The organism is Nocardia sp. NPDC004168 (genome assembly GCF_040610355.1).
GTDB lineage: Bacteria > Actinomycetota > Actinomycetes > Mycobacteriales > Mycobacteriaceae > Nocardia > Nocardia sichangensis.
Window position 1 is genome coordinate 1 of sequence record NZ_JBEXME010000008.1, and the last position, 55253, is coordinate 55253.

Below are 55253 nucleotides of genomic sequence, written 5' to 3' on the forward strand. Positions count from 1 at the left end.
GCCCCGGCGCTGCGCGCGCCCGCGCCGGTGTGGCCGCGCCCCCCGCCACGGCGACGAAGGAGCAAGCGGCGGTCGCGCAAACGCGAGCCATAAGGGGCCGCGAACACGCGGCGCCGCAGGCGCCGCAATTAGACACAGCTCACTACGACAGCCTGTAGTGCATCCGGCAGAATGGGCGCATGGGCAATGTCTTCGACCTGAGCACGGTGGCCAAGCGGTTTCGTTTCATCGCGGTGCTCGAGGCGATCTCCTGGCTGCTGCTGATCATCGGCATGGTGTTCAAGCGGATTCCGGAGCCGGTGCTGTGGCCGGTCAAGGTGTTCGGCATGACGCACGGCATCGTGTTCGTGCTGTTCGTCATCACCGCGATCGTGGCGGCGCGCGAGCTGGGCTGGAACGTCAAGACCACCGTCCTCGCGCTGCTGTCGAGCATTCCGCCGTTCTGCACGGTGCTGTTCGAGGTCTGGGCGGTGCGCACGGGGCGGTTGGGTGAGCTGAGCAACGCCGGTTCGGTCGAGTCCGGGGCGCCCGCATCCGCCACGTCGTGACAAACTGGAGGTCGTGAATCGACCAGCCGCACGCCGTCCTTCGCCCGCTGTCGCCGCCGCCATGTCCGGCGCGGTCGATCTGTCCAGCCTGAAGCAGCCCGCCGGTGGCGGGGGCGCTCCGGCCGGTGGCGACTACGCGGTATCCGAGGCCGATTTCGAGACCAAGGTGCTGCGTCGTTCGATGCAGGTGCCGGTGGTGGTCGTGCTGTACTCGCAGCGCAGTCCGGGCAGCGTCGAACTGGTGCGAACGCTGGAGCGACTGGTGGCCGCCGACGGCGGCAGCTGGGACCTGGCGATCGTCGAGGCCGAGGCCAACATGCGCATCGCGCAGGCGCTGCGGGTGCAGGGCATCCCGACGGTCATCGCGATCGCGGCAGGGCAGCCGCTGGCCGATTTCGAGGGCGCCCAGCCGGAGCCGCAGGTGCGGCAGTGGCTGAACGCCGTGGTCGACGCGGTTGCGGGCAAGCTGGAGGGTGGCGGGGAGCCGCAGCCGCAGGCCGAGGACCCGCGTTTCGCGGCGGCCGAGGCGGCGCTCGAGCACGGTGACCTGGCCGGCGCCGAGGCGGCGTACCAGGCGATTCTCGACGCGGAGCCGACGAACGACGAAGCCAAGGGCGCGCTGCGTCAGCTGCGCTTCCTCGCGCGGGCCCAGGAGCTGCCGGAGTCGGCGATCGAGGATGCCGATGCCGACCCGTCGAACGTCGATGCCGCGATTCGCGCCGCCGATCTCGAATTGTTCCAGCAGCGGCCCGAAGCGGCCTTCGATCGGCTGATCGGCGTCGTCAAGCGCACTTCCGGCGACGAGCGCACCAAGGCGCGCACCCGCCTGCTCGAGCTGTTCGAGCTGTTCGATCAGGCCGAGCCGTTCGTCGTGGCCGCGCGCCGCAAGCTGGCCGCGGCGCTGTACTGAGCCGCCGCGCGGGGCGGTCCGCGAACCAGCCGGCCGCGTCACCGCCCCTGGTTGCGCCCAGGCGTCGGGTATCCGATCCGGGGCGGTGTTGTGACCGACCTGCGCTACCGGTCGCGATGACCATCGGTCGCCGCTCATAGGGGGCGTCCGCCGAGTCTGCTCTGGATTCGCGCATCGGACTCGGGTCTCGCACCGAGGCGTCAGCTGCTCACCTGAGTCCGTGCTTCGGGGACCGGCGCACGTCGGGGTCGGGCAGGGCTCGGTTCGCCGGGCGACTCGTCAGGCGGGGCGCAGCCAGACCGCGCCGTGGGGTGCGAGCGTCACGGTGGCCGAGGCGGGACGGTCGTGCCACGGCTCGGCGCTCGCCGTCACCTCGCCCAAGTTGCCGAGACCGGAGCCGCCGTAGTCCGCGGCGTCGCTGTTGAGGATCTCCAGCCATGAGCCCGCGTGCGGCAGGCCGATCCGGTACGCGTCGTGCGCCGACCCGGAGAAGTTGTAGACGCAGGCGACAACGGAGCCGTCGGAGCCGTAGCGCAGGAACGCCAGCACGTTGTTCGCGCGGTCGTCCGCCTCGATCCAGGCGTAGCCACCGGGTGTGGTGTCCTGGCTCCACAGGGCGGGGTGGGCGCGGTAGACGGCGTTCAGGTCACGCACCAGCGTGGTGATGCCTTGGTGCAGCGGGTTGTCCCGTTCGTGCCAGTCCAGACCGCGATCGTGTGACCACTCCCGGAACTGGCCGAAATCCTGGCCCATGAACAGCAGTTGTTTACCCGGGTGGGCCCACATGTAGGCCAGCAGCGCCCGCACGCCCGCGGCTTTGGCGAAATCGTCGCCCGGCATTCTGGTCCACAGCGTGCCTTTGCCGTGCACGACCTCGTCGTGGCTGATCGGCAGCACGTAGTTCTCGCTCCAGGCGTAGACCAGTGAGAAGGTGATCTCGTTGTGGTGCCAGGAGCGGTGCACCGGGTCGCGGCCGAGGAACCCGAGGGTGTCGTGCATCCAGCCCATGTTCCATTTCATGGTGAAGCCGAGACCGCCGACGTCGATGCCACGGGTGACGCCGGGCCAGGTGGTGGACTCCTCTGCGATCGTCACGACGCCGGGGTGATGCCGATGCAGCGTCTCGTTGAGGTCCTGCAGGAAGTCGACGGCCTCCAGGTTTTCCCGGCCGCCGTGCACGTTGGGCTCCCACTGGCCTTCGGCGCGGGAGTAGTCCAGGTAGAGCATGGAGGCGACCGCGTCGACGCGCAGGCCGTCGATGTGGAATTCCTCGACCCAGTAGCGAGCGTTGGCGATGAGGAAGTTGCGTACTTCGTGCCTGCCGAAGTCGAACACGTAAGTGCCCCAGTCGAGTTGCTCGCCCCGGCGCGGGTCGGCGTGCTCGTAGAGCGGAGTGCCGTCGAATCGGGCCAGCGCCCACTCGTCGCGCGGGAAGTGGGCGGGGACCCAGTCCAGCAGGACGCCGATGCCCGCCGCGTGCATGCGGTCGACGAACGCTCGGAAGTCGTCCGGGAAACCGAATCGCGCCGTCGGCGCGTAGTAGGAGGTGACCTGGTAGCCCCACGAGCCGCCGAACGGATGCTCGGCGATGGGGAGCAGCTCGATGTGGGTGTATCCGGTCGCCCGCACGTACTCGGCGAGTTGGTCGGCCAGTTCGCGGTAGCCGAGGCCGGGCCGCCAGGAACCGAGATGCACCTCGTAGACGCTCATCGGGGCGCGGGTGGGATCGGTGGCCGCGCGCTGCCCGAGCCAGGCGCTGTCCTGCCACACGTAATGGCTTTCGGTGACCACCGACGCCGTGGCCGGTGGTAGTTCGGTGGCGAATGCCAGCGGGTCGGCGTGATCGACGGTCCGCCCGTCGGCGCCGTGCACGCGGTATTTGTACTTGGCGCCCGGCCCGACACCCGGGATGAAGACTTCCCAGATCCCGGACGACCCCAGCGCGCGCATGGGCGCGGTGGTGCCGCTCCAGCCGTCGAAGTCCCCGATCACGGTGACGCCGCGCGCGTTCGGCGCCCATACCGCGAACGACGTGCCCGCGACGTCACCGTCGAGGGTGCTGTAGCGGCGCGGGTGCGCCCCGAGCACGTCCCACAGGCGTTCGTGGCGGCCTTCGCCGATCAGGTGCAGGTCGAGTTCGCCGAGCGTGGGCAGGAAGCGGTAGCCGTCGGCGCCGATGACGGTCTGGCCGCCGGGGTAGGTCGTCACGACGCGATAGTCATCGATCTCCGGGTACGGCAGCACCGCGGCGAATACGCCGTGGCCCACGGACTTCAGCACGTGGTCGTCGCCGCCGACCCGCACCGACACGGTTTCGGCGTGCGGGCGCAGCACCCGCACGGCGGTGCCGTCCGGATGGGGGTGTGCGCCGAGCACGGTGTGCGGGTCGGTATGGGTGCCCGCCGCGAGCAGCATGAGGTCGCGACGTTTCATCGCAGCGTCCTGCGGTAGGACAGCTCGGTGCGAGCCTGCTGGGACACCGGGGGCAGGGCGATGATGTGCGCCACGGCCCGCGCGGGGTCCAATCGCACGTAATTGGTTTGGGCCCAGTGGTATTCCTCGCCGCTGACCTCGTCGTACACCACCGGGTGGTCGTGCCACTCGCGGCCGATCGCGGGCAGGTCGAGCGAGAGCATGCCCCATTCGGCGCCGAAAGGATTGAGATTCACCACGACCAGCACCGCGTCGCCACTTGCGGGATCGAGCTTGGAATAGGCGATCAGCGCGTCGTTGTCCACGTGGTGGAAATGCAGGCAGCGCAGCTGTTGCAAGGCGGGGTGGGCCCGGCGGATCTCGTTGAGCCGAGTGAGCCAGGGTTCCAGCGATTCTCCGCGCGCCAGCGCCTCGGCGAACGGGCGCGGGCGCAGCTCGTATTTCTCCGAATCGAGGTACTCCTCGCTGTCCGGGCGCACCGCCTGATGCTCGAACAGCTCGAAGCCGGAGTAGACGCCCCAGGTGGGCGCGAGGGTGGCGGCCAGGACGGCGCGGATGGCGAACATGCCAGGCCCGCCGTGCTGGAGGCTCTCGTGCAGGATGTCCGGGGTGTTCACGAAGAGGTTCGGGCGGGCCTCGTCGGCCTTCGCGGCCAATTCGTTGCCGAACTCGGTCAGCTCCCATTTGGCCACGCGCCAGGTGAAATACGTGTAGGACTGGCTGAATCCGCGCCGGGCGAGCCCGTAGAGCCGGGCGGGGCGGGTGAACGCCTCGGACAGGAAGATGACGTCCGGGTCGGTGCGCCACACGTTCGCGATCAGCCACTCCCAGAAGTCGGCGGGCTTGGTGTGCGGATTGTCGACGCGGAAGATGTTGACGCCCAAGCCGATCCAGTGTTTGACGACGCGCAGCACTTCGGCGTAGAGGCCGTCGGGGTCGTTGTCGAAGTTGACCGGATAGATGTCCTGGTACTTCTTCGGCGGGTTCTCGGCGTAGGCGATGGTGTTGTCGGGCAAGGTGGTGAACCACTCGGGGTGCGCCTCGACCCACGGATGATCCGGCGCGCATTGCAAGGCGAGGTCGAGCGCGACCTCGAGGCCCAGTTCCCGCGCCGCCCTGACGAACTCGGCGAAATCGGCTTCGGTGCCCAATTCCGGATGCACGGCGTCGTGACCGCCGTGCCGCGAGCCGATGGCCCACGGCGAGCCGACGTCGCCGGACTCCGCCGTGAGCGCGTTGTTGCGGCCCTTGCGGTTGACCTCGCCGATCGGGTGGATCGGCGGCAGGTACACCACGTCGAAGCCCATGGCGGCGATGCGCGGAAGGTCCTTGGCCGCGGTGACGAAGGTGCCGTGAACCGGCTCGCCGGTGGCGTCGCGGCCGCCGGTCGAGCGCGGAAAGAACTCGTACCAGGAGCCGTAGAGCGCGCGGTGCCGCTCGACCAGGACGGTGTGCTGCGGCCCGCGGGTGACCAGGTCGCGCAGCGGCGTGGCGCGCAGGATCCCGGCGACCTCCTCGGTGAAGGCCGGGGCCACCCGTGCGGGGAGTTGCTCGTCACCGCGCAGCGCGGCGGCGACCGCGCGCAAGCGCTCGAACTGTTTCTTCGGGACGGCCTGCGCCGCGCGGTCGAACAGGCGGGCGCCCAGCTCGAGATCGTTGGCCAGATCGACGGCGCTCTGCCCGACGGCAAGCTTCGCCTCGATCGCCGACCGCCAGGTCGCGATCGGATCGCTCCAGCCTTCGATCCGGTAGGTCCAGGCTCCCGGCGTGTTCGGTGTGAAGGTCGCGTTGAAGACGTCGGGCTCGTAGTCCGGCGTCATGCGGACGCGGGTGGGTCGCGACGCGCCGGGGGCGCGCACGACGAGTGTGGCGGCGACGGCGTCGTGCCCCTCGCGCCAAACCACGGTGCGCACCGGGAATACCTCGCCGACCACCGCCTTGGCGGGCCGGCCGCCTGGGATGGACGGGGCAGTGTCATCGATAGCGATGCGGCCGGTCACGGACCCCAACCTACCGGCAACCGGCCTTTCGGACCGGACCAGCCGATTTTTCGTGCCCGGTTCCTGGCCTCTCACGGTGGCGGGCCAGCTGGGCATTCGCCTCAGCGTGCGTCGGCGGCGAGGCCCAGGCCGAGCGCGACCAGCACCGCGCCGAGCGCACGCTCTACCCGCTGCCGGATACCGGTGCGGCGCAACCAGGCGCCCGCGCGGTCGGCGGCCATGACCACGCCGACGCACCACGCGGTGTCGATCACCAACTGGATCAGCGCCAGGATCACCATCGTGGGCAGCACCGGCCCCTCGGACGGAAGGAATTGGGGAAGGATTGTCAATCCGAAAATCGCCGCCTTGGGGTTGGCCGCGATCGAGATCAGCGAGGCGCGGAACGCGGCGGCGGGCGTGTGACCCGCCGGGAGCATCCTCGTCATCGCGCTGCCGAACTCCTCGCTACCACGGGCATTCCGCCACGCCTGCACGCCGAACCAGATCAGGACCAGCGCGCCGATGACGTGCACGGCCGTGTTCATGGCGCGGTTCGCGACGAGTAGGACGGACAGTCCCGCCCCGCCCGCCAGCGTCCAGCCGAGTACGCCGATCTCGTTCCCGGCCACCGCCGCCAGGCCCGCGGTGCGGCCGTCCCGCACCGCGCGCTGCAGGAACAGTGCGGTCGCAGGCCCGGGCAGCGCGGCGATGAGCAGGCAGGCCGGAAGGAATTGCGGAAGAACGTCGACCCAGTGCGGCATCAGCCGATGCTGTCATCCCGGTCCTGCTCGGGCTACCGATTTTCCCGCTTTCGGAAGCGAGGTGCCCGGGTGGCCACAGACGGGGCTCGCTCGTCCACTGGGTGGCCACCCGGGCGCTCAACTCGACATGCCCGAACCGTCGATCAGGGCATGACCATGCACGCGAAGCCGAGGTTCATCCCGTTGCCCACCGTCATCACCGGTGAAGTCCAAGCGGGCGTGGCGCCTTGTGTCGCGGAAATGGTGTGTTGCCCGGTCGCCTCGGGGATCCAGACCGTGGTGGCCTGGCTGCCGACCACCGGTGCGGGGTTCGGTGAGAAGGTGCCCCCGGCACTGTCGGCGAACTGAACCGATTCGGTCGAGGGATTGTTGTCCACCGTCGCCGTCACCCGGTACTGGCAGTTGGTTCCGTAGTTTCCGAAGCCGAAACTGGTGCCTTGGGCCGGGCTTGCGGTCGCCGTCGTGACCGCCGCGCCGGCGGCGGGTGCGACGAGAACGAATGCCGCCGCGAGCGCTCCGAACCCTGTGATCGCTGCTCCAGCGCGCGACCAGCGCCGATCGCGGGCGCGATTTGGGTGTGCTGTCATCCACATCTCGATCACTCCCGTACTGATTCGGTTGGTGCGGCCGGTTGGTCCGCACAGCTTGTGGGTTTGCCCCGCGTTCCGGAGTTCACAAGCGAGCGCGGGTCTCGATCGGGTAGCGGGCACGGGGGTGCCGGTGTGCGGCGTGTGGCCGTTCCGTGACGATGAAGAGCGTTATGCTGCCGGGAAACACGCTGGTCGGAAGGTTGTTCCTGGCCGTGGTCGGGCAGGGCGCCTCCCGCGGTCGGCGTGTAGGTTCTACCCAATGAAGGCATTGCGTCGTTTCACCGTCCGTGCCCATCTGCCCGAGCGCCTGGCCGCCCTGGGGGAGCTCGCCACGAATCTGCGCTGGTCGTGGCATCCGCCGACGCAGGACCTGTTCGCCGCGCTCGATCCCCAGCGGTGGCAGGAGATGGGGCACGACCCGGTCCGGATGCTGGGCGAGGTGCCCGCGGCGCGGCTGGACGAGCTTGCCGCCGACCCCGGCTACGTCGCGCGTGTGGACTCCGCGGCGGCGGACCTGCGCGAGTACTTGGCCGCGCCGGGGTGGTTCCAGCGCCGGGCGGGCGAGGAAGGGGTGCGGGGCATCGCCTACTTCTCGATGGAGTTCGGCGTCACCGAGGTGTTGCCGAATTATTCGGGCGGCCTTGGCATTTTGGCCGGAGACCACCTGAAGGCCGCCTCCGACCTCGGCCTGCCGCTGATCGGCGTGGGATTGCTGTACCGCTCGGGCTACTTCCGGCAGTCGCTGACGACGGACGGCTGGCAAGCCGAGCACTATCCGGCGCTGGATCCGCAGGGCTTGCCGCTGCGGGCGCTCACCTCCGGCGGTTCGCCCGTGCTCATCCACGTCGCGATGCCCGACCGCAGGGTGCTGCGTGCTCGGGTGTGGATCGCGCAGGTCGGCCGGGTTCCGCTGCTGCTGCTCGACTCCGACATCGCCGAGAACGACCCGGAGTTGCGTGCGGTGACCGACCGGCTCTATGGAGGTGACCAGGAGCATCGCATCCGTCAGGAGATTCTCGCTGGCATCGGCGGTGTGCGGGCGGTGCGCGCGTACACCGCGTCCGCCGGACTGCCCGATCCCGATGTGTTCCACATGAACGAGGGTCACGCGGGTTTCCTCGGCGTGGAGCGAATCCGCGAATTCGTCGCGGCCGGGCAGGATTTCGATTCCGCGCTCGCCGCCGTTCGGGCGGGCACGGTGTTCACCACGCATACTCCGGTCCCGGCGGGCATCGACCGGTTCCCCATGCCGATGGTGCGGCGTTATTTCGGCGGCGCGCACGGGGAATCCGAATCCGCTCTGCTGCCGGGGCTTTCGGTGGACCGGATCGTGGCTCTCGGCCGGGAGGCCGATCCGTCGGTCTTCAACATGGCGCACATGGGCTTGCGCCTGGCGCAGCGCGCCAACGGCGTGTCGAAGCTGCACGGCGAGGTGAGCCGGTCCATGTTCGCCTCGCTGTGGCCGGGCTTCGACCCGGCCGAGGTGCCGATCGGTTCGGTCACCAACGGTGTGCACGCCACCACCTGGGCCGCGCGCGAGTGGGTGGACAAGGCGCGCGAACACATCGGCGCGGAGCTGGTCGAGGAGGGGCGCGGCTGGGAACGGCTGCGCGACGTCGATCTCACCGAGTTGTGGTCGACCCGCAACACCCTGCGCGGCATCCTCGTCGAGGAGGTGCGCCGCAGGCTGCGCGTGTCCTGGTTGCAGCGTGGCGCCGCGGAGGCCGAACTCGGCTGGGTGAACGGCGTTTTCGACCCCGATGTGCTGACCGTCGGGTTCGCCCGGCGAGTGCCGACCTACAAGCGCCTCACCCTGATGCTGCGCGATCCGCAGCGGCTGCGCGCCCTGCTGCTGGATCCGCGGCGGCCGATGCAACTGGTCGTCGCGGGTAAGAGTCATCCGGCCGACGACGGCGGCAAGGCGCTGATCCAGCAGGTGGTCCGCTTCGCCGACGATCCCGAGGTGCGGCACCGGATCGTCTTCCTGCCCGACTACGACATATCAATGGCTCGCTACCTGTACTGGGGCTGCGACGTCTGGCTGAACAATCCGCTGCGCCCGCTCGAGGCCTGCGGCACCTCCGGCATGAAATCCGCGCTGAACGGCGGGCTCAATCTCTCCATCCGCGACGGCTGGTGGGACGAGATGTACGACGGCGAGAACGGGTGGGCCATTCCGACCGCGGAGGGCGTCCGGGACGAGCACCGCCGCGACGATCTGGAGGCCGCCGCGCTCTACGACTTGTTCGAGCGTGCGGTGGCGCCGCGTTTCTACGAGCGCGACGCGTCCGGGATGCCGGTGCGCTGGGTCGAGATGGTTCGCCACACGTTGCAGACCTTGGGGCCGAAGGTGCTGGCTTCCCGGATGGTCCGCGACTACGCGGTGGAGTACTACGCTCCCGCCGCCGCGGCGTCGCAGCGGGCGACGGCCGACGATTTCGCGGTGGCGCGCGCCATCGCCGAGTACCGCCACCGGGTCGAGTCGGCGTGGCCCTCGGTCAAGGTGATCCAGGTGGACAGTGCGGGGCTGCCGGACACGCCGGTGATCGGGGCGCGGCTGTCGCTCACCGCGCGGGTCGAGCTCGGTGGCTTGAGCGTGCCGGACGTGGTGGTGCAGGCGGTGCTCGGCCGGGTCTCGTCGACCGACGATCTCTCCGACACCACGACGATCCCGATGACGCACGTCGGGTCCGACGCGGGCGCCGAGCTGTTCACCGTGGACACGCCGCTGCCGCTGTCCGGCGCGGTCGGGTACACCGTGCGGGTGCTGCCGCACAACGATCTGCTGGCCTCCGACGCCGAGTTCGGACTGGTCTCCGCTCCGAGCGCTTGACCCCGGTGGCGCCGGTCACGGTGGCGCCGCCGTGGGTGTCGCGGGCAGTGAACCGTCGGCTACCGTGCCCTTGGCCCGCCCCGAATCGTTCCTGTACTGGAGTCACCCATGGTCACCGACGTTCTGCACCGGACCCGAGGACGCCTCGACGGATACTTCGGGGTTCGCTCGACCGGCTCGACCGTGAAGCGCGAACTCATGGCGGGCACGGTCACGTTCCTCGCCATGTCGTACGTCCTCGCGGTCAACCCCGCCGTGCTCGGCGATCAGGGCGCGCTGGGTGACAAAGGCATCCCGATGCAGGCGGTGTTCACCGCGACCGCTGTCGCCGCGGTATTCGGCACGCTGGTCATGGGGCTGTGGGCGCGATATCCGATCGCGCTCGCGCCGGGCATGGGACTCAACGCCTTCTTCGCCTACACGGTGGTGCTCGGCATGGGGATTCCCTGGCAGGTCGCGCTGTCGGGCACGTTCCTGTCCGGCGCCATCTTCTTCGTCCTGGCGGTGACGCGGATTCGCGAACGCATCCTCAACGCGATCCCGATGCAATTGAAGCTCGCCGTTGGCGCCGGCATCGGACTGTTCGTCGCCTTCCTCGGCTTGAAGAACGCCGGGATCGTGGTGAACAGCGAGGCGACGCTGGTCACCCTGGGCGACTTCACCAAGGGCACCACCTTGCTCGCGCTGTTCGGGTTGCTGGTGACCGTGGTGTTCCTCGTGCGCGGCTGGCACGGCGCCGTGCTCTACGGCATCGTCCTGACCACCCTCGTCGGCATCGTCAGCGGCTTGGTCGCGCTCCCCAAGGGCTTGTTCGCCGCGCCGCATGGGCTCGAGCATACCTTCGGTCAGGCGATCGTCCATCTGCCCGACGCGTTCACCGGCCAGATGGTCGTGGTGGTGCTGACCATGCTGTTCGTCGACTTCTTCGACGCATCCGGCACGCTGATCGGCGTCGCGAACCAGGCCGGGCTGCTGGACGCGAACGGTAAGTTGCCGCGCGCGGCGAGCGCGCTGGCGGCGGACTCGGTGGGCACCATGGCGGGTGCGGTCATCGGCACCTCGACCACCACCGCCTACGTGGAATCGACCGCGGGCGTCTCGGCGGGCGGACGGACCGGGCTGACCGCCCTCACCACGGCGGGCTGGTTCTTCGTGGCCATGTTCTGTTTTCCGATCTTCGCGGTCGTCGCGGGCTCCAGCGAGGTGACCGCGCCCGCGCTCATTGTGGTCGGCATCCTGATGGCCCGATCGCTGGGGCAGATCGACTGGAACCGCCTGGAGTACTCGGTGCCCGCGTTCATCACCATTGTGATGATGCCGCTGACGTACTCGATCGCCAACGGCCTGGCCATGGGGATGCTGCTGTACCCGGTGGTCATGGCGGCCAAGGGCCGCGTCAAGGATGTGCATCCGGCGATGTGGGCACTGATGCTGGTGTTCCTCGGCTACTTCTTCTTCCTCGCGGAATGACTTTCCGCTCGCCCGAGCGCTGAACCATCCTTCCCGCCCGACCGTGGAATAGACCGAGAGGTTGGGTAGTTGCCCCCGTTCGTGCGATAATCGGACCGCAGTCCGCTTTCTTCGCCGAAGTAACGATCATGTCCGGGAACGACAGCGCAGGGATGAGGACCACCATGACGATCAAATCCGTACTCGACAGAACCGGAACCGATTCCGAGCTGGACCGAATCGCCCCCGACATCGGCCTGCTGGTCGTGCGAGTCGTCTTCGGCGGCCTGCTCGCGGCGCACGGCGCGCAGAAGCTGTTCGGCTGGTGGGGCGGGCCCGGTCTGCAAGCCAACGCCGACGGCTTCGAGAAGATGGGCTACAACCCGGGCAAGGTATTCGGGACGCTGGCGGGGTTGAGCGAATTAACCGGCGGCCTCCTCTTGCTGCTCGGTCTGCTGACGCCGCTGGCCGGAGCGATCGTGCTGGGCACGATGATCAACGCGATCAACGCCACCTGGGCCGGTGGCCTGCTGGGCGGTTACGAGATGGGTCTGCTGTTCGCGGTGGTCGGCGCGGCGCTGCCCTTCACCGGGCCGGGTAAGTTCTCGTTGGACGCCGGGCGTCCGTGGGAGCGACACGGATTCGTGTGGGGTGTGGGAGCGCTGATCCTCGCCGTCGCCGCGGGCGTGCTCACGCTGATCCTGAAGTGGGTGCTCTGAGCCTGCGGCGCAGACGGATTCGCGGCGCTCGCGTTGCCGGCCACGCTGTTCGAGGTGGCGTGGTGGCCGTGCGCCGTTGTCACACCTTCGCCGCGGCGGCCAGCCTGCTCAGTGCTTTGACCACGACCTCAGGGTCGGCCGTCTCCCAGTACGGCGGTAGCGACGCGCGCAGGTATCCGCCATAGCGAGCGGTCGCGAGGCGGGAATCCAGGATGGCCACCACACCGCGATCGTCGACGCTGCGCAGCAGGCGGCCGGTGCCCTGCGCGAGCAGCAGAGCCGCGTGGTTGGCGGCCACGGTCATGAAGCCATTGCCGCCACGCATCTCCACGGCGCGTTGCCTAGCCGCCAGCAGCGGATCGTCCGGGCGGGGAAAAGGGATGCGGTCGAGGATCACCAGACTCAGCGACGGTCCAGGCACGTCGACGCCCTGCCACAGCGACAGCGTGCCGAACAGGGAGGTCTCCGGGTCGTCGGCGAACTTGCGGACCAACGCGCCCGTCGCGTCCTCGCCCTGGCACAGCACCGGTGTGTGCAACCGTTCGCGGAGTGCGTCGGTGGCCGCGCGGGCGGCGCGCATCGAGGAGAACAAGCCGAGGGTGCGTCCGCCCGCGGCCGTGATCAGTCGCTCGATCTCGTCCAGGTAGGCAGGTGCGAGCCCGTCGCGGCCCGGCGCGGGCAGGTGTTTGGCGACGTAGAGGATGCCGGACTTGGCATGGTCGAACGGTGACCCGACATCGAGCGAACTCCAGCGCACGCTGTCGGCGTCCGACGGCGCCTGCGCCCCGTTCGCGGTGGCCGGGTCGGTGCGATTGCCCGACTGCGCGGGCAGGCCCCAGGTGACCGCGAGGCCGTCGAACGAGCCGCCGATCTGCAACGTGGCGGAGGTGAGCACGACGGTCGCTGCGCCGAAGAGCCTGCTGCGCAGCAGCCCGCCCACCGACAGCGGCGCCATCCGCAGCGACCGGCGCACGACGCCCCGGATCTCGTCGGCGGCCAGCCAGATGACGTCGCGGCGGGCGGCGGGATCGGGCTCGTCGAACGCCGTCAGCGCGCGGACCGCGCTGTCGTGCACCTCGTCGAGCGCGGCCAAGGCCATGGTGCGGGCGGCGGAACTCTCCGGATCGCCCTGCGCGGTGGTGCTGCCAGGGGGCGCGAGCGCGGTGCGCGCATTCCACGCGCCGTCGCGGACCAGGGCAAGTACCGGGGCCACGCCGTCGGGCAGGGTGTCCCATCTGGCGGCGGGCAGCTCGTCCAGCACGGTGTGCCAGGCCTCTGCGGCGCCCTCCAAGCGGTCGACCTCCTGCTCGTCGATGAGCTTGGCGCAACGCCGGGCCGCCGCGCTGATCGCGGCGGAGGTCAGTTCGGCGGTGGCCACGCCGGTGACCCGGTCGACCAGCTCATGCGCCTCATCGATGACCACGACGTCGTGTTCGGGGAGCACCTGGATGCCGCTGATCGCGTCGATGGCCAGCAGCGCGTGGTTGGTCACCACCACGTCGGCCTGCGCCGACTCGGTTCTGGCGCGTTCGGCGAAGCAATCCTGGCCGAAGGAGCAACGCGACTTGCCCAGGCATTCCCGCGATGACACGCTCACCTGCCGCCAGGCCCGATCGCTCACGCCGGGAGCGAGTTCGTCGCGGTCGCCGGTGTCGGTGTCGGAGGCCCATTCGTTGAGCCGTTGCACTTCGCGACCGAGGCGCGAGATCGCGAACGCGTCGAACAACTCCGCTTCGGCGGGCTCGTCCGGTACGGCGCTGTTGATCTTGTTCAAGCACAGATAGTTGTTGCGGCCCTTGAGGATGGCGAACTTCGGCGTGCGTCCCAACGGGCCGCTGAGCGCCTCGGCCAAGCGCGGAAGGTCACGGTCGACCAGCTGACGTTGCAGCGCGATCGTGGCCGTGGAGACCACCACCGTGCGGCCGGTGCGCACGGCGTGGCGCAGGCTCGGCACCAGATACGCCAGCGACTTGCCGGTGCCCGTGCCCGCCTGCACGGCGAGATGCTCCTTGGTATCGATCGCGTGGTCCACCGCCGCGGCCATCGTCACCTGCCCGGCGCGCTCCTTGCCGCCCAGCGCGTGTACGGCGGTAGCCAGAAGATCGGATACGGGGGGCAGTTCGGGCACGCGAGCAGCCTACTCGGCGCCTCCGACAGGGCAGGGCGGTCGCGGAGACCGGACGGTCTATCGGGTGATGCCGCCTTCCAGGTCGACGCCGGCCCCGCGCATGCGGTCCAGCGCGAGGGCGACCGTTTCGGGTGCGACTCCCGCGGTGAGATCGAGCAGGACGCGGGTGTCGAAACCCTCGATGCGCGCGTCCAGCGCGGTGGCGCGCACGCAGTGATCGGTCGCGATGCCCACCACGTCGACGGCGTCGACGCCGCGGTCGTGCAGCCAGTCGGCCAGCCCGGTGCCGTCCTCGGTCGTGCCCTCGAACCCGGAGTAGGCCGCCGAGTACGCGCCCTTGGAGAAGACCGCATCGATGGGTTCGGTGGTCAGGGCGGGGTGGAAGTCGGCGCCCTGCGTGCCGACCCGGCAGTGCGGCGGCCAGCTGTCGATGTAGTCGGGCGCGTCGGAGAAATGCGCACCCGGATCGATGTGATGATCGCGGGTGGCCACGATCGCGCCGTAGTTCGCCGCCGCGAGGTGCTCACTGATCCGGGCCGCCACGGCGGCGCCGCCCGCGACCGCGAGCGAACCGCCCTCGCAGAAATCGTTCTGGACGTCGACGATGATCAGTGCCCGGGTCATGGCGACCTCCCGCGATGTGGCTGAACAACTGTTTCAGATTCTGCCGCTCGGTCGGACGCTCGTTCAGCCGACTCGCGGGAAATTCACATGCGCGCGATGTAAACGCGGCCTGCGCCCACGGTGATTACCGGGTGCCCCTTTCGTCGGCGGCCGGATGCGCCGCCCTCCAGCACGGAGACCCTCATGAGCCCTGCCAAACTGTTCCGCAGCGTAATCGTCGCCACCACCGTGTTCCTGGCGGTCTTCTTCCTGCTCGGCTCCCGCCCCGCGGAGCCGTCGGCTTGGGTGTGGTTCGGGATCACCGGAGTGGTGTTCGCGCTGCTCTTCGCCGCCGGGCTGCGGCTGGTGACCCGCGTCGACGAGCGCAGGCGCTGACCTCAGACGAAGGTGGTCACCACGGCGGGTTCACCCGCCGACAGCTTGAGGCCCTCCCACGGCAGGCTGATCAGTCCGCGCGCGACCAGGTCGCGGCTCTCGGCGAGGGTGGGCAGGTCATCGACCTGCTTGCCCTCCCGGATCAAGGGGACCAGCAGCTCACGGGATCGGAAGCCGTTGCGGGGCGGCATCGGCCCCGCCGCCGGATAGACGATCTCCTCGACGATCGTGCCGGTGTCGCGGGCCAAGCGGAGCGCCTTCTTCGTACCGCCACGAGACTGCTTGTGACTGCTGCGTTTGGCGACCGGCACCCCTTCGACTTCGACCAGCTTGTAGACCATCCCGGCCGTCGGCGCGCCGGAGCCGGTGACCAGGGCCGTTCCGACACCGTAGACGTCGACCGGCTCGGCGCGCAGCGCGGCGATGGCGTACTCGTCGAGATCGCCGGAGACCACGATGCGGGTCTTGGTGGCCCCGAGCGCGTCGAGCTGGTCGCGCACCTGCCTGGCCAGGACACCGAGATCGCCGGAGTCGATCCGCACGCCGCCCAGCTCTGTTCCCGCGACCTCGATGGCCGTCGCGACGCCCCTGGTGATGTCGAAGGTGTCCACCAGCAGCGTCGTCCCGACTCCCAGCGTCTGCACCTGGCTGCGGAACGCTTCGGCCTCGTGCGCCCCGTCGGGGCCGCTGTGCAGCAGGACGAACGCGTGCGCGCTGGTGCCCGCCCCCGGGATCCCGTAGCGGCGCACCGCCTCCAAGTTCGAGGTGGCGTCGAAACCGGCGAGATACGCGGCGCGCGCGCAGTCCGCCGCGGCCAGCTCGTGGGTGCGCCGCGAGCCCATCTCGATCATCCGGCGGCCGCCCGCGGCGCTGACCATCCGTGCCGCGGCGGCCGCGATCGCGCTGTCGTGATTGAGAATCGAGAGGACCAGCGTCTCCAGCACGACGCATTCGGCGAAGCTGCCGCGCACCGAGAGGATCGGGGAGCCCGGGAAGTACAGCTCGCCCTCTGGGTAGCCGTCGATGTCGCCGGTGAATCGGTAGTCACGCAGCCAGTCCAACGTCCGCCGATCCGAGAACGAGGCGGCGACGGACAGTTCCGCATCGCCGAACCGGAACTGCCGCAGCGCGTCGAGCACCCGGCCGGTACCCCCGACCACGCCGTAGCGGCGACCGTTTGGCAAACGCCTAGCGAACACCTCGAAGGTGCACTGCCGATGCGCCGAACCATCGGCGAGCGCCGCGGCGAGCATGGTCAGTTCGTACTGGTCGGTCAGCAGTGCCGTGCTGGTCACGCCGTCACGCAGGTCCACGCTGTCACTGTAGACAGAACGGTCGGCTCACGCCGTCCGGCATCGGCCCGGTGAACCGGCGAAAACCCGAATCGGGGCTGCGTGGGTGTTGTTTATCCGGTGTCGAGTCGTACCCTTGACCCTATGGCCTTGTGCAACACAGTCCGGGGTGACGTCGTTGTGGACGCCGCGAACGCGACATTGTCGGCGGCACAGGCGACACCCGAAGCGGTGGAGTACACCGAGATCCTGGAGGCGGAGGACCGCCCGTGGGTGACCGTGGTCTGGGACGATCCGGTCAATCTCATGCACTACGTCACGTATATCTTCCAGAAGCTTTTCGGCTACAGCAAAGCGAAGGCGACCGAGCTGATGCTCAAGGTCCACAACGAGGGCAAGGCGGTGGTCTCGTCCGGTTCCCGCGACAAGATGGAACACGATGTCCAGCGGCTGCACGCCGCCGGACTTTGGGCCACCATGCAGCGGGACGACTGACCAGCGCGACTACCCTGACGCCGTGCGCAAGTGGAGCAGGAAGAACTCGCTGAGCGGTCTCAAACTGCGATCCGAAATGGACGCACGTGAGGCCAACGTGCTTCGGTCCCTGGTCGGTGCGGTCTCCGGACTGCTCACCGAGCGCGCCGGGTCGGCGCCCGACGACGACTTGGCCGCCCTCACCGGACTGCGATCCGGCAACACCGTCCCGCCGGAGGATCCGCGGCTGCGCAGACTGCTGCCGGACTTCCACCGCAACGAGCCCGGCTCGCCGGACGCCGAACGCGCCGACCTCAACAGCGCGCTGCGCGGTCTGCACGAGCCCGACATCATCGACGCCAAGCTGGCGGCGGGCTCGGTCGTGCTGGACACCGTGCCGAGCGCGGGCGGCAAGATCGTCATCACCCCCGAGCAGGCCGACGCGTGGTTGACCGCGCTCACCGACGTGCGGCTGGCGCTGGGCACGGTGCTGAACATCGATGCCGACACGCCCGACCATCTCGATCCCGACGATCCGCGCGCCCCGCACCTGGACGTGTACCACTGGCTGACCTGGATGCAGGACTCGCTGCTCCAGGCGCTGGCTCCCTGACCGGCCGCGCTGCGATGATCGGCGCGAACCGACCAGCAGTCCCGCGCCGTGAGGAGTACCGATGGTGAATGCCGAACCGGGTGAACGCAACTCGCTCACCGATGTGCCCGGAGTACTGGTCGGTCATCATCACGTCCTCGATCCGGACGCCACGCTCGGTTCCGGATCGGCGACGGGATGCACGGTGGTGCGCGTGCCGGGCGGCGCGGTGGCGGCGGTCGACGTGCGCGGCGGCGGGCCTGGTACCCGTGAGACCGATCTGCTCGATCCGATGAACACCGTCCGGCAGATCGACGCGATCCTGCTCACCGGCGGCAGCGCCTTCGGGCTCGCCGCGGCCGACGGCGTGATGCGGTGGCTGGAGGAGAACGGCGCGGGCATCGTGATGGACCCGGCGGACCCGAGCCGGGTGGTGCCCATCGTCCCCGGCGCGGTGATCTTCGATCTTCCGGTCGGCGCGTGGGACATCCGTCCGACCGCCGAGTTCGGCTACCGGGCCGCCGCGGCGGCGGACGTCGACTTCGCTCGCGGTTCGGTCGGTGCGGGCGTCGGCGCGCGCGCCGGTTCGATCAAAGGGGGGATCGGCACGGCGAGCATCGTGCTGGGTGATGGCGTGGCCGCGGGAATCACCGTCGCGGCGCTGGTCGTGGCGAATCCGGTCGGCTCGGTGTTCGATCCCCGCACGGGGTTGCCGTGGGGGTGCGGCACCGATGGGCCCGGCTTTTTCGGTCTGCGGCAGGCGACCCCGGAGCAACTGGCGGCGGCGAACGCGCTGCCGGTGAAGGGCACCGTGCTCAACACCACGATCGGCGTCGTGGCCACGGACGCTCCGCTCGATCCGGCCGGATGCAAGCGCGTCGCGGCCACCGCGCACGACGGGCTGGCCAGGGCGATCCGTCCCGCGCACTCGCCCCTGGACGGGGACACCCTCTTCGCGCTCGCCACCGGAACGGCGGAGGAGGGCGGCGACTTGCCGTTGCCGCCCGCCTTCCCCGCCGATCTGCTTGTCCTGGACCAGATCTGCACCGCCGCCGCCGTCTGCGTCGAACGCGCCATCGTCGACGCGATCCGTTCGGCGCACCCAGTGGCGGGCATCCCGGCCTACAACGACCTGTTCGGTGTTTGAACAGGCGATGCCGGGAACCGGGGGACCGGGCGACGTCGCCGGGGGAATAGCCGAATATCCTGGCTCGTTGTCGACTGCGATGGGTCGGCGTTGTGGAAAGGTGTGCGACTCGTGCTGGTGATCAGGGCCGACCTCGTGGAGGCGATGGTGGCGCACGCGCGCGCCGATCACCCCGATGAGGCCTGCGGTGTCATCGCGGGGCCGGAGGGCTCGGATCGTCCGGAGCGCTTCATCGCCATGGTCAACGCCGAGCGTTCGCCCACGTTCTACCGCTTCGACTCCGGCGAGCAGTTGAAGGTGTGGCGCGCGATGGACGACGCCGACGAGGCGCCGGTCGTCATCTACCACTCGCACACCGCCACCGAGGCCTATCCGAGCCGGACCGACGTGTCGTACGCCTCCGAGCCGTTCGCGCACTACGTGCTGATCTCAACCCGCGATCCCGAGCGGCACGAGCTGCGCAGCTACCGGATCGTCGACGGCGAGGTCACCGAGGAGCCGGTGCGGATCGTCGACGCGTACGAGAACTAGACCGATGCCTGTTCGCGAAACCGAGGAGTACCCATGCCGGTAACCGTCTCCATTCCGACCATCATGCGCGGCCTCACCGGAGGTGAGAAGCGCGTGCAGGCCGAGGGCGCCACGCTGTCGGCGCTGATCGACGACCTGGAGGCCAACCACCCCGGGCTCGCCGAGCGCCTGCTGAAGGACGGCAAGCTGAACCGCTACGTCAATATCTACGTCGACGACGAAGACGTGCGCTTCGCGGGCGGGCTGGCCGCCGAAGTGCCCGAGGACGCCAGCGTCACGATCCTGCCCGCCGTGGCCGGAGGCTGACCCGTCCCGTGGCGCGTTACGAATCGCTGATCGCGACTCTCGGCAATACCCCGCTGGTCGGGCTGCGCACCCTGTCCCCGCGATGGGACGGTGACGATCACGTGCGGCTGTGGGCCAAGCTGGAGGATCGCAACCCCACCGGCTCGATCAAGGACCGGCCCGCCCTGCGGATGATCGAGCAGGCCGAGGCCGACGGGCTGCTGCGGCCCGGTTGCACGATTCTCGAACCCACCAGCGGCAACACGGGCATCTCGCTGGCCATGGCGGCGAAGCTCAAGGGATACCAGCTGGTCTGCGTGATGCCCGAGAACACCTCGGTGGAGCGGCGGCAGTTGCTCACCATGTTCGGGGCCAGGATCATCGATTCCCCGGCCGCGGGCGGCTCCAATCAGGCCGTCGCGCTGGCGAAGAAGATCGCCGCGGAGAACCCCGATTGGGTGATGCTCTACCAGTACGGCAATCCGGCGAACACGGCGGCGCACTACGAGACGACCGGCCCGGAAATTCTGGCCGACCTGCCCGAGATCACCCATTTCGTCGCGGGTCTCGGCACCACGGGCACGCTGATGGGGACCGGCCGCTTCCTGCGGGAGAAGGTGCCCGGCATCGAGATCGTGGCCGCCGAACCGCGTTACGGCGAACTGGTCTACGGCCTGCGCAACATCGACGAGGGATTCATCCCCGAGTTGTACGACGAGAGCGTGCTGACCACCCGTTTTTCGGTCGGCCCGTACGACGCGGTGAAACGCACCCGCGAACTGGTGCTCGAAGAGGGCATCTTCGCCGGGATCTCCACCGGCGCCATCCTGCACGCCGCGCTCGGCGTCGCCCGCAAGGCGGTCAAGGCGGGCACGCGCGCCGACATCGCGTTCGTGGTCGCCGACGGCGGATGGAAATACCTGTCGACCGGGGCCTACGACGGCACGCTCGAAGAGGCGGAAGAGCGGCTCGACGGCCAGCTCTGGGCCTGATTCCCGGCCGCGCCGGTACCCTCGGTGAGGCGGGGCCACGTCCCCGCCACGGCGAGGAGGTGGCCATGACCGGCGCGGGACTCGGGCCGTCGTTCGACCCTGATCGGCCGGCTGCGCTTCGTGCGCAATTGGGCAAGCCCGCCGGTGTGCCCACAGCGCCCGCCACCGCGGGCTTCGCCGCGATCAAGCAACTGTGGCTGCGGGCCGGCGTGCTGATCGCCGGATTCGTGGGGGTGCTGTACGGCGTCGAAGGGGTCGACACCGCCGTCGGTGGCCGGCTCGACCACGCGGGCATCGAGCCGCGCCGCGCCGACGGGCTGACCGGCATCCTGTTCGCCCCGTTGTTGCACGGCGGCTGGCCACATCTGATCGGCAACACGCTCCCGGTGCTGGTGCTCGGCTTCCTGGTCCTGGTGACGGGCATCGGCCGCGGGCTGGCCGCGACCGCGATCATCTGGCTGGGGGCCGGGCTCGGCGTCTGGCTCACCGGGGCGACGGGGAGTACGCATATCGGCGCGTCGTCGCTGGTGTTCGGCTGGCTGACCTTCCTCATCTCCCGTGGCTGGTTCGCGCGCAACGTCGGGCAGATCGTGCTCGGTCTCGTGGTGCTGGCCCTCTACGGGTCGCTGCTGTGGGGCGTTCTGCCGGGACAGCCCGGAATCTCTTGGCAGGGGCATCTATTCGGCGCGTTGAGTGGATTGCTGGCCGGCTGGGTACTCTCTGGAGATGCACGACGAAACCGCCGCGGGGACCGAGCCGGAATCGGCGCGTCGCCGCGGTGACCGGGCGGCCCGCCGGAGATGTGGGGGGATCCTTTCTTGAGTGAGAATTCCGCGTGGCAGCATGGGGGAATGCGCCTTACCGTCCTCGGGTGCTCGGGCAGTGTGTCCGGCCCGGACTCTCCCGCGTCGGGTTACCTGCTGACCGGCCCGGACATGCGGCCGACGGTGATCGATTTCGGTCCGGGAGTGCTGGGCGCGTTGCAGCGCCATGCCGATCCCGGTGAGGTCGACATCTTCCTGACCCATCTGCACGCCGACCACTGCCTGGACCTGCCCGGTTTGCTGGTATGGCGCCGCTACCACCCGACGCCCCCGGAGGGCAAGGCGATCGTGCGCGGCCCGTCGGACACCTCGTTGCGCATCGGCAACGCCTCCGCCGAGGTCGGCGGCGAATGCGACGACTGGTCCGATGTGATCGACATGCGGCCCTGGGTCGAAGGCGAGTCCATCTCCTTCGGGCCGGGTCACACCGTCACCGCGCGCCGGATGTACCACCCCCCGGAGTCCTACGGTCTGCGGATCGTCACCGCCGCGGGACGCACTTTCGTCTACACCGGCGACACCGCACTCTGCCCTCAGGTCCACGAACTTGCGCAGGGCGCAGACATCCTGATGGCGGAAGCGTCCTGGACCCACGACCCGGCGAATCGCCCTCCCGGCATCCACCTTTCGGGCACCGAGGCGGGCCGGATCGCCGCCGAGGCAGGCGTGAAGGAACTGCTGCTCACCCACATCCCCCCGTGGACTTCCCGCGAGGACGTGATCGCCGAGGCGAAAGCAGAGTTCACCGGCCCCGTGCATGCGGTGGCTCCGGGCGAAACCTTCGATCTCTGACCGAATCCCGGGTAACGCCGGGCATGACGCGAACTTCACGAGCGGAACCGCGTCACCGGCCTTGTACAGCACGCCGGTCTGCCGAATGACGCGCCGATCCCCGAGTCCGTACGTCCCCTTCGACGACCGATTCGCGGCCTGACTCGACCCGGGTGCCGACCATCCCGCGCAACCGTGACAGGCCTCGCCGATCCGCGTTCCCGCTCGCGGTGCGATAACGGCGGTATCCGCGTGCGGAACCACGGCGGGCACACGGACCGAATTTGCGCCGCATCCGCTCAGCCATGGGTAGCGACCGTCGTCCCCAACGCGCCCAGCTCGCCTCAACCACGGGTTTCGAGCGAAGCGAGAACGAGCATGCGCCGTTCGCGGCCCGGCTCGCGTTTGCGCGACCGTCGCGTACGCGACGAAGGAGCAAGCGGCGGCCGCGCAAACGCGAGCCATGAAGGGGCCGCGAACACGCCGCGACGAAGTCGCGGCAAATTGAACACAGTAGGCTGTGGCCGTGTCGAGACGAGCCGATGGCAGGGCGGACGATGAGCTCCGCGAGGTCCGGATCACCCGTGGTTTCACCACGCATCCAGCTGGTTCGGTGCTGGTGGAGTTCGGGCAGACGCGGGTGATGTGCACCGCGAGCGTCACCGAGGGGGTGCCGCCGTGGCGGCGTGACTCCGGGTTGGGCTGGCTCACCGCCGAGTACGCGATGTTGCCAGCCGCGACGCACACTCGCAGCGGGCGGGAATCGGTGAAGGGCCGGATCGGCGGACGGACCCAGGAGATCAGCCGTCTGATCGGCCGCTCGCTGCGCGCCTGCATCGACCTCGCCGCGATCGGGGAGAACACCATCGCCATCGACTGCGATGTGCTCCAGGCCGACGGCGGTACCAGGACGGCCGCCATCACCGGCGCCTACGTGGCGTTGGCGGATGCCGTGACCTATCTCGGCGCGGCGGGCGCGCTGGCCGACCCGCAGCCGATCTCCTGTGCGATCGCCGCGGTGAGCGTCGGCGTGGTCGACGGCCGGGTGCGGGTGGATCTGCCCTACGAGGAGGACTCGCGCGCCGAGGTCGATATGAACGTGGTCGCGACCGATACCGGAACGCTGGTGGAGATCCAGGGCACCGGCGAGGGCGCCACCTTCCCGCGCTCCACGCTGGACAAGTTGCTCGATGCCGCGCTCGCGTCCTGCGAGCAGTTGTTCGTCGTGCAGAAAGAGGCGCTGGCGCTGCCGTATCCCGGTGTGCTTCCCGAGCCCGCCGAGTCGAAGAGGAAGTGATGACCCGCCGTCTGCTGGTGGCCAGCCGCAACACCAAGAAACTGAACGAACTGCGCCGCATCCTCGACGAGGCAGGCATCGCCGGAATCGAGATCGTCGGATTGAACGATGTTCCCCCGTACGACGAGGCGCCCGAGACCGGCGCGACGTTCGAGGAGAACGCGCTGGCAAAAGCGCGCGACGGCGCCGTGGCCACCGGATTGGCTTGCGTCGCCGACGATTCCGGTATCGAGGTGGACGCGTTGAACGGCATGCCGGGTGTGCTGTCGGCGCGCTGGTCGGGCAAGCACGGCGACGACGCGGCGAACAACGCGCTGCTGCTGGCACAGCTGTCGGATGTGCCGGACGAGCGGCGCGGCGGGCGGTTCGTGTCCACCTGCGCGCTGGTGGTGCCCGGCGGCGCGGAGACCGTGGTGCGCGGCGAATGGCCCGGCTCGATCGGGCGGAAGCCGGTGGGCGACGGCGGTTTCGGCTACGACCCGCTGTTCGTCCCGGAAGGCGGCGATGTCACCGCGGCCCAGTTGACGCCCGCCCAGAAGGACGCGGTGTCGCATCGCGGGCGGGCGCTGGCCCAGTTGACGCCCGCGCTGGCTGCGCTCGCCGAAGGCTGACGCCTCAGACGCCGAAGGTCTGCTTGACCTGCTTGGCGTTGACGTGTTCGACGAAGAACGACAGCAACGGGATGGTGCCCGCGAGCAGGGTGCCGACGGTGCGCAGGACCGGCCAGCGGACCTTGACCGCGAGGTCGGCGGTGACCAGCAGGTAGACGAAGTACACCCAGCCGTGCACGACCGCGATCCAGCTGGGGGTGGCCACGTCGAAGCCGTACTTGGCGATCATCTCACCGGTGAGCAGCAGCAACCAGAGGCCGGTGATCCAGGCCAGCGCCCGATAGCGCAGCAGCGCCGGACCGATCTTGGCGGCGTTCCCGGCCCTGGCCGGGGCAGCGGTGGTCTCGGTGGAATTCTCGCTGGTGGTCAACCGGCGCTCCTCTCGCGGGTGTGCAGGCCTGCCGTGCGGACCTGTTCTTCGATGTCGTCGGCGTGCAGCGCGGCGAGGTATCGGTTGTACTCGGCGAGCACGGGGTCATCATCCCGGACGGCCTTCGGGCGCTCGGGCAGCAGTCCCGCCGGGAGTTCGGTCGGCGCGATCGGCTTCGCGGCGCGCTTGGCTGTGGGTGCCTCGCGCCGCGAAGCCGCGGCGGACTCGTTCTTTTCCTCTGGTTCGCCTGCCTCGCGTTCCAGCCGCACGAACCGGAAGTAGGCGAAGACGGCGAAACCCGCGAACAGGGGCCACTGCAGCGCGTAGCCGAGATTCTGTGCGGTGCCGGTCGCGGACTCGTACCGTTCCCACTGCCACCAGGCCAGCCCCAGGCAGCCCAGCGCGGCGACGATCACCAGCGCGATGAGGGCCGGGCGGTTGTGTGCCGAGCGGCGGGGTGAGGCGGACACGGCTTCTACGGTACCCGTTCTACTACGCGGGCCGTAGAACAAGGTGCGCCGTCCCGCGCCTGCTGTGACCACGGTCATCGAGGCGACGAACGGTGCGGAGCGGACCGGCGCTCGGGGCGGTGTCGGATGCCGAGACGAGCGGCCGCGCGCCCGCTGCCGGATGTGGCTTCCGATGTGGCAGCGGGCCGCTGCAAATCACGCAGTCGTCACGAGTGGTGCCGCTCGCCGCCATGTGGCAGCGCGCATCGGGCGTCCGCTCCGGCGCGTGCCACCGAGCGCGCGGCCGGACTCCGCCTGCGGTGAACTCGACGAGTCGGCCCGGTTCGACCGCAGGGGCCGCGCGCACGACGCGGACCCTTCCGGGCGCATCGACAACCGGGCCCCCGGCGTGCAGTTGCCGCTGACTGCTCCGGTGTTGCTCCGCTCAGAACGAGTAGGTGACTCCGGTCTTGCGCTCCGACTCTGCCCACAGCCGCTGCCACAGGTCCTTGTTCTGCGACAGGCGGGTGGACGACGAGGGTTTCACCGGGCCCTGGCTGCCGAAGAGCCGGGTCGGGCCCCAGTAGGTCTCGGGATCGGCGTCCGGCATGGTGGCGGCGAACAACGTCGAGTGCGCGGCCTTGGCGGGCGAGTGCCCGATCAGGCGGATGAACGGCTTGGCGATGTGGTCGAGCGGGGTCTCGGTGTGCGCGAAGAGGTCGGTGGCCGAGACACCGGGGTGCACCGCGTAGGAGCGCTTGCGGGAGCCGGATTCACGCAGCCTGCGCTGCAGTTCACGGGCGAACATCAGATTGCACAGCTTGGCCTGCGCATAGGCGAGATTGCGCTGGTAGCGGCGCTTTTCGTAGTCGAGGTCGTCGATCCAGAGCTTCGGCGTCTGCTTGTGCGCGATGCTGGAGAGGGTGACCACCCGATCGGTGATCCGGTCCAGCAGGAGGCCGGTGAGCGCGAAGTGCCCGAGGTGATTGACGCCCCACTGGGTCTCGAAGCCGTCTTTGGTTCGCGAGAACGGGATGTTCATCAGGCCGGCGTTGTTGACCAGGACGTCGAATTCGCCGCTGTCGTCGGCGAACTTGCGCACCGAGGACAGATCGGCCAGGTCCAGTTCCGCCACGCGGACATCGCCGTCGATGCCCGCGGCGACCTCTTTCGCCTTGACCGCGTTGCGGCAGGCCATGATCACGGTCGCGCCCTTGGACGCCAGGACTTTCGTGGTGACGGCGCCCAAGCCGCCGTTCGCGCCGGTGATGACAAAGGTGCGTCCCGTCTGGTCCGGGATCTCAGCTGGTTTCCACGCCATGCGCCAACCTTACTCTGGAGTAAGTTTCCGGGGAAGATATCGGCATCGATCGTCTCAGACGCAAGGGCTCGTGTCGCGGAACGCGCCCGCGACACGAGCTGTCGGCCGGGTCGTTCAGCGGCCGCTGCCGATGGGTTGCCCGAAGGCGGCCGCGAGTACGGCACCCACCGTGTCGCTCCACACCTGCCAGGTGGCGGGGTCCAACGTCATCGAGCCGACATCGGTGATGGTGACGCCGCCGGCCACCGGCGCGCCCGCGAAGCGGTCCTTCAGCCACAGCAGCGCGCGCGGTGCCGCGATCGGGTCCAGGGTCAGGTGCTCGCTGAAGTGGTCGCGGATGTACTCGACCCGCGCGCCCGGGTCCTCGGCATAGGTTCCGACGAGCTCGTTGACCGGTCCGACCGGGATCAGCCAGTCGGCATTGGCCTGGTACATCAGCATCGGCATGTCCGGCACGGCCTTGCCGAGCTTCGTCTTGTGCAGCACGTCGGCGACAGCGGGGTCGGTGAAGGGATTCTTCGCCAGCATCCCGAGGTTGTCGGCGAACGGGAACAGCGCGGCCTGGTAGCTGGCGCAGAGTTGTTCCTTGCCCGCGATCATGAGCTTGCCCAGGCCGTTCGCGTTCTCGTCGAGGAATTTCCGCAGCTCGGGATATTCGCGCGAGACGCCGAGCGCGCCCGCGAAGATCAGCCCGGCGGAGAGATTGCCGTTGGCCATCCGCAATGCGGCCGACAGGTCGGCGGGGATGCCGCCCTCCGCGGTGCCGACCACGTTGAGTTCGGGTGCGTAGTCGCGCTTCAGTTCGGCGGCCCAGCCGGTGGCGATCGCGCCGCCGGAGTAGCCCATCATCCCGACCCTGGTCCCGGTCCCGGACAGTTGCATCGGTGCGAAGTTCTCCGCGGCGCGAATGCCGTCGAGCGTGATCCGGCCCGCCAAAGGACCTGCGGCGTAAGCCGAGTCGGGCCCCTGGTGGTCGGGGATCACCGCGGCCCAGCCTTGGGCCAGTGCGGCCTGCACCTCGAGGAACTGGGCCGCCACCAGGGTGGAGCCGGTCAAGGTCGCGGGGACGGAACCCATCTGGAGTTGATACGACGGCATGCAGTAGTTGCCGGTCGAGTCTTCGGCGATCTGGTAGGAGAACAGCGGCCGGTCGGCGACGTAGCCGCGCGGCTTGATCACCGTGGCCACGGCGGGGATGGCCTCGCCGCGGGAGTTGGTGGAGCGGTAGGACAACTGCCAGGCGTCCACGTTCACCGGGAGCAGCGACAGGTTCGCCAGATTCACCTGGCGTGCGGCGATGATCTGGCCGGGGGGCAAGTCGGTGTAGGTCTGCGCGGGCGGGCGATAGAACGCCGGGTCGAAGCCCGGCGGCAGCGGCGGAAGGGGGAACGGCAGTGCGGGCTGGACCACCGGATCGTCCGGCGCGGGCTCGGCGGCTGCCGAGGCGGGGAGGAAGGGCAGTCCCACCGCCACCACGGCGAGCGCCGCGAGCAGCTTCGGTGCGTGCTTGCGCGAAATGACCACGCGAGAACCTCTTCGTTCTGTGAGCCACATTTGTGAGCCCCATCGGTTTCAGACTGGATCAGAGTATGCGGCGTCATGACCCGGATCACAAGTACGAATCGGGCGGCGGCCAAGGCACGCGGGGTAGTTCGTGGTCGCCGGGATTTCGCTACGGTGAGAGATATGACGGCGACAGTGGGCAGGCAATACGGCGGGCGTGCCGTCGTGGAGCGGAAAGCCGAGCGGCGTCAGCGGTTCCTCGACGCGGCCACCCGGATCTTCGCCGAGCGCGGTTACGCCGATTGCTCGCTGGCCGACGTGTGCGCCGCCGCGGGTCTGTCCAAGCGTCAGTTCTACGAGGAGTTCCAGACCAGGGAGGACGTTCTGGTCGCCGCGTACGACCGGATCCAGAACGAGGCCGCCGCGGCCGTGGTCGCGCGGATGGACGCGCTCGACCCGCGGTTCGACCTGCGCGCCGCGATGACCGCCGTGGTGACCGCTTATCTCGAGTCGATCGGCGCCGATCCCTACCGCGCCAAGGTCGCCTTCATCGAAGTGGTGGGCGTGAGCGAACGGATGGAGCGCCACCGCCGCGAACGCAGGCACGCGTGGGCTTCCGTGCTGGAAACCCACGTGGTTCCGGTGGTTGCTCCCGGTTCGCGGGTGCGCGGCACGCCGGGGTGGGGGGCGAGCGCCTTGATCGGCGCGATCAACGGGCTGGCGCACGAGTGGGTGCTCGCCGATCCGCGTCCGTCGGTGGCCGAACTCGTCGATCTGCTCGTGCCCATCGCGATGTCGCTCATCGAGCGGCCGGAGGAAGCGCCGGAGGGCGAACCCGGCTGATTCGCTGCCGTGTCGCTGGATATCCATCGACGCGGCAAAAGCCCATACTGGGCTGATGGCCGGTTCGGTTGCTGTCGCCGCGGACCCTGTTGCCCCGATGGGCAGGGCCAAGACCAACATCGTATTCGGCACCATCGTGCTCGGCATGCTCATGGCGGCGCTGGACCAGACCATCGTGTCCACCGCGCTGCCCACCATCGTCGCCGACCTCGGCGGGGCGGGGCACATGGCGTGGGTGGTCACCTCGTACCTGCTCGCCGAGGCGGTGGCGACCGCCCTCGCCGGAAAGCTCGGCGATCTGTTCGGCCGCAAGCTGGTGTTCCAGATCAGTGCGGTGATCTTCATCGTCGGCTCGATGGTCGCAGGCCTGGCGAACGGCATGCTGGTGCTGGTCCTCGCTCGCGGGATCCAGGGCTTCGGCGCGGGCGGACTGATGGTCACGTCGATGGCGCTGATCGCCGACATCATCCCGTTGCGGCAGCGGGGTAAGTACCAGGGCGCGCTGGGTGCGGTATTCGGCGTGACCACGGTGATCGGTCCGACGCTGGGCGGCCTGTTCACCGACCACGCCAGCTGGCGCTGGTGCTTCTACGTCAACGTGCCGGTCGCGGTGGTGATGATCGCGTTGGCGGCCCGCACCATCCCACGGGTGCGCGCGGCGGCCAGGCCGATCATCGATTACCTCGGCATCGGCTTGGTGGCGCTGGGCGTCTCCTGCCTGATCCTCGGCCTGGAATGGGGCGGGCAGCAGTACGCGTGGGGCTCGCCGACAATCGTCGGCCTGTTCGCCGCGGCGGCTTTCCTGCTCGTCACGTTCGTCGGGGTCGAGTTGCGCGCAGCGGAACCGATGCTGCCGATGGGGTTGTTCCGCAGCCGGGTGTTCACGGTGTGCTCGATCCTCAGTTTCATCGTCGGCTTCGCCATGCTCGGCTCGATGACCTACCTGCCCGCGTATCTGCAATATGTCGACGGTGTTTCGGCCACCATGTCGGGTGTTCGCACGCTGCCGCTGGTGGTGGGCCTGTTCACCACCTCGATCCTGTCCGGGCAGGTGGTCGGCAAGACCGGCCGCTACCGGTACTTCCCGATCGCGGGCACGTTGGTCATGGCGCTCGGCCTGTACTTGATGTCGACGATGGGCCGGACCACCGGCACATTGCTGGAGTCGCTGTACATGCTGATCCTCGGCCTGGGTATCGGACTGGCGATGCAGGTGCTCACCATCGTCGTGCAGAACACCGTGCCCTACGCCCAGCTGGGTACCGCGACATCCGGTGTCACGTTCTTCCGCACGCTCGGTAGCGCCTTCGGGACGGCCATCTTCGGCACGCTCTACAGCAACCAGATCGGCCCCAACCTCGCCGCCGCGCTGGCTCAGGTGCGCGTGGTGCCACCCGGGGTCGCGGCGGACCCGCAGGCGTTGCGCGCGTTGCCCGCCGAACAGTCGGCGCCGATCATCGATGCGTACGCGGACTCGATCGACTACGTGTTCTTCTGGGTCGTTCCGATCGTGTTGGCCGGATTCGTGGTCGCGTGGTTCCTGCCCGAGGTGCCGCTGCGTGACAGCGCGCGGGCGGGGGCGGGCGATGTGGGCGAAGGGTTCTCGGTGCCCGACTCGCCCGATCGGCTGGTGCAACTGGAACGCGCCATCGCGGGCACCATGCACCGAGCGGGGGCGGAGGATCCGATCGGCGCGCGCATCCTCGCCGACGCGGACAGCGACCTCACACGCGGTGAGGCATGGGCGCTCGGCCAGGTGTATCTGCGCGACCGGGTGCGCGGTGACGCCACGCTGGCCGGAATCGCCTGGGCGCACCGAGTGCCCCAGGAGGTGATCGAGCCGATCTACGACCAGGTCGGCGCGGAGGGCTATCTGACGCGAGAGGGTAAACGCTTGCGGCTCACCGATTCCGGTGCGGCCGAGATGGATCGGATCAAGGCGGCCTGGCGGCGCTGGCTCGACACCAGGCTCGACGACTGGAACGAGGCCGACCCGGCCGATCGCGCACTGCTGGATCAGGCGCTGACGAACATCGCCACGAAGTTGCTGGAGGACCACGCGCGCGAGCAGGAAACGGTGCCCGCCTGACCGCTCTTGCGGTCGATTACTCGTAGACGTATATTCGTAGACGAGTAAGGAGGAGGTGCCGCGATGAAGAAACGCAAGGTCGACAACCTGTTGGCGCTCGCGGTGCTGTCCGTGATCGTCGAGCGCCCCATGCATCGCTACGAAATCGCCCAGACCCTGCGTGACCGGGGCAAGGACCACGACATGACGATCAAATGGGGTTCGCTCTACACGGTCGTGCAGAACATGGCCAAGGTCGGGTTCCTCGAGGTCGTCGGCAGTGAACGGGCGGGCGCCCGTCCCGAGCGAGTCATCTATCGGATCACCGACGAGGGTCGCGCCGAGATGGCCGATTGGACCAGGGAACTGCTGTCGACTCCGGAACCGGAACCGCACCGGTTCGTCGCGGGGCTGTCGATTCTCGCGGTGCTTCCGCCCGCCGAGGTGGTCGAACTGCTCGCCACCCGCCTCGAAGCGCTGGATCGAACCATCGAGACCGTACGTCGTGAACTCGGCGAACTCGCGGGCGCGTTGCCGCGACTGTTCATCGTCGAGTCCGAGTTCGGACTGGCGATGCTCGAAGCCGAGGCGGCGTGGACGCGCTCACTGCGCGCGGAACTGACCGAGGGCACCTTCCCCGGACTGGCGCAATGGCGCGAGTGGCACGAGCGCGGCGCGCTGCCGTCGGAGGTCGCCGAAATGGTGGAGAGGGGGATGGCCGAGGACTAGCCGAGAAACCGGACCCGGCGAAGGTGCGGCAACACCGCCGCCGGGCCCGATCGAACAGTCTCGAACCGCGCCCGCGAACGCGCACCCGGCTACAAGGCTGGCAACCACAGGATAACCGGGTGGGTGGCGCGTGTGTCGGTCCGGGAACCGAAACCCGTATCGCACGAATCCTGGAGACACCCATGTCCACAACACGTACCGCCCTGGTGATCGGTGGCGGCATCGCCGGCCCCGTCGTCGCGACGGCCCTGCGCAAAGCGGGCATCGACGCCCGCGTCTACGAGGCCTATCCCGGCCCTTCCTATGGCATCGGCAGCGGACTCGCGCTCGCGCCGAACGGCGTCGCCGCGCTCGACATCATCGGGGCGGGCGACCCGGTCCGCGCCATCGCGCTTCCGGTCCGCAACATGAACATGTCCGTCGGCGCGAAGGTGCTGGCGATGCCCGGCATCCCCGATATGCCGCCGCTGCAACTGGTCGATCGCGGCGAGCTGCACCAAACGCTGCACCGGCACGCGGTCGCGGCGGGCGTTCCGTTCGAGTACGACAAGCGCCTGGTCGATGTGCGCGAGGACGCGTCGGGCATCACCGCCCAGTTCGCCGACGGCAGCACAGCCACCGCCGACGTGCTGATCGGCGCGGACGGCATCCGCTCGCGGGTGCGCACGCTGATCGACCCGAAGGCGCCCGGCCCCGACTACACCGGCATGCTCGGCTTCGGCGCGACCACCGAGTGCGACGCCGACATCCCCCCGGACACCATGACCTTCGCGTTCGGCAAGCGGGCCTACTACCTGTACTGGCCGCTCGGGGACGGGCGGGTGGCATGGGGAGCGAACCTGCCGCACAAGGAGTATCTGTCGCTCACCGCGGCGCGGGCGGTGCCGAGCGCGCACTGGTTGCGCATCCTGCGCGAGGTCTACGGCGACGACACCCCTGGCGGCGAGCTCGCTCGGCGCACCACCGAGGAGCAGTTGGAGGTGGTCGGCGCACTGCACATCATGCCGCCGGTGCCGCACTGGTATCGCGGGCGGATGGTGCTGGTCGGCGATGCGGTGCACGCTCCGTCCAACAGTTCCGGTCAGGGCGCGTCGCTGGCCATCGAGAGCGCCGTGCAGCTGGCCCGCTGCTTGCGTGATCTGCCCGCTCCGGAGGCGTTCGCGGTCTACGAGCGCTTGCGGCGCGAGCGGGTGGAAGGCGTCGCGGCGCGCGCGGCGAAGATCAATCACAGCAAGACGCCGGGGCCGGTGGGACGCAAGGTCATGCAGTTGCTCATGCCGGTCATGGCCAAGACCGTGATGAAACCGGAGAAGACCATGGGACCGGAGCAGCGCTACCGGATCGACTGGGACGCTCCCGCCGAGCACGAGCTCGCGTCGGTCTGAGTCGGCCGGAGGTCCCTCGGGTCCGAGCGACCCGGGGGACCTCCGGTGCGGCTATCGGCGGCGGAATAGAGTTGCGTGGTGAGCGATAGGGATTCCGATGGAAATCTGGATCTGAACCAGTTGCGCACCTTCCTGGCCGTGCACCGGGCCGGTTCGATCACAGCCGGGGCGCGGCTGGTCGGCTTGTCCCAGCCGACCGTGACCGGCCAATTGCAGGCGTTGGAGAAGCGGCTCGGCGCGCGACTGTTCGACCGATTGCCGCGCGGCGTCGCGCCGACCGCGGCGGCGACCGAGCTGGCGGCGCGCATCGCCGCGCCGCTGGACGCGCTGGACACCGTGGCGGGTCCGGTCCACCGGGCCGAACCCGCGCCACAGCCCGCCGTTCGTCTCGCCGGACCCGCCGAGTTCCTCGCGGTGCACGGGCTCCCCGCGCTGGCGCCACTGGTCGAGCGAGGGGTTCGACTGGCAGTCCACGCGGGGCTGACCGACGACTTGCTCGGCGGGCTGCGGGCCGGACACTTCGACCTGGTGGTGTCGACGGTCCGGCCCAGAGGCCGGACGGTGGTCGCCGAACCGCTGGGTGACGAGGAGTTCGTGCTCGTCGCCGGGCCGCAGGTCGCCGCGCGCGTCGACGGCGACCTGTTGCGGACCAAGGGCCCGGTCGCGTTGTCCGATGTTCCGCTGGTCAGTTACGCCCCGGATCTGCCGATCCTGCGCCGGTATTGGCGGCACGTCTTCGGCGTCCGGCTTGCCGCCGAGGCCGCGGTGGTCGTCGCCGACCTGCGCGCGGTCGCCGCGGCGGTCGCGGCGGGCGCGGGGATCAGTGTGCTGCCGCGATATCTCTGTGCGGCCGAACTGGATTCGGGATCGCTCGTCGCGCTGTTGGAACCGGAGGACCCGCCGATCAACACGGCATTCCTGGTGCGTCGGCCCGGACCCGCTGTTCGCCCGCACGTCGAGCTGGTCCGTCAGCGGCTGACCGCCGCGGCGCTGCACTGGTGAGCGCGGGCCCGCTCAGTATCGGGCCGCGCGGTCGCGCAGAATTCGCGCGGTCCGCTCGTCGCCGGGCAGGAACGCCTCCAATTGCAACTCGGCGAGCGTGACGTCCACCGCGGTGGCGAAGGAGGTGAGCGTGGTGATCAAACGCAATTCCCCTTCGGCGCAGCGCAGGCGCAGCGGCACCGCGAAACCGAGATGGTCCGGTCCCGGTTCGGCCTGGGGCAGATACGTCTCCAGCTCGGCGATCAGCTCCTCCAAGGCGGGATCGGGGCTGCGGGCCATCCGGTTGCGCAGCGCCTCGGTGACGTGCCGTCCCCATTCCGGCAGGTTGACCACGCGGGCGGCCAAGCCGTCCGGGTGTAGCGCGAGCCGCAGCACGTTGACCGGCGGCTCCAGCAGCCACGGCGCGGCGCCCTCGGTGAGCACCTCGAAGGCCGAGTTGGCGGCGAGCAGGACGCCGTGCGGCCGGACCACCAGCGCCGGGTAGGGCAGGTGGCCGTCCAGGATCGCCCGCAACGCCTCCAGCATCGGCGCCAATTCCGCGGTATCGAGCGCCGATTCGGGGAAGACCGGCGCGTAACCCGCGGCGAGCAGCAGTCCGTTGCGCTCACGCAGTGACAGCTCCAGTGATTCGGCCAACCGCACCACCATCGTGCGTCCGGGGCGTGAGCGGCCCTGTTCCAGGAAGCTGAGATGACGCTGCGTGGTGTCGGCGCGGATCGCGAGATCCAGCTGGCTGACCCGTCGCAGCGTGCGCCAATGCTTGAGCTGCCGGGCGAACCCGGTGGACTCGGCCGCCGTCGTCATGGCAGCAGTATCGGGCGTCGGGCGGCGGCTTCGCCATACCTTGCGGGGAATCGCACAGGCTCCGGACGACGGCGAGACTCCGTCCCATGAGCAATCAATTCGATGAGCGGGAACTGTTCCGATTCGCCGAGCGCTACATCGCGCTGTGGAACGAATCCGACGCGCAGGCCAGGCACAAGCTGATCCGGGAACTGTGGTCCGAGGACGGCGCCCAGGTGCTGGTGGATCCGCCGCAGGAGATGCGGGAGGCGCTTGCCCGACTGTCCTTCCCGATCCCGACCGTGGAGATCCGCGGCTACGAAGCGCTGGACCGGCGCGTGGATCGCGCCTACGAGGAATTCGTCGCCCCTGGTGAGCACGTGTTCGTACCCAAGGGGCAGGCGGTTCGTCTGTCACTGAACCTGATCGGCCTGACCTGGCACATGGTGACGAAGACCGACGGGGCGGTCGTCGGCGGCGGATACGACGTCATCGCGCTCGACGACGCGGGCCGGATCCGGTGGGACCACCAGTACATCGGTGTCGCGTGATGCGGGCCGTCGCCTACCATCTCGACCCCGCGCGCGGGGCGGACGCGCTGACCGTCGCGCCGCAGGAGATGCCAGAGCCAGGGCCACGCCAAGTGGTGATCCAGATGCTGGCGGCGTCACTGAATCGTCGCGATCTCATGTTGCTGGACGGAACGTATCCGCTGCCCGCGACCCCGGGCGTCGTCCCGCTCAGCGACGGTGTCGGCGCGGTGATCGCCGTGGGCGAGGAAGTGACGCGCGCCGCGCTGGGCGACCGGGTGACCGCCTCCTACTTCGTCCGCTGGATCGACGGGCCACAGCGCCAAGCGCACGTGGTCGAGCAGTACGGCGCCACCTATCCCGGCATGCTCGCCACGTACGCGGTGCTGGAAGAGGATTCGGTGGTGCACGTGCCCGACCATCTCACCGACGTGGAGGCCGCCACGCTGACCTGCGCCGGAGTGGTGGCGTGGGCGGCGCTGACCACGCCGCTGCCGGTGCTGCCCGGCGAGACCGTCTTGACCGTCGGCAGTGGATCGGTGGGCCTTTTCGGTGTGCAGCACGCGAAAATGCTGGGCGCTTATGTCATCTCGGTGACCTCGAGCGCGCGAAAGGCCGAGCGGCTGCGCGCGCTGGGAGCCGACGAGGTGATCGATCGGAGCCGGACACCGGACTGGGAGCTGGCCGTGCTGGACCGCACCGGAGGCGACGGTGTGGAACACATCCTCGACGCGGTGGGCATGCCGACCCTGGCGAAATCCGTGCGGTCGGGCGGATACAACGCGCGGATCACGATGATCGGCGCGTTGCCCGCCACCGACGCGCCCGTAGGCAACCCGTTCGGGACGTCGTATCTGTCGATTCGCCGCATCGCGGTGGGCAGCCGGACGCAGTTCGAGGCGATGAACCGAGCGATCACCGCCCACGGGATGCGTCCCGTCATCGACCGCGTGTTCGCGTTCGAGGAAGCCGAAGCGGCCTACCGGTATTTCCGCACCGGAGACCCCTTCGGGAAGGTGGTGATCGAGTTCCCCTAGGACTCAGGGGCAGGCGGTGAGAATCCGCGTCATGGCGTCCTTTTCGGCCGCGGTGACCCAGAGTTGGTAGGCCGTCTTCACCTGGATCTGCCTGGTCACGTAGGCGCAGTGGTAACCCTTGTTCGGCGGCAGCCAATCGGCCGCGTCGGAGTCGCTCTTGGACTGGTTGGTCGGACCGTCCACGGCCTGCAGGTTCAGCGGGTCGTTGGCCAGATCGCGGCGGCGTTCGGCGGAAAGCTTCTGTGCGCCTTTCTGCCACGCGTCCGAGAGCGCGACGACATGGTCGATCTGCACGTCGTCGGAGGACTTCGTGCCGCGCTTGAAGTCGATGGTCTTTCCGGTGTAGAAGTCGGCGAGCGTTCCGGTCGCGACGATGCACTTGCCCGACTTGAACGTCACGTCGGTCATGTCGCGCTGGAGGATGTCGTTGCGGGTGTCGCAGCCGTTGTTGCCGCCGGGCACCGAGACGTTGTCGGACCAGGGCGGCCCGAATTCGTCACGGCTGTATCCGGTCTTGGGCGCACGGTCGGCCACGCGCAGCGCGTTCAACAGCGCGAGCGCGTCGCGCGAGGGAATCGGGGCGGGCGCGTCGGCGCAGGCCCGTCCGCCGGAACCGCAGCCCGACGCGGTCGACTGGCCGGGCGGAACGGTTGTGCAGGAGACCAGTCCGATGGAAGTCGCCACCATGATGCCGATCAGAGCCAGCCGTTGCACTGTGGACTTCATCGAACTTCCTAACGCCGAATCCACTTGAAACTGTAACCGGCGAAAAGGTATCCAGTGACCGGCTTCGCGCAACCGATCGGCGCGTATGAGATTCGGCACAGCTGGCCGGTAACGGGCCGTGCGCCATAGCTGCCGAACTGGAGAACCGGGGCCGCCCCCGAATCGCCGTGCCGGCGCCGATTCGGGGGCGGTGATCACGAGGAGGCCGGTGGAGCCGCGCGGTTGTGCGGATGGTTGTCCACTCCGAAGCCCGCACTGGGACGACACCACGGGGCTGATGAGGGGGAGGTCCCGAGGTGTCGAGCCGCGCCTGCTCCGGACTCACTCGTGATGATCAGGAGTGATCGATGTCCGGCGGGCGCCGGTGACCAGGGAAGCCGCTCTCCGGTTGCAGCACGCATCCGCTCCGTCTCGATCACGCTTGTTTCTACGTATCAAGACAGTAGATAGATGCCGCGCGAATTGGCAAGTTCGTTCGCACGATTCGAAAAGTTTCTCAGCCGATCTTCAGTTTCGGCCATATATCTACTGTATGAGTACGGATGTGTCCGAGAGTTGACGCCTTCGCGACGACCGGTTCGACGGGCCTGTGACGATGCTCACTTCATATCCGGTCACAGGCGGTGTGAATCGTGTGTCCAAACGGGTGCAGGCGAAAAGCCGGACCCGAAAGGACCACATCATGCCCACCGTCGACGTCATCGACTCGTTCATCAACTACCGCGATACCGGTGCGGGAGAGATCCCCGTCGTGTTCCTGCACGGCAATCCGACCTCCTCGCATCTGTGGCGCAACGTCATTCCGCACGTGGCCGACCGGAGCAGGGTGCTGGCGCCGGACCTGATCGGGATGGGGGAGTCGGGCAAGCCGGACAGCGCCTACCGTTTCACCGATCACGCCGCCTACCTCGACGCCTGGTTCGACGCGCTCGGGCTGGACCGAGTGGTGCTGGTCGGACACGACTGGGGCGGCGCGCTGGGCATGGACTGGGCCGCGCGGCATCCCGGCCGCGTGCGCGGGATCGCGCTGATCGAAACGTTCCTGCGGCCGATGCGCTTCGACGAGCTGCCTCCGCTCGGCGCCGAGCTGTTCCGGAAGTTTCGCTCGGCGGAAGGGGAGCGGATGATCCTGGAGGAGAACATCTTCATCGAGTTCAACCTGCCGAAGGGCGTCGCCGACCTGTCGCCCGAGGACCACGACGTGTACCGGGCGCCGTATCCGACCCCGGCCTCGCGCAAGCCGCTGCTGGTGTGGCCGCGGGAGTTCCCGCTGGACGGCGAGCCCGCCGACGTGGTCGCCCTGGTGCGGAACTACGACGATTGGGCGGCCGCGACGCCCGAGGTGCCCAAGTTGCTGATGGCGTTGGAGAACGGCGTCGGGCTGGGATCGGCGGAGGCGATCGACTGGGCCGCGAGCACCTTCGCGAGCGCCGAGGTCGTCGCGATCCCTCCGGCGGGCCACCACGCGCCGGAGGATCGGCCGGACGAGATCGGCCGGGCGGTCGCGCAGTGGCTCGATCGGCACGCCTTGGTCGGTGCCGCCGCTCGCGCGTGATCTCGGCCGCGCTGTGACCCGGCAGTGCTTGCGCCGACCGCGGCGCGGGCCGAATGATGGCCGGATGAGCACGGAGCACGAGCGGGTCGCGGCGGACGAGAAGGCCATGGTCGCTCGCGCGGTCGCGGGCGACCGGGACGCCGTCGCCGAGGTGGTGCGCCTGTTGCAGGACCCGCTGTACCGGCTGGCGCTGCGCATGGTCTGGCGGCCCGCGGAGGCCGAGGACGCGACGCAGGAGATCATGGTGCGCGTCCTCGATCATCTGCACACCTGGCGCGGCGAGGCGAAGCTGCTCACCTGGGCCTACCGCATCGGCGTCAACCACCTGCTGAATCTGCGGCGGCAGACCCCGCAGGAGGCCGCGGAACTGAGCTTGGACGCCTACCGGGACGGACTGGCCGACGGTCTGTCGGAGGCGGACTATCGCGGACCGGAAGCGGTGCTGCTGACCGCCGAGGTGCGGCTCACCTGTAGCCAAGGCATGTTGCAATGCCTGGCCCGGGACGAACGGATCGCCTTCGTGCTCGGCGACGTGTTCGAGCTGAACTCCACCGAGGCCGCCTGGATCCTAGACATCACCCCCACCGCCTATCGAAAGCGGTTGGAGCGCGCCAAGAAACGGCTCGGGAACTTCCTGAACTCGACCTGTGGCCTGGTCGACCCGGCGGCGTTCTGCCGCTGCTCGCGCCGCGTGGACAAAGCTCTGGCGCTGGGACGGGTCGACCGGAGCCGTCCGGTGTACGCGCGCCATCCGGTCAGCGCGGGCGGGCGCACCGCGGCCGAGGCCGAACGGCAGATGATCCGGCTGCACGACGCGGCGTCGGTGCTGCGCGCGCACCCCGACTACGCCGCGCCGCAGGCGAAGATGGACGCGATCGCGGGGCTGCTCGGTTCGGGGCGTTTCCCCATGCTCAAGGAGACGTGAACCCGCCGCGTCGGTGATCAGCCCGGTGCTTCCGCGTGGGGTGAACCAGTGCCGGGCGGGGTTCCTCGTAGCTCCGTTGCCAGGCGTGTGATCTGTGCGGGGCCGACCCGGCAGCAGCCGCCGATGATCCGTGCGCCTCGGGCGAACCAGTCCCTGGCTTGTCCTGCGGTGAACCGGGTGGGGCCGGTCCAACGGTGGCGCGCGGCATCCCAGTCCTCACCGCTGTTCGGGTAGGCGACCACGGGCTTGCCGGTTCCGGCGGCGAGTTCGACCGCGGCGGCGACATCGGCGGGCGCGCAGCAGTTCACGCCGATCGCGACGATCGAGTCCGAGCCCGTGGCCACCGCGAAGGCGTCGGCGAGCGGTTGCCCGGCTCTGGTGCGCGCGCCGTCGACGGTGTAGCTCAGCCATGCGGGCACGCCGAGGTCGTTCACCAGGTCGACCAGCGCTTCGGCTTCGTCGACGTCGGGAACGGTCTCCATGGCCAGCAGGTCGGCGCCCGCCTCCGCGAGCACCTCCATGCGCGGTCGGTGCCAGGCCCGCAGTTCAGCTACGGTGCGCCCGTAGCGGCCACGGTATTCCGATCCGTCCGCCAGCGCGGCGCCGTAGGGGCCGATCGAGGCGGCGACCCAGCGGCGCCGATCAGCGGCCTCGGCGTCGCACGCGGCACGGGCCAGCGCCACGCCACGTCGCCACAGCTCCACCGTCTGCGCCCTGGTCAGCCCGCGTGCGGCGAAGCCCTCGAAAGAAGCCTGGTAGGTGGCGGTGGTCGCGATGTCGGCGCCCGCCCGGAAATAAGCTTCGTGCACGGACCGGATCGCGGCGGGATCGTCCACGAGCAGGCGGGCCGACCACAACGCGTCGGAGAGGTCGTGGCCGCGCGCCTCCAGCTCGGTGGCCAGTCCACCGTCCGAGATCAGTGCCCCCGCGGCAGGGTCGAACAGCACGGCTCCACTGTAGGACGCGGATTCACTCGTCGTCGGTGGGCTGGGCGGTCGGGGGTACCCCGGTGTCGAGGAAACGGATGAGCCGCTCGATGCGCGCGGTGTGATCGGCACAGCGCTCCAAGTGGTGTCCCAAGAGTGCGTTGTCGATCGCGACTTCGGTGGATGGCTGGGACGCGGGGTCGCGCAGCGCGGAATGCAGTTGCCGGTGCAGCGTTTCCATCGAGTGGTCCGCAGGCGTCTCCTCCTCCGGCAGCGGATGCCGACCGGCGACCGCTCGCCCGGCCAAAGCCGTACGCTCGGCCGCCAGCTTGCCCATCGCGGCGAGGATGTCCAGGATGGGTTGCTCGGCAGCGTGTCCGGGGTGACTCTGATACACCTTGTCGGCGACCCGGCTGGCGAGCCAGCCGATGCGAGACAGCTCACCGGCGATCTGGATCGCGGTCACCACGTGCCGCAGGTCGCGGGCCACCGGAGCCTGTAGCGCCAGTAACACCACGGTGCGCGCCTCGCATGCGCCGTACATCTTCTGCAACTGCTCGTCGAGCGCGAAGACCTCGTATGTCGCGGTGAGGTCGGCGTCGACGAGCGCGTCGGTGACACGCTCGACGGCGTCGTGGGCCAGCGTGCACATCAGCGTCAGATCATTGGTCAACGCGATGAGCTCGGCAGTGAACTGGGTGCGCACCGCCAAATTCTCACCTATCGACCGGGGCGGGGTCGATTCCTCGCCGGATGTTCTTCGGTAACGACATCGCCTCGACATGCCGTCGCGGACGGGAACGCGAACCACGCGCGATCGCTTCGCCAGGAGGACGACGGGAAAACACAGTTCAAGCGGTGCTTTCGCGGCCGGAACACGCTATGGCGGATCGGATGCACCGGCGCGTGCGTGTCGCGGCACTCACGCACGCATGCCGGCCGGGGCAGCGGAGGAGATGCATTGCCCGACCGGAGATCTATGCCGCGCATCACATTGCGCTGTTGCGGCGCATGGCGACTCGCGTGGTTGCTCACCGCGTGCCCTGTCCAGCTCGGTGCGGCGGCGTGGACGGTCGACACTGCGCGACGCGATGGGCGGGCGTTTGCGTCCCGGTTCCTGTGGCTGCCGCGGTCCGCCGCGTGCGGGGCCGTGCCCGGGTCAAGGCCCGAATCGCGCACGCGGCGAAGCCTGCCGACCGGTGCGCCCGGTGTTACGGTCGCGGCATGCCGAACTTGCGCGATATCCAGCATCGTGTGGTGACGACGTTCCAGCGCCGACTGGGCAATCCGATCCTCAGTACGCTGCCCGGGCAGACTCTGTTGGAGACCACCGGCCGGGTGAGCGGGCAGCCGCGGATCACTCCGATCGGCGGACGGAAGATCGGCCGGGAATTCTGGCTGGTCTCCGAGTTCGGCGAGCGATCCCAGTATGTGCGAAACATCAAGGCGGACAATCGAGTCCGGCTGCGGCTGCACGGCCGCTGGCACGCGGGCACCGCCCACCTGCTGCCCGACGACGACCCGCGTGCCCGGTTGGCGGCCCTGCCGCGCGCCAACAGCGCGGCCGTCCGGTTGGTCGGCACCGACCTGCTCACGCTGCGCATCGATCTGGACGACTGAACCCGCCAGCAGGGTCGGGACATTAGTCGCCTGACCTGGATGCGAGCAATTTGCTGGAACCATGGTGGGCATGATCCGTCTGTTGATCGCCCGTTGGACCGTGCTCGTACCATTGCTCGCCGTTGTCGCGCTCGCGGTCACCTGGGGCCGAAGTCTGCCCGGTGTCGCGGTGACGGTTGTGGTGGTGGCGTTGATCGGGGCGGTGCTCTCGGCGGTTCATCACGCGGAGGTGGTGGCGCGCCGGGTCGGTGAGCCGTTCGGCTCGCTGGTGCTGGCCGTCGCGGTGACCGTGATCGAAGTCGCGCTCATCCTCACGCTGATGACCCAGGGCGGTGACAAGACCGCGACCTTGGCCCGCGACACGGTCTTCGCCGCGGCGATGATCACCTGCAACGGCATCCTCGGTCTCTGCCTGCTGGTGGGGGCGTTGCGCAGGCGCGTGGCGGTGTTCAACGCCGAAGGCACCGGTGCGGCGCTGGCCACCGTCGCGACGCTGGCCACGCTCAGCCTCGTGTTGCCGACCTTCACCACGAGCAAACCCGGCCCGGAGTTCTCGCCCGCGCAGCTGGCCTTCGCCGCGGTGGCCTCGCTCGCGCTGTACGGCTTGTTCGTGATGGTGCAGACCGTGCGTCATCCGGACGACTTCCTGCCGGTGGAGGCGGACGGCGTCGTCGCCGAGGACGACGAGCGTGTCGAGCCACCTACCGTGCGCGACGCCGTCACCAGCCTCGGTCTGCTGCTGGTCGCCCTGGTCTGCGTGGTGGGGCTGGCGAAGGTGGTCTCGCCCGCCGTGGAATCGGCGGTCCAGTCGGCGGGGCTGCCGCAATCGGCGGTCGGCGTGGTGATCGCGTTGCTGGTGCTGCTGCCCGAGACGATCGCCGCGGTGCGAGCCGCGCGCCGCGACCAGGTGCAGATCGGTCTCAATCTGGCGCTGGGTTCGGCCATGGCGAGCATCGGCCTCACCATTCCGGCGATCGCCGTGGCCAGCATCTGGCTGGAGGGCCCCTTGGTGCTCGGCTTGGGGGCGACGCAGATGGTGCTGCTGGCGCTGACCGTCGTGGTCGGTGGGCTGACGATCGTTCCGGGGCGGGCCACGCTGCTGCAGGGCGGCGTCCACCTGGCGGTGTTCGCCGCCTTCGTCGGCCTCGCCGCCAGCCCTTAGCGGACGGCTCAGACGAGCGCCTCGACGCGGGCACCGCCGAATTGGTGCGGTTCTAGCGGTGCGAGCACGGGGACCGCCGGACGGAAGACATCCCGCCTTCGGTGGCCGCGAGCCGTGCGCTCAGTGTGGGTGCTGAGCCGCGTACCTGGCTCGTTCCAGCGCTCGGCGCTGCGCGCGCTGCGGATTCTCCAGATCCGCGGGCAAGCCGTGCTTCGCGAGCCGATGCGCACGGTTCATCGGCATGAAAGCGATCGTGTAGAACAGGGCCAGCAGCAGCGCCAGCAGGACCATCGCGCCGCGTAGCCACAGCTCGCCGGGGAAGAGGAGGAACACCGCGAACAGGGGTGTGAACGGCACCATTCCGCGCAGCACGTGCCGGGTGGCAGCGAACCTGCCGGTCAGGTCGTCGCGCACCCACTCACGCATCGAATCGGGCAGGCGGCGGCCGAAGGCGTAGCCGATCCACTGGATCGGACCTGGCCGTCGTTGCTGTCGGGTCATGACCGGGCTCCTGTGTTCGAGGACGGGGCGTGGGGCTCGGCGAGCATCGACCGGCGGGCCGCCTCGTTCACCCGGGTGAGGACATCGCGCAACTGCTCGAGGTCGGCCAGGGTCACGCCGAGGCGTTGGACGACGGCGGGCGGTATCCGCTCGGCCTTCGCGCGCAGTTCGGCTCCGGCCGGGGTGAGGTTCACCACAAGGTTGCGCTCGTCTCGGCTGTCGCGTTCGCGACTGATCAGCCCGGCGGCTTCGAGGCGTTTGAGCAGCGGGGACAGTGTGGGGGAGTCGAGCTGGATGGCCTCGGCGATCGCTTTCACCGACATCGGCGCCTCGCCCCAGAGCGCCAGCATCACCAGATACTGCGGGTGGGTGAGCCCGAGCGGTTCGAGCAGCGGACGGTAGACGGCCAGCACCGCGCGATTGGCCACGGCCAGCGCGAAGCACACCTGCCGGTCCAGGCGCAGCGGATCCTCGATCTCGGTCTCCATCGGTCCTCCTTGTCTACCGCTAAATTAGCGCATGAATAGTTCGTGTGTTAATCAATGTGGGCGACATCTCGGCGCGAGATACCGGCTTCGGGGCCGCCGCTGGATACCGTGAATCCATGCACCACGACGCGGGTCCGCTACGCATCGAGGAACTCGACGCGGTTCGTGGCTTCGCGCTGTGCGGCATGCTGGTGGTGAACATCTGGCGGATCACCGACATCGCGGCGACGGACGAATCGGGCGTGGTGCTACCGATCCGGCACACGCTGTCGGTGGTGTTCGAGGGACGGTTCTTCCCGATCTTCTCGTTCCTGTTCGGGATCGGCTTCGCACTGCTGCTGGACAGTGCCGAGGAACGGAGCGAGCGCCCGCGACTGGTCCTGATCCGCCGCTTGCTCGCGCTCGGGGTGATCGGCCTGGTCCATCAGCAGTTCCAGCCGGGTGAGGCGCTGCTGCCGTACGCGCTGGCCGGGCTGGCGATCCTGCTGCCCGCCTCGGCGCTGCCGAACTGGGCGGTGCTGCTGGCGGGACTGGTAGGAACATTCGGCGTAGCGCTGGCCCTCGGCGGCGGGCTGGCCCTGGCGCCGGGGTTGTTCCTGCTCGGCCTGGCCACCGCGCGCGCCGGGATCGTGGACACACTCGATGAGCGGGGCTGGCAGATCGCCGCGGTCTTCGCCCTCGCCCTGCCCGCCGCGATAGTGGCGGGCAGGTGGGAATACCGCACACCGTATCTGGAGCTGTGGTCCACTCCCGCCGTGGCTATCGCGGGTCTACTGGGCGCTCTGGCCTATGTCACCGGGCTGCTGCTGTTGCTGCGCATCGAGCCGGGCCAGGTACTGGCGGAGGTGTTGCGGCCGCTGGGTCGCCTGGCTTTGACCAACTACGTCGGCGCCACCGCGCTGATCCTGCTCGCGGCACCGCGTCTCGGCCTGTCCGGCTCCGGCAGCTACGCGGCGGTGCTCGGGTTGGCGGTCGGGATCATCGCGGTGCAAGCGGTGTGCAGTGCCGTGTGGTTGCGGTTGTTCGAGTACGGCCCGCTGGAATGGGTGTGGCGCTGCGTCACCTGGTGGACGGTGGTGCCGATCCGGCGGACGCGCGTGCCGAGCCGTCCGTACTGAGTTCAGCGCGGGGCCGCCGGATCGCCGGTGTTCTCCAGTTCGGCCAGGGTCGCCGAAACCAACGGCCCCGTAGCGAATTGGACGGCGACCTCGACCAGCCAGGCCGACTCGGCGGCCAGTGTGGGTCGACTCGGTTCACGGAACGACTGGTCGTCGCCGGTGGGCGGCAGACCGAGCCGGTGCGCCCGTAGCGCCGCGGCGATGCTGGCGGCCTCGATAGCGGCGGCTCTGTTGCGATCCGGGATCTCCAGTTCGGTCGCCAACCGCTCGGCGATCGCCACCGCTTCGGCGGACAGATGCGGTCGTAACCGCAACAGCCAGTCCCGTATCTCGATCACCCTGCGGTACACCCGATCTCGTGCCGCCGTGCCGCGCCGGTCCGGCAAATGCGCCAGTTCCGGGTCCACCTCGCGCAGGGCCAGCCACAACGGGCGCAGCCGCGGCAGCGCCCGCAGCCGGGCGGTGGTGTGCAGCAGCCACGGCGCCAACGAGGGGCACAGGTAGCCGATCAGCATGACGGTGGCGCCCAGGCTCGCGAACGCGGGCGCGATATCGGTGTTGAGGCGGCGCAGATCGATACCGAACCACGCCGCGCCGATCGCGATCACCTTGCCCACGCTGTAGCCGAGCGCGACGGCGCTGCCGAGCGCGAGCAACCGCAGGCCGCGGCGCAACCAGATTCGATCGACCTCGCCCATCCACCGGCGGCACAACACGATGATGCGGATCAGCGCCGCCGAGTAGACGGTGAGGTAGACGCCGAGGAACGCCACCGCCAGCGGGGCTTTCGCGTAGTGGTCGTCGAAGTCGGTGGGATGACTCTCGTCGTGCACCGGCGCCGTCGTGAACAGCGCCGCCAGCACGACGGGCACGAGCATCGGCAGGACGAGCACGCGCCGTGCCGCGCTCGCGTCCGGTTCCCGCTCCGCCACCATGAACCCGGTCCAGACCACCTGGGCGAGCACCGCGCCCGCGATGGCCCCGTACACCACCAGGGACGCCAGGTTGGGCACGCCGGAGACGTCATCGATCCAGGTATAGGTGCGCGGCACAGCCGCTTCGAACCCGATGCCCGCCGCGAGGATGGCGAACGCGACCGCCCAGCGCGCGGGATTGCCCGGGTTGCGCAGGGCCAGACCGGTTCGCCACAGGAACGCCGCGAAGGCGAAGACGCCCACGCCGCCGTACACCAGCGCGAACCACATGCTCAGCCCTGCCCCGGCCCCAGCGCGTCCAGCAGTCGGCGCGCGGCGACCGGGGCGGAATCGGGCAGGACCCACTCCTCCCGTGCCGTCCACTGCGTGATGTGGTGCGTCATCAGCATATTCGCGATGTTTTCGGCCTCGCGTTCCTGTGGCTGCGCGTAGCTGGTGCGCCCGAGCATGCGCCGCACGACCGCGGGGTCGATGTTCGGCGCGAGCAGCCGCACGGCTTCCGCGCCGCGCACGTCGACGGTGCGGTGCCCGGCGAGCAGATGGCCGAGCTCGTGACAGACGATGTGATCCTGATGCATCTTGGAGGTGTTGCGCTGATAGGCGATGAAATCGATCGCGTCGGTGACCAGCAGGCCGCCGGTCAGGCCGGTGACCGGGAAGCTCTCCGGGCGCAGCCGCAGGGGACGGGCGCGCCGCTCGGCGACGGCCTCGGCCAGCTCGCCGACGGTGAACCGGCCGGGCAGTCCCATGGCGCGCAGCTCCCGGCGCAGCCAGCGACGATCCAGCACCGGCTGGTCACCTCCGTCCTTGCTCCAAGCCGCGATCCGCATCGCTCACCCGTTGTGCTCGTTCTCGATGCGTCGCAGGATGTCCAGCATCGCCAGCACCGATTCAGCGCGGACCGTACCCTGTTGCAGCCCGTCGCGCAGCACCAGTTCGAGTACCTCGTGTTCGGCATTTCCCTTGAGCGCGTTGATCAATGCCAATTCGCTGCCGCGCGCTGCCGCCAGTCGCGGGTCGGTGAACGGATCCAGGCTGTCGAGCCCGAAGTAGCCGCGCAACACCTCCAGCGTCTCGTAGGACGGGTTCACTGCCTGCCCGGTGCGCAGCTTCCAGAGGTAGTTGGCGGACAGGCGCGTTCCGGTGGTGCGGTGGATGTCTTCGGCGAGCGCCCGGTGGGTGATCTCCTGCGGTCGCCCGTCTTTGCCTGCGGGCGGGTGTATTCCGTTGATGAGCGTGTTGAGAGCCCGTGTAAACGGGTGTAAGCCGTCCCCCATATCAGCGTGTCTCCTGTGGTTGACAGGGCCTGTGGCGTAGATCATACTCGTCCCTGCTCCGCCAGCACATGCCGGTGTGGTCGCCCCCGAAGGGGCGTCGGCCACGAGAGGCCCGGCATCCCAGAGCGGTAGCAGGTGGGGCGATCATCGTCGCTCGCCCCATTTCATCGGAGCCGCACCGGTAGTGTCAGTGGTCCGCGATGGCGGAAACCGGAGCGCCAGGCGATCTCTCGTTCGTCCACCGCGAGCGCCGCATCCGGCCATCGCGTGAGGACGTGCTCGAGAGCGGCCGCGGTGACGGTGTGTACCAGCGCGTTCCCCAAGCAGGCGTGCATGCCGTAACCGAGCGCGAGCTGGTCCGCGCGGTCCCTGGCGAGGTCCGGTACCGCTGGGCGCGGGAAGATTTCGGGATCGTGGTTGGCCGATGCCAGGCACAGCAGTACCGTCTGTCCAGCGGCGATCGTCGTGTCGCCGATGACCAGGTCGGTGGTCGCGAAGCGCGGTCCGGCCAGCACCTGCGGGGAGAGATGCCGCAGCAGCTCGTCCACGGCTGATCGCTTGTCGCCCAGGGCGTACCACGTCTGCCGCAGGCCCGGACTGCCGAGCAAGGTGAGCACCGAACCGGCGATCAGATCGGCGAGCACTTCGTACCAGACGAACAGCAGGTAGAACAGCAGCCCGGTCAGCTCAGCACCGGTCGGCGACCCGCAGGCCCGGTGTGCGCCTACCCAGCGCCCCAGCGCGGTGTCGGAGCGCGGTGCGCGCGCGGTGGCGTCCGCGATGATCGCGAGCATGGTGGCCAGGGTGTCGCGGGCGCGCGGTGGTGCGGCCGACGGCAGTAGCGTCGAATGCGCCCAGCCGCGAAGGCGTTCGGCAGTGTGGTCGTCGAGGCCGAGTAGTTCGCCCAGCACGGCGGCGGGAAGCGGCACGGCAAGCCGCTCGACGAGATCGACGGTCTCGCCCGAATCATCCTCGTGCAGCAGCGAATCCACCAAGCGGGGCGCGCGGTCGGTCCACTCGGCCAATCGGCGTGGCGACAACTCGGAGGTCACCAGACCGCGCAGGCGTGCATGGTCGGCCGGCGCGGCACTGAGCATCGCGTCCAGCGGTGGCGGCACCGAGAAGCCCCGGTAGTCGTCTCCCTGGGCATACCGGACCCGAGTGGAGAGCCGCTCATCCAGCAGCCCGGCCCGTACGTCGCGGTATCGCGTCACCAGCCAGGCCGGTGGCCCATCGGGCGTGCGAACGCGGTGAACGCCCCCTTCGATGCGCAGTCGCTCGAGCGTGGGCCACGGGTTACGGGCGAAGTCGGAGTCGAACACATCCGTCACTCGCCCATCATCCCGCACTGTGTCCTGGGGACGGTGGCTGCCGAGGGCTGCCGGTGCGTGCTGCGCGCCGATCAGGAGGCGGCGGCTCCGGTCTGCCGGATCGCGTCGAGGACTTCACCGTAGGTCAGCGTGGTCGAGTTCACGAGCGCGCGCTCCGAGGCCACGTCGATGTCGACGGAATCGATACCGTTGACGCCGCGCAGTGACGATTCGATCGCGGACGCGGACTCGCGGGTAACGTTGTGCAGAGTAACCGTGTACGTCATGTAATTCGCATTGACCGATCGCGCTCGCTCAAACTTTCCTTTCCGTCCCGTTTGATCGTGGAGACCCCGGGAATAGCCGGGTTGTCAAACGACTCGACGCAACAGGGATTGCCATGATCATCATCATCGGGCTCATCGCCTTGATCGCGGCCGTGATTATCGGAGTGGCCGCGGTAGTGGGCAACACCGGCCCCGCTCAGCAACTGACGAGCGATTTCGCGGTATTCGACTATCACTTCCACGGTTCCACCGGAGCACTGTTCGGTTACGGAGTAACGCTCGGTGCGATCGGGGCGTTCGGACTGGCCCTCGTCCTATCCGGCGCCTGGCGGGTCACCCGCCGCGGCGTGGCCGCGCACAGTCCCGTCGCGAGATGGCGGCGGTGCGGCGCGATCTGGCCGCAGGCACTACCGCGCCGGTGGAACGCACCTCGCAGGAGCCGGCTTGGCGGCGGTGGTTGCGCACAGGCGGTTCGGGTACTGCCCGCACCGATCGCGGCGCCACGGTATCGACCTCGAAACCCGTGACCGCGAAATAATTGAGAAGAAAAGGAATACGACAATGATCATTCTCGGCCTCATCCTCCTGGTCTTGGGTTGGCTGCTCGGAATCGGGCTGCTCACCACGGCGGGCATCATCGTGCTGATCATCGGGCTCGTGCTGCTGGTGGCCGGTTCGGTGGGCCGTCCGGTGGGTGGCCGCCGCTGGTACTACTAGGGTTCCGCATGAAGTTCGAAGATCGCCTCGCGCATCAAGTGCAAGCGACCAGGGGCAGCGTGAAGAAATTCGTCGGCCGTGCGACCGGCAACTCCCGGCTGGAGGCCGAGGGGCGGCGGGAGCAGGCCCGCGGCAATCTGAAACGCGCCGCGGACAAGGTGCGGGACGCGTTCAAGCGCTGACCGCGCACCGCTCGACCGGTGCCGGGCGAAGGCCGATGGCCTCCGCCCGGCATTGTCGTGTTCTCGCGAAGGAAAAGTTCGAATTCTCGCGTGCGCGTCAGACTCCGGCGATTCCGGCGAGTTGTCCGATGCCGTAGGTGACGGCCATCGCCAGCGCGCCGCCGAGCACCACCCGGACCACCGCCCGGCCACGGGCACTTCCCCCCAACCGGGCGCTGACCGACCCGGTGAGCGCGAGCGCGGCGAGCACGGCCGCGAACGTCACCGGAATACGCGCGTCGACCGGCGGCAGCAGGATGGCCAGCAACGGCAGCAGCGCGCCGAGGGTGAAGGCCACCGCCGAGGAGAACGCCGCCAGCCAGGGGTTGGTCAGCTCGGCGGGATTCAGGCCCAGTTCGGCCTCCGCGTGCGCGGTGAAGGCGTCGTGCGCGGTGAGTTCCTCGGCGACCTTGCGCGCCGTTTCGGGCGTCAGCCCTTTTGCCTGGTAGATCCCGGTGAGCTCGATCAGCTCGTAGTCCGGCTCGTCGCGCAGCTCCCTGCGCTCTTTCGCCAGCAGAGCCCGCTCGGAATCGCGCTGAGTGCTGACCGAGACGTATTCGCCCACCGCCATGGAGATCGCGCCAGCCGTCAGACCCGCGATGCCCGCGGTGAACAAGGCCGGTGTATCGGTGGTGGCCGCCGCGACGCCGACGACCAGACCCGCGGTGGACACGATGCCGTCGTTCGCGCCGAGCACACCGGCGCGCAGCCAGTTGAGTTTGGACGCGAAGCCGTTGCCGTGCGGTTCGTGCGGATGTGCGCCGGAGGCGTCGGTCGTGCGATCCATGAAACGCACCCTAATCACCACCGTGTGACGCGGGCGGGAATCGCGACAGCTCGAACGGTTAAGCGCGGGGTTGGTGGGGAACCGCCAACGGATGCGGCGGCATCGTGCGGTGGATGATCTGGAGAATCAGCAGGAACAGCACCGAGAGTCCGGCGGTGGTGAAATCCCCGACCAGAACCGCCAGTACGGCGAACGCGCCGAACACCGGAAACTCCAGCACGGCGCACCAGCGGAGGATCCGCAGCCGCCTGGCGTTGGCGGCCAGCCGTTGCACACCGTCGTCGATGATGGTCAGCGCCGTCTCGTAGCGCACCATGCCGTCGCCGACCTGGACGAACATGTGCACGGCCTGGTCGCGGCTGAGCTCGCCGAGCCAAGCCCGGTCGATCAGCCGCTTGCCCTCCTCGGCGACCTCCTTGATAACCGCGTCCATGCGGCCCCCTTCCCAGTCGTCCGGAGAGTCTAGCGGCCGAATCGCGCCTTCCCAGTGACGATTCAAGCGGGCGGGAAGACGTAGACGCGCTCCGGCACGATCCGCACGATCACCCGCCGCGCCTCCGGTTCCGGTGGCGGCGTCGCGCCGCCCATGTACTTGGCGTACATCGCGGTGAGCAGGGTCTTGTCCGGGTCGTCGGTGAGCTCCACCCGGCCGCGCACCTCCGCGTAGCGGCCGTCGGCGCGGCTGAGCACCAGCAGGCTCACCCGCGGATCGCGCCGCATGTTGCGGGTCTTCAGGCGTCCTTCGATCGTGCTGAACAGCAGGGTGTCGCCGTCGTGGTCGACGAAGATCACCGAGGACTGCGGACGGCCGTCCGCGTTCGCGGTGGCCAGTACGGCGGCGTGCGGGCCGTCGATCAGGGTGCGCACGATGTCGTCGAGTTGCATCGGAAGTCTCCTCGGTCGGTGCGGAATCACGGTGATTCCCGTAATGCTGACTTCCGCCGCGATCGGAAGGAATCGCCCAGAGCGATTCTTTTTCGGATCCCGTCCGGTCCATATCTGCGACGGCTCACGCGTAGTGAACCGGGAAAGGACTCGCGGATGACCTCGACCAGTGCGCTACCGGACACCGAATTCACTCGCAGTACTCAGTCGTATCGCCGGGAACTGCTCGCGCACTGCTATCGCATGCTCGGCTCGATCCACGACGCCGAAGACGTGGTGCAGGAGACCTATTTGCGGGCTTGGCGTTCGTTCGGCGCCTTCGAGGGCCGCTCCTCGGTGCGGACCTGGCTCTACCGGATCGCCACGAACGCGTGCCTGACCGCGCTCGAGCACCACGGTCGGCGCGTGCTGCCGTCCGGTCTCGGCGCTGCGGGCACGGACCCGTCGGCGCGGCCCGTGGCCGCGGCGGGCGTACGGTGGCTCGAGCCGCTGCCGGACACCCTGGTGACGCCGGACTCGGCGGACCCGGCGGGTGTCGCGGTGGCTCGCGACAGCCTGCGCCTGGCGCTGATCGCATGCCTGCAACACCTGAACGGCAGGCAGCGTGCGGTGCTGTTGCTGCGCGACGTGCTCGGTATGCCCGCGGCCGAAGTCGCCGGAGTGCTCGACACCAGCACCGCGGCGGTGAAGAGCACATTGCAGCGCGCGCGAGCCCGGTTGACGGAGGTATCGGCGGCGGCCGAGCAGGCGGTGCCGCCGAGCGAGCCGGGGCAGCGCGCGCTGCTCGAGGAGTATCTGACGGCCTTCCGACGCGCCGACCCGGCCGCCATCGAACGACTGCTGCACCGGGACGCCGTGCTGGAGATGCCGCCGTCGGCCACCTGGTTCTCGGGTAAGCGGACGTGCGTCGCCTACCTGGCCGAGCACGTCCTCGGCGCTCCCGGCGCGTGGTTGCTGTTCCCGGCCGCGGCGAACGGGCAGCTCGCCGCGGTCGCCTATCACCGGCAATCGGATTGCGTCTACCGCGCTTTCGGCGTCGCGGTGCTCACCACGACCACGGACTCGATCATCCGGATCACCGCGTTCGGCGACCCGGATCTGGTCACCGCGTTCGGCTTCGCCCCGGTCCTCGGGTGAACGAAGGTCGCGATACTCGCACGTGCGCGGTACTTCTTGCCGGGAGTCGGATCGGTCGTGGAGCGCTATCGGCCGCGCTGGATCTCCGGCCGGTCGTCTCGAATTCCGATCCAGGCGTAATCCCGCGCCCTGGTGATCGCGACGAGCTTCTGCCGTTCGGCGAGTTCGGCTCGTTCGCGTCCCGCGCCGGTGCGTGAGTCCGCGCCCGCGGGCCAGGTCGGATGGAAGACCGCCGCGAAATCGAGCCCCTTGGCGCGATGCACCGTGCCGACCTTGACCGCCGCCCGCGGTGTTCCGTCGTAGTCCTCCAGGGGCAGTGTCGCGATGCCGACGGCCTCCAGCGCCCCGGCGAGCCGCCCGGCCTCGTGCCGCGTCCGGGTGAGTACTGCGATATCCGACAACGGCTTTCCGCATCCGCGAATACCGTCGACCAGCGCGGCCTCCAGGTACTGATCCGGTCCACGCCAGATCCGCACCACGCCGTCGGGCAGGGTGACGTCGGCATCGCGCAGCGGCACGCCGGGCGCGTCGTCGAAATCGCCGAGCTCGTTCACCGCATCGATGCCCGCGGCGTTCTCCCAGACGCGGCGGCGGTTGCGGTAGTTCACCCGCAGGATCTCGCCGCGGCCGCGCAGATCGATGCCCGCCTCGGCCATGCGCCAGCCTCCGGCGTACACCTGCTGCTGGCCGTCGCCGAGCAGCAGCAGCGGACTCGACCCGTTGCCGCCCGCGATGGCGTGGGCCAGCCGCAGCCCGGCCAGCGTGATGTCCTGCACCTCGTCGACGACGACCGCGTCATAGGGTTCCGGGAGCGGTTCGTTGCGGATCTCGGCCAGCGCGATGGCGATGACGTCGCTGTAGTCGGAGATGCCCCGCTCGCGCATCTCGCTGACGTACGGCACGTACAGCTTGTGCCACACGTCGGCGCGCCGGTCGTCGCCGAGACGAACACCGTTGCGCCCGTATCGGTCCGCGCGCTGGTAGACGTCCAAGTCGTCGATCTCGCGCCCCTTGATCACCCGGTCGATCTCCTCCCGCCAATAGCTCGCGCGCGGCTCGATGTCCTCGAAGTCGGCCCTCGCCCGTTCCCAGACGCGGCTGAACACGCGGTCGGCTCCGTGCGGGTCGAGTTTCGGCGCGGCGATCCGCTGTGCGAGGAAATCCAGGGCCCAGGCGTGCAGACCGGCGAACTGGACGCGGCTCTCGGTTCCCGGGGCGAGCCTGCGGAAGTAGGTCTCCTGGCAGTTCGCGAGCGTCTTCACGAACGTCGTGTACAGCTGACGGCCGGTGGATCGCCGCGCCTGCCTGGCCATTCGGTGCAGCGCCACGACGGTCTTCCCGGTGCCCGCAGGGCCGGTCAGCCGCGCGGGGCCGGTGTAGTTGCGCGCGACCAGGATCTCCTGTTCGGGATCCAGGAAGGTCATCCAGTGCTGGAACGGCCTCTGCAACGCCGTATTCCGCTGCGGCGCGAGCACCTCCGACCGATCGAGCAGAGCGGGATCCGCTGCGCCCTGCGCCGCTTCCTCGAACTCCAGCAAGTCGTATTCGCGGGCCGACTGGTGGGCGACGGTGTTCGCGATGGCCTGTACCCGGGTGGGTCGCAAGTGCCGCTGCCGTGCGCGGATCACCCGATCGAGCTCGCCCGGCCCGGCCACGGCGAACCGGCCGTCCACGCGCACCCCGATTCCGGCGGGTACGAGCAGGACGAGCTGCACGTCATGGGGGACCAGCTTCTCGCGCCCGAACTGCAATCGGCCGAATCGTGCCTCGACGTCGCGGTGGATCTCGTCGAGTTCGGCCGGGACGCCCTCGGCGAAGCGCAACGCGAAAAGTCCTGTCCCGCAGAACAGCAACGCATGGGCGTGCGTGGCGGGCAGGTCCACGGGGTCGCGATGGACGAGCAGGTATCGGCCCGGTTCGGCCAGCGCCTCGGCGAGAAATGTGCGCTGGTGCGATGTCAGGCCGGGAATGCGGGTCAGCGTGTCCGTGACACGCGAAAGCCAGGCGTTCATGGAGTCCCCCTTCCGGTGCACACCTACCCCGTCTTCGACGGTAAAGACACCGCGTCGAGGAGGGAATGCGCCGAGGGCTTTCCGGGACAACCGTTATCGAAACGGGCGGATCGGACACCGGACCGTTGTCGGCCTGTCACCCGAAAATGTTGTGCTGCTGTGTTCTTCCATCGGATTCCACGCGGCGCAGGGTGGTCGGCGTTGTGCCCCACCATCTTCGGGCACATCGGGTGAAGGTCGCTTGTTCCGACAGCCCGATCAGCGAGGCGACCTGACTCATCGGCATATCCGTCGTGGTCAGATAACGCCGGGCCGCGTCCCGGCGGACCTCGTCCAGGATCGCGGCGAACGAGGTGTGTTCGGCGGCGAGGCGTCGTTGCAAGGTGCGCGGGTGCACCGTGAGCAGCCGTGCCACCGCGCCTATCTCGGGCGCGGATGTACCCAGGAGCTGCTGGACGGCGGCGCGCACCTGCGGG

At 69.2% G+C, this 55253-nt stretch carries 59 protein-coding genes (1 of these 59 running past the window's edge); 31 read left to right on the top strand and 28 right to left on the bottom strand.

What is annotated here, in order from left to right; translation table 11 throughout:
* Positions 1-179: 179 nt before the first annotated feature.
* Positions 180-548 (top strand): DUF3817 domain-containing protein, encoded by a 369-nt coding sequence (locus tag ABZW96_RS17010; RefSeq protein ID WP_355075568.1) that lies wholly within the window; start codon positions 180-182, stop codon positions 546-548.
* A 61-nt stretch (positions 549-609) separates the two neighbouring features.
* Positions 610-1458, top strand: coding sequence for a tetratricopeptide repeat protein (locus tag ABZW96_RS17015; protein WP_355075969.1), 849 nt, complete (start codon positions 610-612; stop codon positions 1456-1458).
* Between the two features lie 279 nt (positions 1459-1737).
* On the opposite strand, the gene glgB is transcribed toward ABZW96_RS17015, so the two are convergent.
* The 4 genes from glgB to ABZW96_RS17035 all read right to left on the bottom strand — a co-directional run bounded on the left by glgB (position 1738) and on the right by ABZW96_RS17035 (position 7221).
* Complete coding sequence (gene glgB / locus ABZW96_RS17020; RefSeq protein ID WP_355075569.1) at positions 1738-3891, bottom strand: 1,4-alpha-glucan branching protein GlgB; 2154 nt, start codon at positions 3889-3891, stop codon at positions 1738-1740.
* On the bottom strand, positions 3888-5891 hold the full coding sequence (locus ABZW96_RS17025) for an alpha-1,4-glucan--maltose-1-phosphate maltosyltransferase (RefSeq protein WP_355075571.1): 2004 nt from the start codon (positions 5889-5891) through the stop codon (positions 3888-3890). Before ABZW96_RS17025 ends, glgB begins: the two co-directional genes overlap by 4 nt.
* Positions 5892-5992: 101 nt before the next feature.
* Positions 5993-6634 carry a LysE family translocator gene (locus ABZW96_RS17030; RefSeq protein ID WP_355075573.1) on the bottom strand — a complete coding sequence of 214 codons (642 nt, stop codon included), beginning with the start codon at positions 6632-6634 and terminating at the stop codon, positions 5993-5995.
* Positions 6635-6777: 143 nt separating this feature from the next.
* Positions 6778-7221 carry a hypothetical protein gene (locus ABZW96_RS17035; protein WP_355075574.1) on the bottom strand — a complete coding sequence of 148 codons (444 nt, stop codon included), beginning with the start codon at positions 7219-7221 and terminating at the stop codon, positions 6778-6780.
* Positions 7222-7483: 262 nt separating this feature from the next.
* Between ABZW96_RS17035 and glgP the strand changes: the two genes are divergently transcribed.
* The 3 genes from glgP to ABZW96_RS17050 all read left to right on the top strand — a co-directional run bounded on the left by glgP (position 7484) and on the right by ABZW96_RS17050 (position 12225).
* The gene (gene glgP / locus ABZW96_RS17040) at positions 7484-10057 is read left to right on the top strand and encodes an alpha-glucan family phosphorylase (RefSeq protein WP_355075576.1); all 2574 of its coding nucleotides are present in this window, start codon (positions 7484-7486) and stop codon (positions 10055-10057) included.
* Positions 10058-10165: 108 nt separating this feature from the next.
* The gene (locus tag ABZW96_RS17045) at positions 10166-11527 is read left to right on the top strand and encodes an NCS2 family permease (protein WP_355075577.1); all 1362 of its coding nucleotides are present in this window, start codon (positions 10166-10168) and stop codon (positions 11525-11527) included.
* A gap of 164 nt (positions 11528-11691) precedes the next feature.
* A complete protein-coding gene (locus ABZW96_RS17050) occupies positions 11692-12225 on the top strand; it encodes a DoxX family protein (protein WP_355075579.1) in 534 nt (177 codons plus the stop codon).
* Between the two features lie 79 nt (positions 12226-12304).
* Here the strand turns inward: ABZW96_RS17050 and ABZW96_RS17055 are convergent, their stop codons facing one another.
* Entirely contained in the window at positions 12305-14353 is a 2049-nt protein-coding gene (locus ABZW96_RS17055) for an ATP-dependent DNA helicase (protein WP_355075581.1), read from the bottom strand.
* Positions 14354-14410: 57 nt separating this feature from the next.
* Positions 14411-14977: an isochorismatase family protein gene (locus tag ABZW96_RS17060; RefSeq protein WP_355075583.1), complete on the bottom strand. Its 567-nt coding sequence runs from the start codon at positions 14975-14977 to the stop codon at positions 14411-14413.
* A gap of 183 nt (positions 14978-15160) precedes the next feature.
* Between ABZW96_RS17060 and ABZW96_RS17065 the strand changes: the two genes are divergently transcribed.
* Complete coding sequence (locus tag ABZW96_RS17065) at positions 15161-15352, top strand: hypothetical protein (protein ID WP_355075585.1); 192 nt, start codon at positions 15161-15163, stop codon at positions 15350-15352.
* Between the two features lie 2 nt (positions 15353-15354).
* Here the strand turns inward: ABZW96_RS17065 and ABZW96_RS17070 are convergent, their stop codons facing one another.
* On the bottom strand, positions 15355-16665 hold the full coding sequence (locus ABZW96_RS17070) for a nicotinate phosphoribosyltransferase (RefSeq protein ID WP_355075587.1): 1311 nt from the start codon (positions 16663-16665) through the stop codon (positions 15355-15357).
* Between the two features lie 123 nt (positions 16666-16788).
* Between ABZW96_RS17070 and clpS the strand changes: the two genes are divergently transcribed.
* From clpS to rdgB, 10 genes are all read left to right on the top strand, one after another.
* Entirely contained in the window at positions 16789-17139 is a 351-nt protein-coding gene (clpS, locus tag ABZW96_RS17075; RefSeq protein ID WP_039796380.1) for an ATP-dependent Clp protease adapter ClpS, read from the top strand.
* Between the two features lie 22 nt (positions 17140-17161).
* Positions 17162-17731: a DUF2017 domain-containing protein gene (locus tag ABZW96_RS17080; protein WP_355075589.1), complete on the top strand. Its 570-nt coding sequence runs from the start codon at positions 17162-17164 to the stop codon at positions 17729-17731.
* Positions 17732-17795: 64 nt separating this feature from the next.
* Positions 17796-18857: a P1 family peptidase gene (locus tag ABZW96_RS17085; protein ID WP_355075971.1), complete on the top strand. Its 1062-nt coding sequence runs from the start codon at positions 17796-17798 to the stop codon at positions 18855-18857.
* Between the two features lie 111 nt (positions 18858-18968).
* Positions 18969-19388 carry a M67 family metallopeptidase gene (locus ABZW96_RS17090; RefSeq protein ID WP_355075591.1) on the top strand — a complete coding sequence of 140 codons (420 nt, stop codon included), beginning with the start codon at positions 18969-18971 and terminating at the stop codon, positions 19386-19388.
* A 33-nt stretch (positions 19389-19421) separates the two neighbouring features.
* Entirely contained in the window at positions 19422-19694 is a 273-nt protein-coding gene (locus ABZW96_RS17095; protein ID WP_355075593.1) for a MoaD/ThiS family protein, read from the top strand.
* A gap of 8 nt (positions 19695-19702) precedes the next feature.
* Positions 19703-20665, top strand: coding sequence for a cysteine synthase (locus ABZW96_RS17100; RefSeq protein ID WP_355075595.1), 963 nt, complete (start codon positions 19703-19705; stop codon positions 20663-20665).
* A gap of 65 nt (positions 20666-20730) precedes the next feature.
* On the top strand, positions 20731-21447 hold the full coding sequence (locus tag ABZW96_RS17105; RefSeq protein WP_355075597.1) for a rhomboid family intramembrane serine protease: 717 nt from the start codon (positions 20731-20733) through the stop codon (positions 21445-21447).
* A 69-nt stretch (positions 21448-21516) separates the two neighbouring features.
* The gene (locus ABZW96_RS17110) at positions 21517-22281 is read left to right on the top strand and encodes a cyclic nucleotide-degrading phosphodiesterase (protein ID WP_355075599.1); all 765 of its coding nucleotides are present in this window, start codon (positions 21517-21519) and stop codon (positions 22279-22281) included.
* A 505-nt stretch (positions 22282-22786) separates the two neighbouring features.
* Positions 22787-23557: a ribonuclease PH gene (gene rph / locus ABZW96_RS17115; RefSeq protein WP_355075601.1), complete on the top strand. Its 771-nt coding sequence runs from the start codon at positions 22787-22789 to the stop codon at positions 23555-23557.
* Positions 23557-24168 carry an RdgB/HAM1 family non-canonical purine NTP pyrophosphatase gene (gene rdgB / locus ABZW96_RS17120; RefSeq protein WP_355075603.1) on the top strand — a complete coding sequence of 204 codons (612 nt, stop codon included), beginning with the start codon at positions 23557-23559 and terminating at the stop codon, positions 24166-24168. The genes rph and rdgB overlap by 1 nt, the downstream gene beginning before the upstream one ends.
* A gap of 4 nt (positions 24169-24172) precedes the next feature.
* On the opposite strand, the gene ABZW96_RS17125 is transcribed toward rdgB, so the two are convergent.
* The 4 genes from ABZW96_RS17125 to ABZW96_RS17140 form a co-directional block, all read right to left on the bottom strand.
* Entirely contained in the window at positions 24173-24472 is a 300-nt protein-coding gene (locus ABZW96_RS17125; protein ID WP_245562483.1) for a DUF3817 domain-containing protein, read from the bottom strand.
* Positions 24473-24534: 62 nt separating this feature from the next.
* Positions 24535-25008, bottom strand: coding sequence for a transcriptional regulator (locus ABZW96_RS17130; RefSeq protein ID WP_355075605.1), 474 nt, complete (start codon positions 25006-25008; stop codon positions 24535-24537).
* A gap of 424 nt (positions 25009-25432) precedes the next feature.
* On the bottom strand, positions 25433-26308 hold the full coding sequence (locus ABZW96_RS17135) for an oxidoreductase (protein ID WP_355075607.1): 876 nt from the start codon (positions 26306-26308) through the stop codon (positions 25433-25435).
* A gap of 114 nt (positions 26309-26422) precedes the next feature.
* Positions 26423-27832 carry a lipase family protein gene (locus ABZW96_RS17140; protein WP_355075609.1) on the bottom strand — a complete coding sequence of 470 codons (1410 nt, stop codon included), beginning with the start codon at positions 27830-27832 and terminating at the stop codon, positions 26423-26425.
* A gap of 162 nt (positions 27833-27994) precedes the next feature.
* Between ABZW96_RS17140 and ABZW96_RS17145 the strand changes: the two genes are divergently transcribed.
* From ABZW96_RS17145 to ABZW96_RS17165, 5 genes are all read left to right on the top strand, one after another.
* Positions 27995-28654 (top strand): TetR/AcrR family transcriptional regulator, encoded by a 660-nt coding sequence (locus ABZW96_RS17145; protein WP_355075611.1) that lies wholly within the window; start codon positions 27995-27997, stop codon positions 28652-28654.
* Between the two features lie 55 nt (positions 28655-28709).
* Positions 28710-30743 carry an MDR family MFS transporter gene (locus tag ABZW96_RS17150; RefSeq protein ID WP_355075613.1) on the top strand — a complete coding sequence of 678 codons (2034 nt, stop codon included), beginning with the start codon at positions 28710-28712 and terminating at the stop codon, positions 30741-30743.
* 63 nt (positions 30744-30806) lie between these two features.
* Positions 30807-31451 carry a PadR family transcriptional regulator gene (locus ABZW96_RS17155; protein WP_355075615.1) on the top strand — a complete coding sequence of 215 codons (645 nt, stop codon included), beginning with the start codon at positions 30807-30809 and terminating at the stop codon, positions 31449-31451.
* 182 nt (positions 31452-31633) lie between these two features.
* Positions 31634-32836, top strand: a complete 1203-nt coding sequence (locus tag ABZW96_RS17160; protein WP_355075616.1) for an FAD-dependent monooxygenase — start codon at positions 31634-31636, stop codon at positions 32834-32836.
* A gap of 78 nt (positions 32837-32914) precedes the next feature.
* Complete coding sequence (locus tag ABZW96_RS17165; RefSeq protein WP_355075618.1) at positions 32915-33838, top strand: LysR family transcriptional regulator; 924 nt, start codon at positions 32915-32917, stop codon at positions 33836-33838.
* 12 nt (positions 33839-33850) lie between these two features.
* Here the strand turns inward: ABZW96_RS17165 and ABZW96_RS17170 are convergent, their stop codons facing one another.
* Entirely contained in the window at positions 33851-34642 is a 792-nt protein-coding gene (locus ABZW96_RS17170; RefSeq protein ID WP_355075620.1) for a helix-turn-helix transcriptional regulator, read from the bottom strand.
* 86 nt (positions 34643-34728) lie between these two features.
* Here ABZW96_RS17170 and ABZW96_RS17175 point away from each other — a divergent pair, with 86 nt between their 5' ends.
* The gene (locus ABZW96_RS17175) at positions 34729-35172 is read left to right on the top strand and encodes a hypothetical protein (RefSeq protein ID WP_355075621.1); all 444 of its coding nucleotides are present in this window, start codon (positions 34729-34731) and stop codon (positions 35170-35172) included.
* Complete coding sequence (locus tag ABZW96_RS17180; RefSeq protein ID WP_355075973.1) at positions 35172-36188, top strand: NAD(P)-dependent alcohol dehydrogenase; 1017 nt, start codon at positions 35172-35174, stop codon at positions 36186-36188. Before ABZW96_RS17175 ends, ABZW96_RS17180 begins: the two co-directional genes overlap by 1 nt.
* Positions 36189-36191: 3 nt before the next feature.
* Here ABZW96_RS17180 and ABZW96_RS17185 read toward each other — a convergent pair whose 3' ends face one another.
* The gene (locus ABZW96_RS17185; RefSeq protein WP_355075622.1) at positions 36192-36914 is read right to left on the bottom strand and encodes an HNH endonuclease family protein; all 723 of its coding nucleotides are present in this window, start codon (positions 36912-36914) and stop codon (positions 36192-36194) included.
* A gap of 595 nt (positions 36915-37509) precedes the next feature.
* Between ABZW96_RS17185 and ABZW96_RS17190 the strand changes: the two genes are divergently transcribed.
* Positions 37510-38469 (top strand): haloalkane dehalogenase, encoded by a 960-nt coding sequence (locus tag ABZW96_RS17190; RefSeq protein ID WP_355075624.1) that lies wholly within the window; start codon positions 37510-37512, stop codon positions 38467-38469.
* Positions 38470-38533: 64 nt separating this feature from the next.
* Complete coding sequence (locus ABZW96_RS17195) at positions 38534-39394, top strand: RNA polymerase sigma factor (protein ID WP_355075626.1); 861 nt, start codon at positions 38534-38536, stop codon at positions 39392-39394.
* Positions 39395-39411: 17 nt separating this feature from the next.
* Here ABZW96_RS17195 and mmuM read toward each other — a convergent pair whose 3' ends face one another.
* Positions 39412-40314, bottom strand: coding sequence for a homocysteine S-methyltransferase (gene mmuM, locus ABZW96_RS17200; protein ID WP_355075975.1), 903 nt, complete (start codon positions 40312-40314; stop codon positions 39412-39414).
* 49 nt (positions 40315-40363) lie between these two features.
* Positions 40364-41026 (bottom strand): PhoU domain-containing protein, encoded by a 663-nt coding sequence (locus ABZW96_RS17205; protein WP_355075627.1) that lies wholly within the window; start codon positions 41024-41026, stop codon positions 40364-40366.
* Between the two features lie 518 nt (positions 41027-41544).
* On the opposite strand from ABZW96_RS17205, the gene ABZW96_RS17210 reads away from it, so the two are divergent.
* On the top strand, positions 41545-41940 hold the full coding sequence (locus ABZW96_RS17210; RefSeq protein WP_355075629.1) for a nitroreductase/quinone reductase family protein: 396 nt from the start codon (positions 41545-41547) through the stop codon (positions 41938-41940).
* Positions 41941-42010: 70 nt separating this feature from the next.
* Positions 42011-43102 (top strand): ionic transporter y4hA, encoded by a 1092-nt coding sequence (locus ABZW96_RS17215; protein ID WP_355075631.1) that lies wholly within the window; start codon positions 42011-42013, stop codon positions 43100-43102.
* Positions 43103-43222: 120 nt separating this feature from the next.
* On the opposite strand, the gene ABZW96_RS17220 is transcribed toward ABZW96_RS17215, so the two are convergent.
* Positions 43223-43603, bottom strand: coding sequence for a DUF5313 family protein (locus tag ABZW96_RS17220; protein ID WP_355075633.1), 381 nt, complete (start codon positions 43601-43603; stop codon positions 43223-43225).
* The gene (locus tag ABZW96_RS17225; RefSeq protein WP_355075635.1) at positions 43600-44091 is read right to left on the bottom strand and encodes a MarR family transcriptional regulator; all 492 of its coding nucleotides are present in this window, start codon (positions 44089-44091) and stop codon (positions 43600-43602) included. The genes ABZW96_RS17220 and ABZW96_RS17225 overlap by 4 nt, the downstream gene beginning before the upstream one ends.
* Positions 44092-44207: 116 nt before the next feature.
* On the opposite strand from ABZW96_RS17225, the gene ABZW96_RS17230 reads away from it, so the two are divergent.
* Positions 44208-45209 (top strand): DUF418 domain-containing protein, encoded by a 1002-nt coding sequence (locus ABZW96_RS17230; protein ID WP_355075636.1) that lies wholly within the window; start codon positions 44208-44210, stop codon positions 45207-45209.
* A 2-nt stretch (positions 45210-45211) separates the two neighbouring features.
* Here ABZW96_RS17230 and ABZW96_RS17235 read toward each other — a convergent pair whose 3' ends face one another.
* The 6 genes from ABZW96_RS17235 to ABZW96_RS17260 all read right to left on the bottom strand — a co-directional run bounded on the left by ABZW96_RS17235 (position 45212) and on the right by ABZW96_RS17260 (position 49260).
* Positions 45212-46414, bottom strand: coding sequence for an MAB_1171c family putative transporter (locus ABZW96_RS17235; RefSeq protein WP_355075637.1), 1203 nt, complete (start codon positions 46412-46414; stop codon positions 45212-45214).
* Between the two features lie 2 nt (positions 46415-46416).
* Positions 46417-46974, bottom strand: coding sequence for a hypothetical protein (locus tag ABZW96_RS17240; RefSeq protein ID WP_355075639.1), 558 nt, complete (start codon positions 46972-46974; stop codon positions 46417-46419).
* A 3-nt stretch (positions 46975-46977) separates the two neighbouring features.
* Positions 46978-47421 (bottom strand): hypothetical protein, encoded by a 444-nt coding sequence (locus tag ABZW96_RS17245; RefSeq protein ID WP_355075641.1) that lies wholly within the window; start codon positions 47419-47421, stop codon positions 46978-46980.
* A gap of 164 nt (positions 47422-47585) precedes the next feature.
* On the bottom strand, positions 47586-48752 hold the full coding sequence (locus ABZW96_RS17250) for a cytochrome P450 (RefSeq protein ID WP_355075643.1): 1167 nt from the start codon (positions 48750-48752) through the stop codon (positions 47586-47588).
* A gap of 71 nt (positions 48753-48823) precedes the next feature.
* Positions 48824-49018: a heavy-metal-associated domain-containing protein gene (locus ABZW96_RS17255; protein ID WP_067802986.1), complete on the bottom strand. Its 195-nt coding sequence runs from the start codon at positions 49016-49018 to the stop codon at positions 48824-48826.
* A complete protein-coding gene (locus tag ABZW96_RS17260; RefSeq protein ID WP_355075644.1) occupies positions 49015-49260 on the bottom strand; it encodes a hypothetical protein in 246 nt (81 codons plus the stop codon). Before ABZW96_RS17260 ends, ABZW96_RS17255 begins: the two co-directional genes overlap by 4 nt.
* Before the next feature lie 319 nt (positions 49261-49579).
* On the opposite strand from ABZW96_RS17260, the gene ABZW96_RS17265 reads away from it, so the two are divergent.
* Both ABZW96_RS17265 and ABZW96_RS17270 read left to right on the top strand, forming a co-directional pair.
* A complete protein-coding gene (locus ABZW96_RS17265; protein WP_086006372.1) occupies positions 49580-49735 on the top strand; it encodes a DUF6131 family protein in 156 nt (51 codons plus the stop codon).
* Between the two features lie 8 nt (positions 49736-49743).
* A complete protein-coding gene (locus ABZW96_RS17270) occupies positions 49744-49917 on the top strand; it encodes a CsbD family protein (protein WP_355075646.1) in 174 nt (57 codons plus the stop codon).
* A 97-nt stretch (positions 49918-50014) separates the two neighbouring features.
* On the opposite strand, the gene ABZW96_RS17275 is transcribed toward ABZW96_RS17270, so the two are convergent.
* The 3 genes from ABZW96_RS17275 to ABZW96_RS17285 all read right to left on the bottom strand — a co-directional run bounded on the left by ABZW96_RS17275 (position 50015) and on the right by ABZW96_RS17285 (position 51628).
* Positions 50015-50743 (bottom strand): VIT family protein, encoded by a 729-nt coding sequence (locus ABZW96_RS17275; protein ID WP_355075648.1) that lies wholly within the window; start codon positions 50741-50743, stop codon positions 50015-50017.
* Between the two features lie 58 nt (positions 50744-50801).
* A complete protein-coding gene (locus tag ABZW96_RS17280) occupies positions 50802-51176 on the bottom strand; it encodes a hypothetical protein (protein ID WP_355075650.1) in 375 nt (124 codons plus the stop codon).
* A 62-nt stretch (positions 51177-51238) separates the two neighbouring features.
* Complete coding sequence (locus ABZW96_RS17285; protein ID WP_355075652.1) at positions 51239-51628, bottom strand: PPOX class F420-dependent oxidoreductase; 390 nt, start codon at positions 51626-51628, stop codon at positions 51239-51241.
* A 156-nt stretch (positions 51629-51784) separates the two neighbouring features.
* On the opposite strand from ABZW96_RS17285, the gene ABZW96_RS17290 reads away from it, so the two are divergent.
* A complete protein-coding gene (locus ABZW96_RS17290; protein ID WP_355075654.1) occupies positions 51785-52765 on the top strand; it encodes a sigma-70 family RNA polymerase sigma factor in 981 nt (326 codons plus the stop codon).
* Positions 52766-52830: 65 nt separating this feature from the next.
* Here ABZW96_RS17290 and ABZW96_RS17295 read toward each other — a convergent pair whose 3' ends face one another.
* Together ABZW96_RS17295 and ABZW96_RS17300 are read right to left on the bottom strand one after the other, a co-directional pair.
* Positions 52831-54777 carry a UvrD-helicase domain-containing protein gene (locus tag ABZW96_RS17295; protein WP_355075656.1) on the bottom strand — a complete coding sequence of 649 codons (1947 nt, stop codon included), beginning with the start codon at positions 54775-54777 and terminating at the stop codon, positions 52831-52833.
* Positions 54778-54913: 136 nt separating this feature from the next.
* Positions 54914-55253: the end of an AraC family transcriptional regulator gene (locus ABZW96_RS17300; RefSeq protein ID WP_355075658.1), read on the bottom strand. It continues 734 nt past the right edge of the window; the window shows 340 of its 1074 coding nt (coding positions 735-1074); its start codon lies off the right edge, out of view — the gene reads right to left on this strand; the stop codon is at positions 54914-54916.

Bases quoted from the DNA above. Each gene is read 5' to 3' on its own strand.
- ABZW96_RS17010 (WP_355075568.1), top strand. From the start codon at position 180: ATGGGCAATGTCTTCGACCTGAGCACGGTGGCCAAGCGGTTTCGTTTC.
- ABZW96_RS17015 (WP_355075969.1), top strand. From the start codon at position 610: ATGTCCGGCGCGGTCGATCTGTCCAGCCTGAAGCAGCCCGCCGGTGGC.
- glgB (WP_355075569.1), bottom strand. From the start codon at position 3,891: ATGAAACGTCGCGACCTCATGCTGCTCGCGGCGGGCACCCATACCGAC.
- ABZW96_RS17030 (WP_355075573.1), bottom strand. From the start codon at position 6,634: ATGCCGCACTGGGTCGACGTTCTTCCGCAATTCCTTCCGGCCTGCCTG.
- ABZW96_RS17035 (WP_355075574.1), bottom strand. From the start codon at position 7,221: ATGACAGCACACCCAAATCGCGCCCGCGATCGGCGCTGGTCGCGCGCT.
- glgP (WP_355075576.1), top strand. From the start codon at position 7,484: ATGAAGGCATTGCGTCGTTTCACCGTCCGTGCCCATCTGCCCGAGCGC.
- ABZW96_RS17045 (WP_355075577.1), top strand. From the start codon at position 10,166: ATGGTCACCGACGTTCTGCACCGGACCCGAGGACGCCTCGACGGATAC.
- ABZW96_RS17050 (WP_355075579.1), top strand. From the start codon at position 11,692: ATGACGATCAAATCCGTACTCGACAGAACCGGAACCGATTCCGAGCTG.
- ABZW96_RS17060 (WP_355075583.1), bottom strand. From the start codon at position 14,977: ATGACCCGGGCACTGATCATCGTCGACGTCCAGAACGATTTCTGCGAG.
- ABZW96_RS17065 (WP_355075585.1), top strand. From the start codon at position 15,161: ATGAGCCCTGCCAAACTGTTCCGCAGCGTAATCGTCGCCACCACCGTG.
- clpS (WP_039796380.1), top strand. From the start codon at position 16,789: ATGGCCTTGTGCAACACAGTCCGGGGTGACGTCGTTGTGGACGCCGCG.
- ABZW96_RS17095 (WP_355075593.1), top strand. From the start codon at position 19,422: ATGCCGGTAACCGTCTCCATTCCGACCATCATGCGCGGCCTCACCGGA.
- ABZW96_RS17105 (WP_355075597.1), top strand. From the start codon at position 20,731: ATGACCGGCGCGGGACTCGGGCCGTCGTTCGACCCTGATCGGCCGGCT.
- ABZW96_RS17110 (WP_355075599.1), top strand. From the start codon at position 21,517: ATGCGCCTTACCGTCCTCGGGTGCTCGGGCAGTGTGTCCGGCCCGGAC.
- rdgB (WP_355075603.1), top strand. From the start codon at position 23,557: ATGACCCGCCGTCTGCTGGTGGCCAGCCGCAACACCAAGAAACTGAAC.
- ABZW96_RS17135 (WP_355075607.1), bottom strand. From the start codon at position 26,308: ATGGCGTGGAAACCAGCTGAGATCCCGGACCAGACGGGACGCACCTTT.
- ABZW96_RS17145 (WP_355075611.1), top strand. From the start codon at position 27,995: ATGACGGCGACAGTGGGCAGGCAATACGGCGGGCGTGCCGTCGTGGAG.
- ABZW96_RS17150 (WP_355075613.1), top strand. From the start codon at position 28,710: ATGGCCGGTTCGGTTGCTGTCGCCGCGGACCCTGTTGCCCCGATGGGC.
- ABZW96_RS17155 (WP_355075615.1), top strand. From the start codon at position 30,807: ATGAAGAAACGCAAGGTCGACAACCTGTTGGCGCTCGCGGTGCTGTCC.
- ABZW96_RS17160 (WP_355075616.1), top strand. From the start codon at position 31,634: ATGTCCACAACACGTACCGCCCTGGTGATCGGTGGCGGCATCGCCGGC.
- ABZW96_RS17170 (WP_355075620.1), bottom strand. From the start codon at position 34,642: ATGACGACGGCGGCCGAGTCCACCGGGTTCGCCCGGCAGCTCAAGCAT.
- ABZW96_RS17175 (WP_355075621.1), top strand. From the start codon at position 34,729: ATGAGCAATCAATTCGATGAGCGGGAACTGTTCCGATTCGCCGAGCGC.
- ABZW96_RS17180 (WP_355075973.1), top strand. From the start codon at position 35,172: ATGCGGGCCGTCGCCTACCATCTCGACCCCGCGCGCGGGGCGGACGCG.
- ABZW96_RS17185 (WP_355075622.1), bottom strand. From the start codon at position 36,914: ATGAAGTCCACAGTGCAACGGCTGGCTCTGATCGGCATCATGGTGGCG.
- ABZW96_RS17190 (WP_355075624.1), top strand. From the start codon at position 37,510: ATGCTCACTTCATATCCGGTCACAGGCGGTGTGAATCGTGTGTCCAAA.
- ABZW96_RS17195 (WP_355075626.1), top strand. From the start codon at position 38,534: ATGAGCACGGAGCACGAGCGGGTCGCGGCGGACGAGAAGGCCATGGTC.
- ABZW96_RS17210 (WP_355075629.1), top strand. From the start codon at position 41,545: ATGCCGAACTTGCGCGATATCCAGCATCGTGTGGTGACGACGTTCCAG.
- ABZW96_RS17215 (WP_355075631.1), top strand. From the start codon at position 42,011: ATGATCCGTCTGTTGATCGCCCGTTGGACCGTGCTCGTACCATTGCTC.
- ABZW96_RS17220 (WP_355075633.1), bottom strand. From the start codon at position 43,603: ATGACCCGACAGCAACGACGGCCAGGTCCGATCCAGTGGATCGGCTAC.
- ABZW96_RS17225 (WP_355075635.1), bottom strand. From the start codon at position 44,091: ATGGAGACCGAGATCGAGGATCCGCTGCGCCTGGACCGGCAGGTGTGC.
- ABZW96_RS17230 (WP_355075636.1), top strand. From the start codon at position 44,208: ATGCACCACGACGCGGGTCCGCTACGCATCGAGGAACTCGACGCGGTT.
- ABZW96_RS17235 (WP_355075637.1), bottom strand. From the start codon at position 46,414: ATGTGGTTCGCGCTGGTGTACGGCGGCGTGGGCGTCTTCGCCTTCGCG.
- ABZW96_RS17240 (WP_355075639.1), bottom strand. From the start codon at position 46,974: ATGCGGATCGCGGCTTGGAGCAAGGACGGAGGTGACCAGCCGGTGCTG.
- ABZW96_RS17245 (WP_355075641.1), bottom strand. From the start codon at position 47,421: ATGGGGGACGGCTTACACCCGTTTACACGGGCTCTCAACACGCTCATC.
- ABZW96_RS17255 (WP_067802986.1), bottom strand. From the start codon at position 49,018: ATGACGTACACGGTTACTCTGCACAACGTTACCCGCGAGTCCGCGTCC.
- ABZW96_RS17265 (WP_086006372.1), top strand. From the start codon at position 49,580: ATGATCATTCTCGGCCTCATCCTCCTGGTCTTGGGTTGGCTGCTCGGA.
- ABZW96_RS17270 (WP_355075646.1), top strand. From the start codon at position 49,744: ATGAAGTTCGAAGATCGCCTCGCGCATCAAGTGCAAGCGACCAGGGGC.
- ABZW96_RS17275 (WP_355075648.1), bottom strand. From the start codon at position 50,743: ATGGATCGCACGACCGACGCCTCCGGCGCACATCCGCACGAACCGCAC.
- ABZW96_RS17280 (WP_355075650.1), bottom strand. From the start codon at position 51,176: ATGGACGCGGTTATCAAGGAGGTCGCCGAGGAGGGCAAGCGGCTGATC.
- ABZW96_RS17285 (WP_355075652.1), bottom strand. From the start codon at position 51,628: ATGCAACTCGACGACATCGTGCGCACCCTGATCGACGGCCCGCACGCC.
- ABZW96_RS17290 (WP_355075654.1), top strand. From the start codon at position 51,785: ATGACCTCGACCAGTGCGCTACCGGACACCGAATTCACTCGCAGTACT.
- ABZW96_RS17295 (WP_355075656.1), bottom strand. From the start codon at position 54,777: ATGAACGCCTGGCTTTCGCGTGTCACGGACACGCTGACCCGCATTCCC.